This is a genomic window from Paenibacillus sp. PDC88, from assembly GCF_900106725.1.
GTDB lineage: Bacteria > Bacillota > Bacilli > Paenibacillales > Paenibacillaceae > Paenibacillus > Paenibacillus shunpengii.
Genome location: NZ_FNNT01000020.1, coordinates 1 through 45,256, shown reverse-complemented (window position 1 = coordinate 45,256; position 45,256 = coordinate 1). Strand labels below are relative to the sequence as shown.

Sequence of the window (45,256 nt, the reverse complement as noted above, 5' to 3'; positions counted from 1 at the left end):
TCGAAGCCGGTAATCCTTAGCGTACAGGATACCGGCCTTTTTTCGATCAAACGGGGCTTAGCGTACAAAATCCGCACTTTGTTGGCGGTACCCCATCGGCAACAATCATTCTAATTCTGTACACAAATAACAATCCTGGCGAGCTGCTTCAGATCCATTTTTGTACACAATAAGAGTCGAACCGGCGAGATCCGGAATGATTTTTTGAGTACGATTCTGTCCACTTAACTAAAGGATCAAAACAACTTTATAAGGAGTGTGTGTACGTGTCGAGAGCAACAATACAGGTTCCAGATGAATTGAAAGTGGAGATAGAGAACTTGAAAGATAAGTTCAATGCAAAGACAACATATGGCGTCATTGAAAGCTTAATTCAAATCTATAAAGATTTTCAGAATTATAAACAGGAGATAAAAAAAGAGAAAGCACGTTTGGAAAAAGAGGCTTTAGAAATAGGTGAGGATCACAAGCAGAAATTTGTCGCACTCAAGCAAGAACTTAATCTAAACGAGAATTCTTCGGCGCTTGAATTTCTCTTACATCATTACACGACATCAAACAGACTTGATAAGTCTACGTTTGAGCTGTATCGGTCTTTAAAGTGATGCTGAATCGTCTGCGGAGGGGAAATGCGTAAAGCTGATACAGAGGACATGGCGTTAGTTAAAGCGTACTTGGAATTGCCAGTCTTACTAGATGTTTTAGAGCTGAACATCCAAAAAATGAAGGAAGCTGATTTCAAGCTTCGCCACATATTTGAATTGCAGCTAAAGAGTATACAAGACGAAATTATAAAGCAGCAGCGTTCTATTAGGCAGAGAATGAGGCAAAAGGGAATTAAAATAATTGACGAGAAAAGAACGCCTCATTCCCTTGCTGCTGAGTTTCTTTGCAGAGGATATGTGGACTCCATTTCGATGCTTTGGGGTAAGGTGAAAGCTGATGCAGAGATTATGCTTGCAGATCATTTGGGTGTAGATATTAAGCGGATTGAAAGAGATTGAGTGGTTTTAAGTTAATGCAAAAGAAAACGGAGGCGTACGGTATGTACTTTGTAAACGATGCCCATCAAAGTAACTATTATAAGCTTGTTGAGTTTTATCATTCGGTAAATGATCCAGAGTATAAGTCTTTATGTTATATTCTTGCGCTGCCCGAAATTTACAACCGGACTAGTGGGAAGTTTGGTGACGAAGGCCCCATGGAGTGGATGTACAAATTTCAGGACAAGGAAGTTGAAGTGGAAGACATTTTAACAAAAAAGAAGAACGTCATTATTGAGCGAACTTATGAAGAGGATGAAAGCGGAAATGGAATTGAAACCGAAGCATATTCGACTTTATCTAGTGGATATCGAAAATTGATACTTTTGGGGGCTAACCTGTTCAACAGCAGCTATGACGATTTTAACCTTTGCGATGCTTTAAGAACTTGGGACAATGAATTGATCAAAGTTTATCAGCAAGCAGTTTTAGTAAGGTTAGATCGTGAAGTTAATTGATATTAGGACGTGAATGCGATGACTAACCTCTTACAAGAATTTGAAGCATGGCTTTTCGAAGATGGAGCGAGTAAAAACACTGTAGATCGTTATGTTACCGTAGCAAAAATATTCATCGAGTGGCACAACCGGATAATGAAAAGCGAGGCGTTTGATCCCGTAAATGTGTCAGGCCGGGACTTGAATGCATGGAAAAAGTATTTGCTTGAGGAAGCGACTTACCAGCGAGGAAACGAAGAACCAAAACGCTATTCGGTCAGTTCAGTAAATAATTTTGTGAAATCAATTCGCTCTTTCTTTCGGTTTCTTAATGAGAATGAACTTATCCAAAGTAATCCAGCATTGAAAGTAAAAACGCAAAAAATAGCTGCTGATTTTGACCAAGACCCGAGATGGTTGGAGCGCTTTGAACGTAATAAATTGCTCAGGGCTGTTGATGATAAGAATTTAGAGCAAAAGAACCGTTGGAAGTTCACACGTAATCGAGCGATCGTCTATGTACAGCTGTATGCTGGGCTTCGGGTAAGTGAAGTTACTGACCTGGAACCAGAAGATATCTCATTTGAAACGGGATATTTATTTGTACGCGACGGTAAAGGAGGCAAAGCCAGACGTATTGAAATGAATAAAGATTTACGTATGGCACTCACTGAATGGCTGGCTGAGCGCGGCAATCCAGCCACTAAAAAATTATTTACTTCATCAAGAGGCGGCACTAGCCTTACTAAACAAGGTATTGAATATCTATACCGAACATTAAGCGAAAAGACAGGCATAGATGACTTAACTACTCATGTTCCTCGTCATACACTCGCTCATGATCTTATAGAGACTGGTTATTCTCTTCAAAGGGTAGCTGATATCTTGGGTCACACGAACCTGAATTACACTCGCGTTTATACAAAGTCGAGTAGTCAGGAACGCAGGGAGGCTTTAGAAAGTCTTTCCTCAATTGAATGAAAGGGGATTTGATTTATGGAGAAAGGGAGTGTAAGGGCAATAGCTTTGGCTTATCAAACGGCAACACTTACTTATCCTAGTTTCGAAATTATGGAATTGCTAAGACCGTTACCTTTTGAACGAGTATTGGAATTATTACTTATTATGAGGCAGTCACCACGTCCGGTTAAATCACCTTTGAATTTTCTTCGAAGAGCTATTCAGGAAGGCTGGAGTCCTGAAACAATGCCAGAAAAAGTTGATCGACACATGGAGTATGTGGAAGAAAATCATTATATTCGTCAGGGTTACACGATAGATCAAGCTCGGGAAAAAGTCCAAAGGAATAGACGATAACCTATAGATTAGGAGAGTGCGTGGAATGGACATGAAAGATCAAATGAAAACGGAAAAAGTACAATCTGGACAACCTGCCAAAAGAGGCATGACGTTAGGGAATGTTTGGTTTGCTTCTAAGGAACACGGAGAAAACTTCATTCAACTTGTAGAGAGATTTAATGCTTACAAAAATCCGGAATATGCGGCTGCTTGTTACGTTGTTTCCCACCCCGAAATTTATTACAGAGTAAATTGGAGTGAGTCTGATGGGCCGATAGGATGGTACTGGGGAGAGTGGATTGGTGAGGATGATAACGACGAAAATGGTTATCATGCTGAGTCTGAAATCGTCGGTCAACTTTCCAGTTCATATCGAGGTTTGATTCGATCAACAGTTGAATTGTTTACTGGTAGTCAGCATTACTTCGACTTAAGTAGCTGGCTTGGGAACGCTGGTGACGAAGTGTACAAACTATTCATACAATCGTTAGAACTTCGCAGGGATCGATTTGTAATTGAACTTTTGTAATTCAATATGAATAAGGAACGTAGTAGCAATATGGGTTTAACTAATTGTTGGAGTTAGGAACGTTTCGCTAAAAGCGTAGCCACCTCATCCCTTTTATACCGTCTGCCGATCTGGCAGGGTACGAGAGGACCTATGGTATAAGGACCTTCCTTTGTAGGGAGGTTTTTTTGTTTTTTCTTTATTCTAAATGATGGAAATGATAAAATGATGGGTAAAGGCGTTTTGGGTTGGTTTAGGGTAGCAAGCATTGGAAGTGTAGCCACACTTCCGAAAAAAACGCTTGTTAGGGTTTCACCCTAATACCCGTTTCATTTAGGGCTGCGCCCTAATACCCCTGTAAAATGAGGATGGTGATCCTGTTGGCAAAAAAGCGATACAGAGATAAAGAAGTGAAGTTTTTTGTTACTGAGGGTGAACTTGAGATTATTGATAAAAAGGCAGATGCCGCTGGTTTAGATAGAAGTAAATACTGTCGCAGCATGACTCTTGATGGTCTGATAGTCAAACAAGATTTTAAACAGGTGGACGATTTGGTTTATGAAGTGAATAAGATCGGGACGAACATTAATCAGGTAGCGCGAAGAGCTAATGAGCTGGAGCATGTGACGCTCGATGACATCAAGTATCTGAAAAAACAACTGGACGTTATCTATCAGCAGATTGAAAAATTTTACGGTGGAGGTTGATTTCATTGCCGTATGTTAAACAAATAACGATTAGATCAACGCTGAACCGTTCTCTTAAATATATAGTGAATGATAATAAGACCGATCATGGCTGTTTGGTTACTGGGGTTAACTGTGCTTCTAATGATAAGCTTGCTTATAAGCAGATGCTTGCGAATAAAAAAAATCATAAAAAAGAAAAAGGAACGCTGGGGTTTCACTTCATGCAGTCCTTTAAAGAAAATGAGATTACTGATCCATACAAGGCGCATGAAATTGGGTTGAAGTGGGCCGAGAAAATGTTTGGCGATAAGTATCAATACGTTCTAAGCACTCACATAGACAAAGGCCATATTCATAATCACGTTGTTATAAATTCTGTTTCGTTGAATGGCAAGAAATTCAATGCTTGTAAACAGAGCTTACAGGATGCAAGAGATTATTCAGATGAGATTGCAAAGGAATACAGCCTCAGTGTTATTCCTCAAAATGAACATGCTATTCCGAAATCTTATAAAGAATGGAACGAAGAGAAGAGGGGGAATTCGTGGAAAGCACATATCAAGCAGGACATAGATGAAGTCATTAAATCATCTAAATCCTTCGAAGAGTTTATGCAGAACATGAAGCGACTTGGGTACACGATGAAGCAAGGTCATGTTAAATATATGACGTTCAAGGCTCCTGGCATGGAAAGATCAGTTCGCGGAAAAACCCTAGGGCCAGAATACACAGAAGATCGTATCAAGGAACGAACTCAGCTTAGAGAATTTAATTTTGTTGAATCAAAACGGAAATACAAATACCGCTTTAAAAGGAAGCCGACTCGAACACAAATTTTTGACGCAGCAAGGAACTACAAATATAAAAGAGGTTCATTGGCGGTTAATTTCATGCTGACTATTGCGTTGCTTCGGGCGCTCACTAACCGGAAGGTAGAAGAGGCAACAAGGAGAAATTCGCGTAGAGATTTTAGCACCGACATTGAAATATTGAAACTGTCCAAGCAGCTCCAGCTAATAACAGATTACAATTTAAAAAGTCGCAGTGATCTACAACAAGCGATCAAAGATACAGAGCAACGATTGAAACAAATCAATGGAGTTATTGAGGAAGCAGATAAAGCAAATCGAAGTATCATACTCATTAATCAGACAATCGAAGCTTACAACAAGCATAAGCCGATTTATGAAGAATATAAGTCAGCGACAATCAGAAAAATGCTCGTGAAGAAAAAATATAGTGCGGAGATCGAAACATTTGAAAAAGCAATGAACCAACTGGATAAGCTTAATATTCAGGAGAAGGACTTTTCAATTTACAGAGAGAGACAAGAAACATACGGAATAAAAATCGAACAGTTGAGGGAACGGCATAACGCAATGACTAAAGAACTATATAAGCTCACTGATATTGAAAAAACGCTGAATCAGAGAGGGCGTTTCGATTTGTCCAAGAATAAAAATAATGAGCGTGATGAAAGGAAAGAACGCTAAAAACAATTATATGTACACAAAATTTAATCCAGGGATCTTGCTGCAGGAGTTCGATTGTACTCATTTCATTTCTTGGCCACAATTGAACTCCTATTATTTGTACACAAAAATAGGACCGGCATCGAAAAGATCGGGACTAGATGCATAGATTTTTTGTATACATGGACTCATTTTGCTCAAACGGATACCTGATAAAATTGGGTGTAAACCAATTATTAGGAGAAGGGAGAACGCATGAACTACATTACAGACTTTTCTTACATTGACGACTTGATTGACAACAAAGGAGTGAGGAACGCTGTTATTGATGTAGATAACACAATAACAAAAAGTAACATCGTACAATTTTATCTGTTTATAAAAAAACAAGAAATTGGAGAAAAGTTGTGGCCCCTATACTTTTCAACATTTGTTCTCCGTGCCCCATATTTTTTAGCATTGGATGCCGTGTCACGGGATTCATTTAATAAACTTTTTGTGCTTCGAAAATTCAAAAAATATTCTTATGCTCAGTTGGAATACTTATCGAAGTTATTTTTTGAGAAAAGCTTAAAAGGTAGGTTCATTAGCTTTACTCACGATTTGATTTTCCATCTGAAAGAAAAAGGTGTTTATGTTGAATTGCTTTCGACGAATTTTGATTTATTGGTAAAACAGTATGGGGAGTATTTCGATGTTCCTTACAGCTGCTTAAAGGTACAACCGGATGGGAATGGGATAACAATAGATTTCTCAAATCTTGATGGATTTAAGGGCAGGGAGATTGCCAAGTTTGATCCTGCCGTAACTCTATCCATTGGAGATTCAAAATATGATTTACCAGCACTGAATCATGTGGACTATCCTTTAGTAGTTGCGAAGAAAGATGAAAAGTGGATGGGTCAGATAAAGAAAGAGGCCCGTTTTATTAAAGCAGATATAGTTCAACTGGGCGAAACATTGTAGGAGGAAATATGGTTTTTGTTCTTATTTTTTTATGGACAATTGCTGCTGTTCTTCTTGTAAATAACCCAAAAAATGAATCTACTCGGTGGGTTGCATTTTCTGCTTTTGCGGCTGGCGGTGGTGGCCTGTCTCGTGCCATGACAGAAACGGCCATTCCTTACTTACATACACATGAGCTGATCACGCCGACCATTGAAAACATACTTTTTAAATTACACATAATAGGTTCATTCATGAATCATAATGGATTGCCCTATTGCTTTTTGATGTTCGCCATTAGTTACAGCGGATTCTTCAACAAACAATTGAAGAGCAAGCTTGCTTATGTTTTACTGATCCCAATAGTGATAATGCTTTTCAACACTCCATTCTATCCAGACATAAAAAATAATTTTCGAATACTCTTTATGTGGTGTGTGCCTTATTTATTGGTGGGGATGACTTTATTGATAGTCAGCTATGCTAAAGAGAGCATCCAGTTAATTAAACGGAATCGCTTCTATATTATTTTGTTCACCTTTCCACCGATCATCTTTCAAATTTTTGTGAACTACACGTTTAAGGCATTTTTTGATTTTGAGGAAGTGTGGAGGTTAATGCCTTTAGTTATAACCCTTTTGTTTATGGCTTTTGTTATTTTGATTTCAAAGCATGGACTTTTAGGGGTCAGACTTCGATTCGATAATAACAAGCGTGAAAGTGCGATGCGTGCGGTTACTTCCGGGGCATCAGCGTTAAACCATACTATAAAAAATGAGATTGGTAAAATTGACATACTTTCTGATCGGATTAAGTATGAAGCTGAACGGGAAAACCCGAAGCCGATTGTAAAAGACATTAATACTATAATGGACTCCACTTCACACATGCTCTCAATGGTTGATCGAATTCAGAAACATTCTCAGGAGATTATACTTATACCTGATTACCATAAGGTCTGTGAGATCATTGAATCCAGTATTGAAATGAGTTTACCGTATTTGGAAAAGAAAAATATAGACGTTGTTATACATGTCAAAACCAATGTGAAAATGTATTGTGACAGTGTGCATATGCAAGAGGTTTTACGGAATTTGATTAAGAATGCAGCTGAGGCTATGGAACAAAATGGGCAGCTGCGAATATCTGCATATGAAACCAGAAAGGCTATCGTTATTGAAATCCAAGATAACGGCTCGGGCATTGATCAGGAAGATTTAACTCGTATATTTCATCCGTATTTCACAACTAAGAACAGAAGCAAAAATTTCGGATTAGGGTTGGCCTACTGCATGAATGTTATGCATAAGCACGATGGGAAAATTGATGTACAATCCAAGAAGGGGTTAGGTACAACTTTTATTCTGCAAATTCCTATAACTGAACAACTTGTATAACGCCATACTGTGTGTTTGAAAAGAAGGTTCTTTTACCGCTATAGGAGGGAATTTGATGACCCAAATAAATGTTATGTTGGTTGAGGATGATCCAGTATGGGAAGACTGCTTGTCTTCCTTCATAGAGAGAGAACAGGATTTGAATGTGGTTAGCTGCGCGGCAAGTAAAGAGGCAGCAATAAGGGCTTATAAAGAAAATAACGTTGATGTAGCCTTGGTCGATGTCATGTTAAGTCCTAACGAATGTGACGGGCTGGATACGGCTTTGGAGTTAAAGCAGCTAGGACTTAGCAATATAATTATGTTGACCGCTCTAAACGACAAGGAAATCATCCTGGATGCCTTTGATAAAGGCGCAGTTAATTATATTACTAAAACGTCTTACCGGGACATACCAAGGGCTGTACGGGAAGCTTACAGTGATCATCCGGGTATTCATTCTGACGCGTCCGCTGTACTCGTTGCGGAGCTGAAAAAGGAGAGGAAGCTAAAGTATATCCTTACTCCCACAGAGAGAGAGGTCTACGATCTACGGGAAAAGGGGATGAATAAAGCGGAGATAGCAAAGGTGCTGTTCAAGTCTGTTGAGACTGTAAAGAAGCAAATAAAGCAAATACAAATCAAAATAAGAGGCTGACCCTATATGGTCAGTCTCTTATTTTTGATTGAGGGGGTATAATTTTGGCCCTCCCTTGAAATTGTCGAAACTTGTACGATATAGCTATCACCTGTTATTTAATATCGAATAAAGAAGGGTGTGAAGATTATTACGTGATTTTTCATCCAACTCATCTAAAGCTGTTAATAAAGGGGTGATTTGCTTTATTACCGGAAGTATGTTGGCCGAGAGTAAAAATTGTATTGTTTTAATTTCTGCATCCGTTAGTTCATCTAATAACCCAAGTAATTGTCTCTTTCCGGAATGATCCGGTTGTGTGTCGGGCAATAAGCCGGCAGGAAGAATGTCATTAAGCGATATTTTGAGAGCATCACATATCTGTATTAGGATTTCGATACTGGTTGAACTTCCATTTTCGATCTTACTGATCGTACTTTGTGATGTTTTTGATAACTCAGCTAATGTCGTAGTGGACATTTTTACTGCTTTTCTAAAATGTTTAATATTGGCTCCAATTATACTGTTTAGCTGATCCATTCACTTCACGCACCATTGCTGAGAATTTTACTTAAATCATAACAGAAAAGAATAAGCGATGCCCGTTACTCAAATAATTATTCGAATAAGAATAAAAAACTGTTGACTAAAATATTCGTTTTCGAATATAATGTCATCAAGGAGGTGCGAGTTATTTATAAACTTAAAAAAAAGAGAAAGGAGAAAGGTTGGACTCAGCTGAAGCTTTCGGAAAAATCGGGGGTTCCGCAACCAACCATATCCCAAATCGAGAAAGGGAATCGCAAGTACCCGACTCACGAAAATATAAGAAAGCTTGCTAAGGCGCTGGAGGTTGATATTAAAGAGCTTGAAGATGAAAGCGAAGATACAGCAACAGTGTAATGGTCATCAATGAAACGTGTACTGTTCCAGTGAAAAATTCGTAATGAGGGGCGATAGAATGTCTGATATCGGCGGTGATGTTTCAACAATTGTTACGCGAATGGCTTCTGACTTCTCCAGAGAAACCGCTAAAATGACTAACGAATCAATAAAACAGATGTTGATATTCCTCATCAATAAGGCTAGAGAACAGGGCGACAAGCCGGGCGAGAAATCATTGAAAAAGCTCCTTGCCAGCAAGGATGAAATTAAGCTATTCGATCTGGATAAAAGCAGATTAAAGGAATTTGCAGAGAAAGCTAAACGTTATCAAATCGCCTATGCTGTGGTTGAAGATGAAGGCCGACATTCTGTTTTCTATAAACAAAGCGATGAAGTTCGGGTCAAAAGTATTATTGAAAACCTTATAAATAAAGAGCTGACCCCGACTGATCGCGCCGATAAGCAGCCTGAAAGAGCATTACCCTATCAGGTGGTTGGAGAATCAAGCATCCGGGTTCCTAATGCTGTGTTGGATATGGACATTAAATTTCATCGTGAATTGGCAGCAAAGGAAGGTATCAATTTAAGTGACCTTCAAGTGAATAACGCACGTCTCGAAAATGAAAAGGCAGTAAGAGATAGTGCGGATACGCCAAACAACGGTAAATCGAAATATGACGTTGTTGGGGACAGTGAAATTAAGGTTAACGATGCCGTGCTGGATATGAATGTGGGTTTTCAACGTGAACTGGCTGAAAGAGAAGGAATTGATACTTCTTCATTCACTGACCCGCAAAAAAATATGGCAGACGAACGTTACTTGCAGGCTGTCGATCTTGCGAGAGAGGCCGGGGAAATAGCGATCCCAAAACTACAGTCCGAGCTTAATGTCGGCTACGGTGAGGCGAGAAGCCTCATTGATCGCATGGAATCGGAGGGACTTGTATCTCAGTATGATGGCTCTAAACCGCAGATTTACATCGGAGGGCAGGCCAAAGAAGCTGAACTACAGGCCGAGCCTCAGAAGGAAGCTCCAGATACTATTCCTGATTTTCTCAAGCAGAGAGAGGGAAGGCAATCTGAGGCAAGTGAGCCTGAGCCAGAGCAGCAAATGCTTTATGAGCGGCTTGAGGGGAATAAAATAAAAGTTCCACATGTAACACTAGATATGAATAATCCTCAACATCGTGAGTTGGCAGAAAGTTACGGCATTAAAGTTAATGAGATTGATTTCAAACGTGAAACGTCTGACTTAACTATTGAAAAGGAAGAAGTGAAGGGTAGGGAATCCCTCACAGAAAGGTTAGGTGCGACTGGTAAGGGGCCAGTACAGGATGACAGGGCCACAATGGTACGCGACATGCTGCACAGAGTTAATACACGCATGAACTTAGATGAAAGAAGACAACAAATTAGGCCGCTAGTGGAAGCTCAAAAACAGGCTCCACCTACAAAAAACAGAAATAGGGAGAAAGGGGGGAGGTAGTTACAATAATGACCGATCAAGAAAAAAGGAAAATACAGAATAGGAACTTTTTGATCCTCTGTGTAATCCTTTACGTTGTTATCGCTTATATAACCTTGCATGTTCATCATGTGATTGAGCTTTCAGGGAAGCCGTTTGATATTGAAACTGTGGATGTAAAGCAGCTTACCGAAGCTTCTAAGGCCAGCATGATCAACAACATTTTTGTATTGCCAAGTGAGAAGACACTTCAAATTTTATTTTTTGAATTGATCGCTGTATTCATTTTTGCACTATATAAGGTCACAACTCAAAAGAACCTTATGCCAGGAAAGGAACACGGCACAGCCAAGTGGGGAGGTAATGCAGAGAGAAATCGAATAAAAAATAGCAAGGATCAATTTGCAAATATTATCTTAACTCAAACCGAACGGCTTAGCCTTGATACAAAGAAGGTAAGGAAGAATTTAAATCTCTTAGTTATTGGGGGAGCTGGTACAGGGAAAAGTAGATTTGTTGTTAAACCCAACATTCTACAGGCAAATACAAGCTTTGTCATTACAGACCCTAAAGGCGAGCTGCTTCGGGATACGGGATATTCCTTAGCACAACAAGGCTATAAGGTTAAGGTTTTTAACCTGATAGATATGTCGCAAAGTTGCAGATATAATCCCTTTGCCTATGTCAAAAAGGAGAGTGATATCCTAAAGGTCATTAACAACCTGATCAAAAATACCAATGGGAACAAACATGGAGCATCAGATCCATTTTGGGAAAGTGCAGAAAGAGCGCTTTTGCAAGCTATATTCCTCTATATCTTTTATGAATTGCCTGAGTATGAACATAAATTTGCAACAGTATTCACTATGTTGAGGCTGGCAGAGATAAAGGAGGATGAGGAAGACTTTAAAAGCGAATTCGATTTTCTGTTCGAAGTGCTACGCGAAGAAAACCCAAATCATATCGCCGTCAAGCAATATGATATTTTTAAAATGGCTTCCGGTAAAACTGCAAAAAGTATTCTCATATCGGCAGGTGTACGTTTATCGCCATTCGGTATTGAAGAGGTAGAACACCTACTAAGTGACGATGACCTTGAACTGCAAGCGTTGGGAGACGAGAAGACAGCACTGTTTGTATTGATACCGGATAGCGATACCACATTTAATTTCCTTGTAGCTATGATGTATGCCCAGCTGTTTGACTCTCTATATTATCAAGCTGACTTTGTGAGTGGCGGCAGCCTAAAGCATCATGTTAAGTTCTGGCTCGATGAGTTTGCTAATATCGGGCAAATTCCGGAATTTGATAAGTTAATTGCCACCATGCGAAGCCGAAATATTTCAGTAGCACCAATAATACAAAATATGACACAACTTAAATCGCTTTATAAAGAGACATATGAAACGATTATAGGTAACTGTGATTCGATTCTGTTTCTAGGTGGACAGGAGCGTTCTACACTTGAATGGGTGAATAAAGGGCTTGATAAACAAACGATTGACACCAAAAATACAAGTCAGTCCAGAGGAAGGAATAGCTCATCAAGTACCAGTTACGGTACTCAAGGCCGTGATTTAATGACTATCTCCGAACTTTCACGAATGCCAGATAATAAATGTATTCTTTTTGTAAGGGGCCTTGATCCTTTTTATTCTGACAAGTATAAGCTAGAGTCCCATCCTAACTATAAGTTACTTTATGAGGCGAATGAGAATAATTACTTTGATTCATCCATGAGTTTGAAACAATCCCCGTCCTCCGATCCGATAGCTGAATTGGTGAACATGCGAGTTCCCGATAAAGAGTTAGAGGAAAGGATGGAAGATTTAACTGTTGTAAATGTTGATGAGTTGGATAGTTTAGAAAAGCAAATGGATGAGCTAATTTAGCTAAAGCTGAATTAGTCACTGCTAAAGCATATTCCAAAAACCTATTATTCTGATATGAAAACTAAAAATTAAAATATGAAAGAGGTAGATTTTTAAATGAAAAATTTTATCATGAACACTTTCAAAAAACCTGTGGTTGCTAAAGTCCTGTCCTTGTCTTTTGCCCTTATGTTGGCGGGTACTAAAATTTATGCCGCAGCCGGAGGGGCAGAGGGAATGGACCAATTCGACGGTGTTGTTGATGTAATTGCCACTTGGGCAGGAAGAATTGGTCTCGTTGTCGCCTTCTTTGGGGGTATCCAAACAGCATTAGGTTTTAAACAAGATGATGCCGATGGGAAAGTTCGAGGAATGAAGACAATGGCCGCAGGGTTTATGGTCTTTGGTATCTCCAAATCACTGGCACTTTTCGGACTGTAATTGTGAGGGGGCTTGCAGCCCCCTATCTCAAAAAAAGTGGGTGGTGAAATAGTTGGCGTCTTCTCCGATTGAGGATATAAAAGCGGCTTTTGAAGGCTTTAGCGGAATTATTACAGAGGTTACAGGGTTAGTAAATCAGGGGCCTTCCGAGTATCCGGGGGTGTACTCGGTTATAACAGAAATTCATCAAGCCATTCTGCCTGTTGCATACAGTCTGCTGACTCTATATTTTTTATTGGATTTTATGAACAAGTCAATGAACTTCGCTTTTTTCAGGTGGGAAACGGTTGTCTCATGTATGTTAAAACTGGTGTTTGCCAAGTTAGTCATGGAACACACGCTTGACTTGTTAAACATCATTTTCCATGTATCCTCTTATGTTTCAAGTCTTGTGGGAACTACTGGAGCTGATTCATCACTTTATAAAATTGATTTTTCAGCCATGGAAGCTGAGTACGAAGATATGGGCTGGTTCGATAAAAAGCTTTATTCAGTTAAACTGATGCCTTTCGAATGGATTCTGCAGGGGATCAAAATCGTTATCATGTTGATTGTTTTTGGACGACTATTCCAGCTCTTAATATACACGGCTGCTGCCCCTATTCCAATAGCTGCATTTATACACGATGAACTTAAAGAAAAGGCTAAAAGGTTCGTATTCGATTATGCCGCGGTCTGCTTACAGGGAATCATCATCATCATCGGATGTATTGTATACGTGGCGATCATAGCCAATGTATCATTCGGATTCTTTACCGGAAATGGGGCTAATATGGAGCTTTGGAAAGGTATGCTGACTTCATTGGCCTTACTGCTTGTTGTGATCAAATCAGGATCATGGTCAAGAAAGATAATGGGTGACTAAGTTCGAGTGTACACAAAATTTAAGCCTGGTTCAGCTGCAGATCCAAAAGTATGTATACAATTTTAAAGCCGGCAGCCAGGAAGATCCCGTTATTTTGTGTACATTCACCGTCTCTCCTAAATCACTAAACATAAATGAGTACACTAATTGGAGGTACTATGATTGAGATAAGAATCCCCAAGGAGATAAGAACCTATAAAGAAAAATTGTTCTTTGGTTTAACGCTCAGACAGTTGATTTGCACCCTAATCGCCGTTGTGGTTAACGTGCCGCTGTACTGGTTTGGCAGGGACGTTATAGGAGCCGATGCTGCAAGTTGGGTGGTTATATTCGTTGCGATGCCATTATTCTTAATCGGATATTTTAACTATAACGGTATGACCTTTGAACAATTTATAAAATCTGTGATTCAGCAGGAGTTCATTTATCCGCAAAAAAGAAAATATATCACTTTGAATATGTTTGAGCTGCTTACAACAGAAAACCAAAAGGGGGGGAATAAGCGTGCTGTTTCTAAACAAAAAAAGCGCAAAAAAGAAAGCGAGAATTCCTAAATCAAGTCAACAATCCATTCCATATTCCGCAGCTTCTGAGGACGGGATTTTGAAACATGGCAAGGATCGCTACTCTAAAACCTTCTCTTATGTGGACATCAATTATCAGGTTAGTAAGCAAGATGATCAAGAAGAAGTATTTTCGAAATACTGCGAGTTTTTAAACTTCTTTGATGACACTGTTAATCTCCAAGTGACCATAATCAATAAAAGCTTTAACAAAGAAGATTTTGAAAGCAGAGTAATGATTAAGTCTCGGAATGACCATATGGAGCCATTTCGTGAAGAGTACAATCAAATGTTGAAACGCAGAATATCGGGCGGTAAGAATGAGATAAAAAAAGAGAAATTTGTCACGGTCAATATTGAGTCTATTTCCATGGACGAAGCACGCAACACATTCCTGAGAATGGAGAGAGAGACGCAGGCCGTATTCAAAAGAATGGGTAGCTCCATCAGTGGTTTAAACCTTAATGAACGTCTGGAGCTGCTACATGATGTGTATCGTATGGGTCAAGAAGGACACTTTACTTATGATCCGAAAGAGCATAAGAGAAAAGGGCTTATAACCAAAGACCTTATAGCTGCGGACTCTCTTACCTTTAAACGGGATCATATGATAATAGGCGATAAATACGCAAGGGCTATTTACATCAAAGATTTGCCTACCTTTCTAAACGACAAATTCCTTAGCGAGATCACCGATTTCTCTTTTAATCTGATCACGACTATGAATATCAAATCTGTGGACTCTTATAAGGCGCTCAGGATCGTTAAGAAGCAGATTACAGGCATGGAAGCTAATAAGATTGAATACCAGAAACGAAGCCTTAAAAACGGTTATCTGGAGGCGTTTATTCCTCATGAATTAAAGCACTCGCTTACAGAGGCAAATGAACTTTTGGATGATTTGATCAATAAAAATCAAAAGATGTTCCTAACAAACATCGTATTGATTCATTTTGCAGATACGCTTGAGGCATTAAACAAGGATACTAAAGAGATTTCAGCCATAAGCAGTAAATTCCTTTGTCAAACGGGTACATTGCATTACCAGCAAGAAGATGCATTGAATTCGTGCTTACCATTTGGGCTGAATCTGCTTAAAATATCACGGACATTGACTACAGAAAGCACAGCTATTTTCATGCCATTCACCAACCAAGAATTGTTTCAGGAGGGTGGAATGTATTACGGGCTGAATGCTGTATCACGAAAATTGATTATGTTCAACAGGCTTTCGCTGGATACACCGAACGGCTTTATATTGGGAACGCCGGGTTCAGGTAAATCTTTCGCGGCAAAAAGGGAAATGGTAAACGTGCTTCTCAACACGGATGATGATGTGATCATCATCGACCCGGAGCGCGAATACACACGACTTGTATCCAATTTCAAAGGAGAAGTTATTCATATTTCTGCTGGATCAAAGAACTACATCAATCCGCTGGATATGACAATGGACTATGCAGATGATGATGACCCATTGATGCTTAAATCTGATTTTGTACTCTCTCTCTGCGAGGTAATAGTCGGTGGTAGATATGGCCTTACACCAAAGGAAAAATCAATTATTGACCGATGCTTGAAACTCACATACCACAAGTATCTACAGACGTTTTCGAAAGATGATATACCGACACTAATTGATTTCTATGAACAGCTCAAACAGCAAGAAGACCCGGAAGCTATCGAAATTGCTACAGCGCTTGAGCTTTATGTTAAGGGTAATCTGTCTGTATTCGCTAATAAGACAAATATCAATATAGATAACCGTCTTGTATGCTTTGACATTAAGGATTTAGGGAAGCAGCTCAAGACAATGGGGATGCTCATTGTGCTTGACCAAATTTGGAACCGAATCACCCTTAATCGTGGTAAGGGTAAGCGGACATGGATATATATTGATGAAATTTACTTGCTCTTTGCTAATGAATATTCAGCAGCTTTCTTATACGAACTGTACAAACGGGCCAGAAAATGGGGAGGGATTCCAACAGGAATCACCCAAAACGTCGAGGATTTGCTTAAATCAGACCTTGCACGAACGATGCTTTCTAACTCCATGTTCTTGATGATGCTCAATCAAGCTAAATCGGATCGCCGCGAGTTAGCGACTTTGCTGGACATATCGGAAACGCAGCTTAGCTATGTGACAAATGCAGATAGTGGGCAGGGGCTAATGTTTATCGGGAACGGTGAAGGTAAAGGGATTGTTCCTTTCCATGACGAGTTCCCAAGGGATACGAAATTATACAAAATGATGACGACCAAGGTTGATGAAGTAAGGGAGGCTAATCTGGAGAGTAATACAGCATGAGGAAGAACAATATCCGTACCCGTACTTCATCTAAAACCACTGTCAGAAATGTATATGCTAAGGGCGTCCTCAATAACAAAGTGAAGTCTAACCGGAACACGGCTGCTCATCCCTCCAGTAACGGAGGGATGAAGTCCAGATTACGCAGCCATATTTCAAGGGAAAGCCAGAATGAAAAAATAAAGACCACTGTCAGAAATACGCATGTTAAGCGTGGCCTCAGTAACAGAGCGAAGATTAACGGGAGAACAGTTGTTCAGCCCTCCAGCCATGACAGGAGGATGAATGCTAGGCTACGCAGCCATATTTCAAGAGAGAGCCAGAATGAAAAGGTAAAAGCCACTATCAGGAATACACATGTTAAGCGTGGAGTGAAGGTTAACCGGAGGACAGCTGTTCACCCCTCCAGTAGTGACAGGAGGATGAACGTTAGGCTACGCAGACATATTTTAAGGGAACGCCAGGACAAAAAGATAAAGACCACCGCCAGAAACGTATATGTTAAGCGTGGCCTCAGTAACAAAATGAAGCTTACCCGAAAAACACCTGTTCATTCCACCAGCAATATCAAAGGGATCAGGGCTGCACTTCGCAACCATATTTCAAGGCAAAGCAAGGAAAAGATAAAGACCGCTGCCAAAGAGACTGCAAGGCAGCTTACACGGACAATAGATCCTCATGATCATGAGGAAGCACATGACGTTATTACATCCTTGGAGCTTCCGAGGGATGGGGTAAAAAAAACCAGAACCGCGTATAAAAATATTAAAAAATCAACAGACCGGATTAAACATGCCAACCATTATATAAAAAATCGCCGCTACCGTGTGCCAACTATCTCAGCACATCGCAAAATAAAGGGAAGCAATGCTACTAAGGGCAGTTCTAAAATCAGTGTCAACAAGATCAAGACATTAAGCAGCAAGTATGTACCCAAAGGGCGTTATTCATCGCTTGGCCTTAAAAATGGGATGAGAAAGGCTGCTTCTTCTGCCGCTTCCTACTTAAAGCTTGCTGCTCAACAGGCTGCTAAAAAATTTGTGGCGGCTATAGCAGCTAACCCCAAAGTTTGGATTGTAGGAGCGGCTGTGGCGGCAGGTATATTCTTCCTAATGATGCTGACAAACAGCATGGGGGGAACCACCACATCTTCAGCTGGTTCGTTTTTTATGACAGATGAAGATAATGCTCGAAAATACAAGGAGGTTGTGGAGAGGCTTAATAATGAATTTCAAGAAGAAATCAACCGGCTTCAAAATAGTGGTGGTTACGATAAGGTTCGAACAGACTATATGAATGAAGATGGTTTTGCCCATGCTAGTTGGGTTGAGATGTTCGCCATTCTTGCAGTTCAATTCGAACAAGATTTAGAGTTCACAGATAAACAAGAAAAATTTATGGAGGAAATTTACGAGAAATTCAATGTTATAGAAACAAGGACAGAGACTGAAAGAATAAGAAAATGTTCTACGGACAGCGATGGGAATAGAGACTGTGAAACGGAAATTAAAACAACACTTGTTATTGAGATTTACACCTATGATATGGAGGATATTTTCGAACAGATTGGTTTCAACGAAGAACAACAAGAATGGGCTAGGCGACTTGTTACCTCGGGAGCGATACAAGAGCAATTTCCGGATTTGGCCCAAGAATTACCTGGAGGGGGAACCGGACCGGGACCGGGGATTCCACCGCCTGAATTTACTGGTGATGTAAGCGAGGCGAGGAAAAAGCTGATTGAAACTGCTCTAACGCTGGAAGGTAAGGTCAAATATTTCTGGGGAGGGAAAAGCGGCCCCGGTTGGAACGATAAGTGGGGAACTCCGGTTAAAGTAACAGCGCCGGGAAGTAGGACGACCGGGACATATCAGCCTTACGGGATGGATTGCAGCGGCTTTATAGATTGGGCATTTAAAACAGCTGGCCTTGGCAACTCGTTTTCTGCTGGCGGTACCTCTTATCAATGGAGTAAAACCTATGCGATCAAGGAAAGCGAGTTAATACCCGGTGATTTGGTATTTAAGAACATACCGGGACAGGGCGGTGTGAATCATATTGGTATTTTCATCGGTAGAGACAGTAAGGGTAAACCTATCTATGTACATTGTCAGGGAGGGACGGGGGTCATTGTAAACAGTTATAAAGGCTTCAAGTACCCGAGAAGACCCTTATTATTTTCAGGAGAGTAGGTGAATATGTGCGAAAGCGTTTTGTCTCTAGTATAGCGATCGCTTCTGTTATCTTCTTTGCAGTATCCGCTGGTTCTTCCTTTGCAGCGGAAGCCACTAAAACGCCGCCGCCTTCTTCGAAGGCGGCAAGCCAAACCAATAAGGCGAATAAGGCTGATCAGAAGCCAGTTACAACCGGATCAACGAGTAAACCAACAAAACAGCCAGAAGCTGAATCTGCGGTAGGGAACATGCTTCAAATAAGCGCTGCTGTTCCTCCAGAATTCGATAAGACTATCCTTGTTAATTTCACATCTACTGACAATGAGAATGTTATGGCCCGACTGGATAAGTTGAACGGATATACGTATGAAGAAGACGTGAAGCCAGGGACTTACAAAGTTGATTTCATTAATGTTGTGGGGGAAAATGCCACGGACTATAACATTGATTCGTCCGAGAAAGTTATCGTCAAGAAAGGTGATACGGTTGAATTCAAAATACAGCTTTCTTTGAAACCCACGGCTAAGCCAAAAGAAGAGCTTTCTTCAAATGAGGAACCTACAGAGGCGAGCGTCGAAAGAATGCTTAACGGGACGGATTCGAGCGGGAATCAGAACGCTGTTACAGATCGCGGTGTTCAAAGCTCCGCAAACAGTGCTTTAAGTGAATCAGCTGCTGTTAAACCAACCGAAAAACCACAGCGGCAAAAATTCACCATACAACCCCAAACACTGAAAATCATTATTGGGATCACTATTATTGCTTTGTTGGCACTCATGGTATTTCTTTATAAACAGATTAGTTACAAGCATGATTACTATGATTGCTAAGGATTTTGTTAAGGAGTTTTTTTTGTGGAAGATAAATTGCTAAAGCTGATGGAGAAAGAAGAGGCTTTGAAAAAGAAAAAGGAGAAAATTGAGGAAGACTTACGGAAGGTAGCCAAACAGATCAAGGAAGTTGAACATCAACAGAAGGTAAGAAATATTGAGGACAGCATAGTGATTTTGAGTAGCCATGGCATTAATTTGAATGATGTAATCAAGGAAATCCAACAAGGGAAATTTGACCATTTAAAGAAAGCTTCTGCTGATGCTGGAGGGAATACATCCGGTGAGGCTGTGGGGCAAGGTTAAATCATTATATCTGAGGGCTGAATAATCGCTATTCAGCCCTTTATTTTGAAGGGAGTATTGTGATGGTGAAACGTAAAAAATGGTTGTTTGTCAGTCTTGGAGTAGTTGTACTGCTTATGATCGCTGGAGCAATGGTGGTGAACACAAGCACCTCAAGAGAAGGTGTCCTAAATAGAATCAGCGCGGCAATAGACAATAACGATACAGAATTGCTCATATCTGTAATGCCTGATGAAATACAAGGCTATCCAACAGTGGAGGATTCGGCTAAATACTTTTTGCAGACAGCAGCTGACAACAAGGAGCTGACAATGCAACTCTTGGATAAGGAAAATTCTGATGTAGCAAACAGCGTTAAAGAAATGCGTTTGAGTGGAGAGTTTCCATTCAGCATAGAAAAATCGGGGAAGAAACTGCTGTTTTTTGATAAATACGTGTTGTTGCCTAAAGAAACTTATGTGACCTTTAAAGACCTTAGCAATGATGTTACGTTGAAACTTAATGGCAAAGAAGTGAAGCGTGAGGACTTACAAAAACCATTACTAGCAGGAAGCTATGAAATTGAAGCTATCAAGTCATCTGCATGGACAAGCATCACTGATAAGAAATCAGTAACAGCTGGAGAAAAGCCGAGTAGGGAATTGTCATTTGACTTAACGGGGTATGTTCTGGATTTGTCTAAGGAACTAAAAGGAGCTGAAATTTTGTTTAAAGGTAAAGGGACAGGAATCCGTGTTGGCGACCCTAAATCAGCAGAGTTTGGGCCTATAGAGGAATCTGACGAGAAAGAGATACAGCTTGCAGCGCAATTTCCGTGGGGAGAAACGTTAAGCTCGCATTATGATAAATCATACTATACCCTTGGTAGCGGATCACACTTCTATTTTATTCCTGATATAGAATTCGCAAACGAGTTGTTCCTTGGTTTTGCAGAGGAATACGCTCAAGCAAGTGTAAAACAAAGTGTTGAGCCTTTCAAAAGTGCCACGGACAAATTCAAGGCTAAACAAGCAAATGCTTATCAGCCTTCAATGTTTGGTAACTACTCTTATAATTTAATTAAAACCTATTTCAATAAGGAAACACCCAAAATTGTAATCGACAAAGAGGGTAATCCGGTCATGCAGCTGGACGGAGTTATTCGATTGAATAGACTGAAAACCGATTATCTTAGGGAAAAGGAGTATGTTTATTCTCTTTCCCTAAAAGCTTTATATGATGAGGAAAAGCAGATATGGAGTATTGATGAGGCAAACTTAGGGTCTTTTGCAAGTATTCCTAATCAAAATGAAGAGGGTAAATACGTTATCACGACTGCAAAAAAATAGAATTGTACACATACACAAGAATGGCCACTCTCGATCAGCGTGGCCATTCTTGTTTTTTGTATACATTAAACGATTCCGGAAAGAGCCGGCAGCTCACATTTTGTATACAGATTATGCTCTGTTGCACATGCCAGGATAGATTTTGTACTTTTTATACTTCGTCAAATACCTCTTTCAATATGTTAAGTGCTTTTCTTTGCTCTTTCTCGCTTCTTTTTAATAGCAGTGCATGGATTTCCATAATATCTTCGCTGTCTTGTCTTCTTCCTAAACTCATAAGTTCAAAGAACTCAATATTTAAAGCGCTTGATATCTTTATGATGGTCTCTAATGTAATGTTGCTTTCACCGCGCTCAACTCTGCCGACAAAGGAGAAGGATGAGCCTATTTCATCTGCTAGGGCCTGTTGGGTTAAACCCTTTTCGGTCCGCAACTTCCTTATAATACTTCCGATTTGTTCAGCAATAGTTTGATTCATAAAAGTGATCTACTCCTCTTACTAAGAAGTGTAGACAATTGGCGAAATGTAGTGGAGCCACTATAAGATTTAAAAGTTTTAAATATTGTTCCCATATGTGTCATGGGGTATACTGTAAATATCTTCAAAAGAAACAATGTTTTGTCGATATATAGTTTCATGGTCAAACTACTTGATACTAAGGGGATTTGACTAATGGGGATTTCGTTGGTTATATTTGTAATTATATGGAGGAAATTTCTATGTAATGACAGCTAAGATGCTCTTATATAGTGAAATGAATCTATTTTATGGAGGCGGTTGGTAGTGGAAAACCAGAACGATATAGACAATGAATTTTATTTGCTGTCGGATCATGTAAATGCCTTGGATAAAGGGTTTGAGTTATTCCGACTAAACTACAGGCAGAACAATTGGAACGAAGCGGATCGCGTTGCTAATCATATTTTGTCCTTGGCAGAACGGATGTATGAAAACAAGAAAAAATGGGGTGAACTTGTTATTCCTTTAAATCAAATGCTAAAGCGTCCTTTGATTTTTTATTTTGGATACGGATATTTAGCAAAGTCAATCGTTTTCCAGAAGCAAGGTCTTTTTGACCGCGCTAGAGAGTACATAGCCAAATATGCGGATTTGGGATGGTATGAGAATGCCACAGATGAAGATATGGAGGAAATTGAGCGGTTTAAAGGATTTGCGAAGGCTAACGGGTACGCCGTTGATTTATTGTCTGGCAAGATAGAATTATTAAAAGAGTATGTTGATTTTATATTTGAGAACGATGAGGAAACACTGCCCGGATTAGTTACAATTTTTGAAGCTGCAAACTTGAATGAATGGAATATAGACGAATATTACTATAGCTCTATTCCTGAGCAGTTAGACACTGTCCAATGATACAAACATGCCATAATTAATACTCAATAAAATCAAGGGTTCTTATTAGTTGAAAGGGGATGTTTGTGTCCTAGTTCAGTGACACAAACATCCCCTTTTACGTATCTGGTGACACAAACATATACTTATAAGGCGCGAAAATTATTTACCGAAAATTATGACTATGATAAGATAATAGCAAAATCTTGTCAAAAAAAGGTGTTTTATGTACGAGCCAATATTCCTATTAAACGAAGCAGTCGGTAGTAGCTATTGGGAAAGGTATAGTTACAAGCTTCAAAAGGACGTTCAATTGTTCGGTGATCTTAAGTACGATCATTGGATATTGGTCGAAACGGATCCCAACATTCTTAAATTTTGCGAAAGACCAAACAGTGAGAAACTGCTAGAAAATAATTTACATAAGATAAGGTTTTTGATATGTGGCAGCTTGAACGAAACGGAAAAGAAACGTTTGTAAACGTAAGATATAAAAACCAAGAGACTGATCATGAGAGGTTAGAAAAATGGTGCTTTAAATAAGGATATGACTATAAAGTACTCTACGAAGAGGACATACGCGGACAAGATCTTTACCTGAAAAATATGAAGTAGTTACTGCCATATATCGGTCAACGGAATATTCCCATCGAAACGGATAAAAGGCACATTCTACGTGCTCTCGGTGACGAAACTAAAACTATCGGAGAGTTGCAAAGCATATGTTCAACAATTCCGATCAGTCGTATCCATATATTTCTTAATTTATTCAGGAGAACTAATTGCATCCAATATAAAGGAAGTCGAATTAGGAATCTTGACCGAGGTGAAGCGAATTGGGTAGAAAACGGATTTTAGAAAATGTCGAAATTGAACCGAAATATTTGGATATAAACAACTGGCCAGTCGTTTTAACCGACGATTGGTCGGAAGAACGTAAAGAGGTTTTCCTTAAAAGGAAAGCTGCAGTCGAAATGAGGGGGAACTTGGATACTGTCAACTTTAGCAGTGGCGATGGGGGCGGCAGTGTTTAGGTTTATCCAAGGTTAGCTGTCTAAACAATAGAATAGTGGCGAAAAGAGATCAAACCCTACTCAACTTGTAGGGTTTGATCTCTTTTCTAATCTGTTCACCGATGAAAACAGACAAGCCATGTCCTCAATATTCATGGTTTGTCTGTTTTTCTTAAAACCCCTTATATTGAGGCTCTTCATTTTCCAACTGTTGTACGCGGCTTTCTACTTGCTGCACGATTTGTTGGGTTTGTTGGGCCGCATTCGTAAAGAGCGATTTTGCTTCTTGATTTTGTGTTTCCAAAGCAAATTGTTCCAGACTCGCCTGAGCACTTTTTAAAGATGCTACGCACGTTTTCACTTGAGAAGCAACTGTCACGGAATGTCACCTCCTTTACCTTAGGATAGGATAATGTTTCAGGGGTAATAGGAATAGATGCTTACATTCTCCCAATACCGAAATTAATATTTCCGTCTCGCAACAAAAGCATACGTTAGAAAAATTTTCAAATGGAAATGTGTGAAAATAATGGAATAGGGACATATTAACTTTTGTCGATTAAATGTGATTGGAAAGGAATGGTGATATTATGCCGGATTGGGTAGAAATTGCTTTGCGAACGTTATTGTCTATGGGGGTTCTTTTTGTCCTAACGAAGATATTGGGTAAACGACAGGTATCAGAGCTTTCATTGTTTGAGTATATCACCGGAATCACGATCGGCAACCTTGCAGCTTACGTTTCGTTGGATCTGGAGTCCACTTGGTATCTGGGCTTGGTTTCGATGACGGTTTGGACCGTTGTTTCTTTAGGGATTGAATTTCTACAGCTGAAAAGCAAAACGGCAAGAGACCTATTCGACGGCAAAGCAACAGTGCTCATTAAGGACGGCAAGATCATGGAGGATAACCTAAAAAAAGAAAGGATTACCACGGATGAACTTATGGAACAGCTTCGAACTAAGAATGTGTTCAAAGCTGCCGATGTTGAATTCGCCATCATGGAGTCAAGCGGTAACGTTAGCGTTCTTTTAACCAAGGAAAATCAACCGTTAACGCCTAAACACCTGGGAATAAATGTCGGGCCGGAACAAGAACCTCAATCGGTCATTATGGATGGAAAAATAATGGACGAACCGCTTGCCACGATAGGTCTAAACAGGAAATGGCTGGATACGGAACTGGAGAAATTAGGTGTTTCGATTGATAACGTATTTCTTGGACAGGTGGATTCCTATGGCCAGCTATACGTTGATTTATTTGATGATCAGATCAAAGTACCGAAACCCCAGAAAAAAGCCGCGTTGCTTGCAACATTGAAAAAGTGTGAAGCGGATCTCGAAATGTTTGGCTTATCTACCAAAGAACAAAATACAAAGCAGATGTACGAGCAATGTTCAAAAGCGTTAGAAAAGATTATTGATGAAGTTAAACCATTGCTGATTCGTTAACAATTCGCCAATTATACGTCAGCTGAAAATCGAGGAGGATGTTCATGGCAAATAATAGCGCGTGGTGGATCGGCTCTTTCGTAGATCAGAAGTCGGTTTCCAAGGCTAGAGTTCGAGGAACCTCCAAGTTAAGCTGGTCTCAGTAACCCCCGCAGAAGAATTCCCTGAACACTCGGCATTACAATCGATCGTAGGGCAAGTTTGGCAGGATAAAAAGAATTACTCGGGAGTACTCGTGCAAGAGAGGTTAGATGGCAAATTGCGATCCATGAATGATCACCAGGACGAGACAAATAGGCTACCAGAAAAAGTAAGTCAGGCAGCCTATTTGCTCTAAATACAAGGAGGGGACTGTACCCCACCATTAGTATATATACCGTGGAGGTTGTATAAGTACAATTATCGAGTTGGAACGAGGTCCGATCAGTGCTGATAGATAAAAATTCTTCGAGGTAAACTTTCCACAACGAATACGAATAAAAGGCATCCAAAATTGGGCACCGTTTTTGCAGCCACGACGAGAGCACGCATCATTTCCTCAATAAGACAGTTTTTTAAATGGGCTGTTAAACAACAATACCTTCGATATGATGTTTCCCAGTATATAGAGAACCCGAAACTCGGTGAACGGCTTCCTAAAAGCCTTTCTCTACAGGATGCCATGACATTTGAACAATACGCCGCGAAGCGCAAATTTAAAGAAAGAGACTCATTAATCACTACGCTGTTTTTATTGCTCGGACTACGGGTTTCTGAACTCGTAAGTATCGATCTCAAGCATTTCAATGAAGATGATGGATCGCTCGCAGTCATTGGTAAAGGGAACAAGGAAAGAAAACTCGTGTTGACACCGAAAATAATTCGGGCCCTGGAGAATTATAAGCCAGTTCGGCAAATGATCCTACAAAAACGCAATAGAATTGATGAACCAGCGTTGTTTATTTCGGAAAAACGAGGGCAGCGGCTAACAAGAAGAGCTGTGGGATTAATCATCGAGGAAATTGCAAAAGATGCCGGTGTTCGAGCAAATAATTATAAAGTAACGCCTCATAAGCTGCGCCATACTTGTGCAACCGTTCTATATAACGACGGTGAGGGAGCTGATTTGTTGGCAATTGCTGATCTATTGGGCCACGCGGACCCCAAAACAGCCACGATTTATACAAAAGTGAATATAGAGAAAATGCGAAAAATCGTGACATCAAACCCTTTGGAATTAACCTAAATTGGATCATGGCATGTTTGTGTCACAAGCGGCATAAAAGGAGATGTTTGTGTCACTGAGAGTATTTCCATTCAGAACTTTGTAAGGAGATGTTTGTGTCAAAAATCCATCCGAATTTGGGCTTTAAGGTGATGTTTGTGTCAAAAATAAGGGTATGTTTGTGTCATTAGACAGACACTTTTTCTGAGCTTGAAGACCTTGGAAATCGTGTATATTACGTAAAATTGCTGAATCAACTTGCAGCATACAATTTGAATCAGCGACGGTACGATATCGCAATTAATTATATCCTTGATTATATGCAAATAGCGGTTACAATGGACTTATACAGGGAATTTATTACAACTATAGGGATGTTTGAAAACGTCCGTAACCTAGCTACCACAGAGCAACAAATAAAGTACCAAAATATCTTACAGGAGGTGCATCATGAAAAAAGCATTAGTAGCTACATTTATGCTGATGACATTTCTTAGTATTGTGATTCCGGTTTCTTCACCGCCTTCCAATCCAACAATAACACCATTTAATCACGGCGTTAACGGGTAAAACAAAGGCCACTTGCATATTGATATGCTCCCATCACAGTAGACAGTAGAAAAAACAAAACTCTACTTCTACCATGATGGGAGTTTTTGTAATGTCCAAAAGAAGCCCGGTTTCATATGAAATCAAGATTCAGGTTGTAAGGCGTTGCCTGCAACATGAATCCAACCCCAACCATGAGGCAAAGCAACTGGGGGTCCATAAAAACACGGTTACCGATTGGATAAGAAAATACAAGGTAGATGGAGAAGAAGGATTAAGAGAATCGAGGGGATGGAAATCTTACTCCAAGGAGCTAAAGCTATCTGCCATTCAAGATGTACGCTCTGGCGAATACTCTGTACGAGCGGTGGTGAAAAAGTACCATATTTCGAGTAAATCTGTGTTAGAGAGCTGGATTTCCAAGTATACTGAAGGGGTGAAAATGAAACCAACTCGGAAAAGGATTGGATCCCCTCATATGAATAAAGGACGGAAAACGACTTACGAGGAACGTATTGAAATTGTACAATTCGCCATCGCCCATGATTTAGATTACCAGAAAGCCATCGACAAGTACGGTGTCTCTTACCAGCAAGTGTACGCATGGGTTCGTAAATATCAAGCGAGTGGTCATGAAGCTTTAAAAGACCTCCGAGGTCGTAAAAAGCCGCTAGAAGAGCTAGACGAACAGGAACGGCTAAAGCTTCGGATCAAGGAACTCGAGGCACGAAATGAGCATTTAGAAATGGAGAATGCACTCGCAAAAAAGTTGGCAGAGATCCGGCGAAGAAATACACGTTAACCTTTGTTCGACATGCAGACATCTATCAAGCGATTACAGAGCTGCATGCCGAGAAAGGGTATGCGGTCACCAAGCTCTGTGAGCTAGCAGGAATCGCCCGATCTGCCTATTATAAGTGGCTGAAATGGATACCATCCGACAGGGAACTTGAAAATCTTGCACTAGCCAAGGAAGTCAAACTTCGCTATGACAAACGAAACGGGATACTCGGTTATCGCCAAATGCGTACTCAGTTGAATCGTAAGCTTAAAAAAAGGTACAACCGTAAACGGTATTACCGCATCATGCGAGCCCTTGAATTAAAGGCAGTGATTCGCAAAAAGCGGCCCAATTACGTGAAAGCTCCAACCCTTCATATCGCTGAGAATGTCATGAACCGAAAATTCCAAGCGGAGGTCGCCAACCAAAAGTGGTGCACCGATGTAACAGAGTTGAAATATGGAAATGGCCGTAAGGCCTATCTGAGTGCCATTATTGACGGTTATGACAACTCTATTGTTTCATGGGTGCTCAGCCACTCCAATAACAATGAGCTTGTCATGAACACGGTAAAGAAAGCTTATAAAAGAAACCCGAATGCTACGCCGCTCTTGCACAGTGATCGCGGCTTTCAATATACTTCGCTGGAATACAAACAACTTCAAAAGAGATACAAGTTTACAAAAAGTATGTCTCGTGTAAGCCGGTGTTTGGACAACCAACCCATTGAACGATTCTGGGGTACCTTTAAAGCAGAAAGCTTTTATCTGGAGAAGCACGATACGTATGACAGTCTCCTTCGTAGCGTAAGAACGTATATCCATTATTACAATAATTTTCGATACACGGAACGACTAAACGGCTTATCCCCAAACGAATATCGACGAGCAGTTTAATTAAGAAAATAATCCCCTCAATATAACCGAGGGGATATTGAATACTAATGATTTTGTTTTTTTAGTCTGTCTACTTGACAGGGAGCACTTCATATGCAGGTGGCCTTTTGTAATGGAATCAACAATGTACACGTATATGTTTACGTTTACGTTTGCTTATATTGTGCGTCTCTATAGTAGTTGTGCCGCAGGTGCGGCAAAAGGTTTTCTGTTTCATCACAATTTAATGTGTAGGTTTCCGTTTCGATTTCGTCCATGCTGATAGGAGCCATATATGGATTGGAATTGATACTAAAGAATAAGCGATAAATGCTAAGTTGAATATAGTCTTATGTTGAAAAGTTTGTGCTTGGATATAGTTGCAGGATAGATACATAAGTATTGCGGATATGAAAACGTATTTGTTATATTCCTCTTTGCTCGTGCTGATCCGCAGGATTACCGCATGAAGCCACGCTACAAAAGACAAAATGGCTATAGTAAATACTGTTGCCATATCTTCACGCTCCCTTCTAGTAATATTATACCCATTATGTGAGAGATTCAGTCCTGTACACATATTATCGGCTTCAGATCCGCGGCCGTGATAGTTTCTGTGTACATTTTATCTGCTGCAGAAAGTACCAGGAGAAAAATACGTACACATCAAACCTAAACAAGTGAAGAAAACAGGTGTTTAATCCCCCGGTTCATCGGCCCTAAATCCCAAGCGACCCCGGAAAAAGCATCCGGGTTCCATTGGGATTCTTAACGGGCCTAGCAGGGAAGCTAAAGACTCTGGGGCAATGCTCATACATCATGGGGATTGCTCCGTTCCGTTTCACTCCACTCCACAAACCCCATCATGTACTACGAAGCAAAGGGAACCATGACTCCATTCCGCTTCGCTCCATTCCTTCATCGTTCCAAAACCTATTCAGGTAGACCCTTCGAAGATAAAACCTTGTGGGCAAGATCGAAGAAGTAAAGACAAGGCCCGTTCGCAGTAACCTGCGTGCAGCCTTACCATATTCCGTTTTTCAAAGAGATCATTCACATACCGTAGCCATCTAGTCGCATGGGATCATATAGAACCTCTCCGGGCAAGGCGAAAAAATTTTTTTGAGAAGTACACTCAAAATAATTTTTGTCGTCCCTTCGGGCAGCCTTGCCCTGCGAGAACCTATATGATCTTAAATCTGCGACGGCTACGGTATACGAATGATTTTGCTCTTTGAAAACTTCATACGGTAAGGCAAGACAGCAAGCAAGAAACTGCTCACAAACCTTAAAGGATTCCGCTCATCGCCGCTAGGGCTAGACAGGCAAACGGTTCCGAATAAGGGTTAGGGCCAAAAAAGTCAAGTCCGAATAAGTCATTTTGAAAGGAGGTGATAGCGATATGAACATTGAGATGTTGCGTAATCAGATTGAAAAGTTGCGAAAAGAACTCATTGATTTAGCAGAACGGATGGGTTTTACAGCGATGGAAGTTGTGGAGAAATCGCAAAAGTTGGACAAAGTGCTGAATGAATATGATCGAGCAATCCAAAGACAATCAAAAGGCCCGTTTGTTTAGCAGAACAAACGAGCCGGGGCGAAGATTTGAGACCCCTTCGCCCCTCCATTATAACACATAAGGGAGAGGTTAACATGAGCGAAAAAATCTATGAAATGGTTACAAATCGTATGATAGAGCTTTTGGAAAAAGGGGTTGTGCCTTGGCGCCGCCCGTGGCGAGTGGGTGCGGCTGTCAATTGGAAGACACAGAAGCCGTATCGGGGCGTTAATACGCTACTTCTGGAGCCGGGAGAGTATGCGACTTTCAAACAGGTAAGCGAAGCCGGGGGCAAAGTCAAAAAAGGCGAAAAGGGGCAATTCGTTGTTTTCTGGACATGGTTGGAGAAGGAAAACGACGAAACGGGAGAAATTGAAAAAATCCCATTTCTCCGCTATTGGGGTAGTACCAGCGAAGCTGACACCACCCGCAAAGTAGATGTTATTAAATGGGAAATTTGTTGATGACCTCGTTGTACTCCTGCTGTGCATCAGTGATTGCCAGTTTTGAATAGACTTCCAACGACTTCCGGCTTTCGTGGCCGGAATACGGTTGTATGAGTGCGTCATCGATGCCCTGCTTTTTAAGCCAAGTCAACAGGAAATGTCGTAGCTTATGCGGCGACAGATTTTGTACAAGACCGGCTTCCTCCGAATATTTAGCCAAAATCTTTCGTATTCCCCGATCCGTATATTTTTTCTTCCACGATGATTCGAACAAGTAAACCGCCTGCTTCTTTTTCATTGAATCGGCGTGCATGGCCAGCATTTCCTTGAACGATTGAGGGAAAGGGACAATGCGATCCTTATTCCCCTTGCCCTTATTAATCCGGATTTGGCAGTAGTGGAAATCAACATCGGACAATTTGATATTGATCAGCTCGCTTACCCGAACGCCGGTATATAGCAGCGTCTTGACGATCATCATGTCTTGAAAGTTCTTCGCTTGCCAAACCACATCGTAGTAGCGCTTAAGCTCCTCTTCTGTAGGTACATAGGGGAGCTTCTTCGCTGTTTTTGGAACCTCTACCTCCAGCTCTGCTCGAAGATGCTGAAACAGGCTTTTGAGATAGTCATAATCTGGCCGTTCCCCTCGGAGATACTTCGCCAGCTCCTTCGCTTTGCGTTTCGGGGATATGCGTCTTTCACTCACGCAATAACACCTTCTTCCAACGGAAGGCGTTCACTCATGTTCAGCCTAAATGTGCCGTAAGGGTTTACGTGCGTGTAGATCAGCGGGGTAAGCGCCCGCAAGTCTTCCGAAGTCATCATATCGAACCATTTGCGGTCGGATAGGATGCTTTGAAGCATAATGGTATTGATGTAAACCAGGCAGTTTTGCAGAAGGTGAAGAGACAATACGGCTAGCTCTTGATCTTCTAACCGGTTGGTAGCGATTTCTCCGCCTTTGCCGTAAAAGATAAAGCTGTTGGCCGAGTTCCAATTTTCCACGACATTCAAGCCTTCATTGATCTCGCGGCGCAGCTCCTCCGAGTGCAGGTAATCGCAGAGGAATATCGTTTTGACTGCTTTGCCGAGTTCCCCCAAAGCTTGATAGGTCGGATGCTTTAAATTATTACGGGTAAATCGTTTCAAGATTGCTTCTGTTTCGGCGGTTCCGAGTCGGAGAGCCGTAGCGTACTTCATCATTTGATCGTATTGCTGCCGAATTAGCTCCCAGTTGATTGGGCGGGTCAGCACCGGCTGCAAATTCGGATAGGCATCGGTCATGCCTGGTTCGGGCCGGTAAAGTTTTTGCGAATGAATCGCTTTGAGCCGTGGCATGAGCTGATAGCCCAAAAGGTAACAAAATGCGAACGCAACCTCGCTCTGGCCGTGTGAATCCACGTAATTCTTCTCGACCTCCATTTCGGTACAATGACGAAGCAATCCTTCCATCATGGCAGCGACTTCAGAGGAGGAGCACGATTTGAGCTGCGAGTAAATGCATGTCGAATTCTTCTCAACGTGCCAATATATCATAACGCCGCGGCCGCGGTACCGGATATGCCATTCGGTCATCAGATTTTGATCCCATGCACCAAATTTTTTTGAATCCGATGCACAGGATGTCGTGGCATCGCCCCAAATCTCCTGCATCCGAACGCGAAAAATCGCATTAACCACTTCGGATATCGCATTTCGGAGATTGTCCTTATGAATGAATTTCCTGCGGACGTACAGCAAGTCTTTGTAGCTTTCTCCATGCTCACCGGCACTCACACGTTTCAAGCCGGTATTCGTCCCGAGGCCATAAAGGGATAGGATGAGTCTCTTTTGCAGCGTATCCCTGCTTAACGCTTCGCGTACAGCAACAGTCTTGAATTTTTCAGTAAATCCGACACGAAGATCGGCCTCTTTTAAAATGTCCAACAGGCTCGTCATTGGCCAGCGCCGAAGCATCTCTGATTTTATCCGTGATAGGTTGACTGGCTCTGCTTGTGGTTCTAACGGAGATAAGCTAATCCAACCATTACCCTTCTCCGTGATCCGGACCTTGGGGTTTTTCTGGAGACCGGTATCAAGCTTTTCTAATCCATCTTTCATGGCCTGCTTCAACGTTGCAATGAATGCTTCTGCATCCAGCGGCTGCTTTAAAGCCTTATAATTTTCTTCCCGCCGTTCTTCGAAGTCTGTCGGCAAGTCATCGTCCGGATTCCGGTATCGGTTCGCTCCGGCCACCCATATTTCCTTGCAACGAAGCTTTTCCCGTAAAGCTTGCAGAACGCTTATCTCATAATTCATCCGATTAATTCGCTCTTGGCCTTTCTCGTCCTTCTCAACAATGATTTCTTTATTAACCGTCCGGATTACACCATCTACCGGGATTTCTTCGGACATTGGCAAATAATGATGGCCGGTGTCAGAATATTTCTTTACCAGTTCCAGCGCACGAATCACTGGCCGATGCACTTCATTGTTTGATCGGAATTCCAGAATGCCTAGTATTTCGGGAACCATACGGCGGTAGTGACTCCCATAGGAAGCCCGAATAATGGTATGGATTTTCTCACGGTAAGCCGGTCCGGTATGCTTGAATTCTTTTATCAAATCCCGTAACGTTTGCTCATTTACGACCGGGAAAATGACATCACGAATTACTCCGTCTGGATTGTTGACGGCAGACTGGGCCATGTTGAATAAAATGCCATACTTATTGCTTACTTTCCGTAGGTCATTCAGAATTTCCTTCTCGACCTTGCGTTCTGCCCGTACTCCTATTCGATGGACGATTTGAATAAGTAGCTCAATCAAATTGTCCGTTATCTCCATACTCCTTAGCCAGAAGAATGCGGCCAACAATGTGTAACGGATCGGATCAGGGTGGCGACGAAGTTCCCGGAGATCCTCTGTTGCGGTCCGCTGCCGGTACTTGGTCAATACTTTAAGAGGGATATCACGAAACAGATTATCCGGAAGCTCCAGATTTCGAATCGTTCGCAGCTTGCTTACTTCTCTTAACACACTTTCGACACCTGGTTTGCCCGGATCAGCTTTTAACTCTTGAAAAGAAAGAAGTCCCTCGTCGCTGCCGCCTTGGTCTTCATCTAGAAATGCGATACTATCTACGAGTGAATCCAGTTTGGACAAAGATGCCGCAGGCAACTTTTCCAATGTGACTTGGAAAAATTGTTCCTCATATGTACGGATTGCGGCTCTGATAAGTCGCTCAATGCGATCAGGCGTAGGCGGTACAACTTTCATCTCCCGAAATCGCCCGTATACGGTCTCGACCAAATGTTCGAAATCGTGATCTTGGAATAATACGCTTTTGCATAGCCAATCGATTACCTCTTCGGCATCATTGATGGTATCCTCACGAAAGCCAAAAAACTCCCTGATTTGTGTTCGATGGTAGGTAATGGAGCGACCAGTCCAATCGTATTGTGCGTACAGCTCTGCCGGTGCCTCGATCTGCTTTGCTATGTATTGAATTACTGCTTTGGGCACTTCGAATTTTTGGAAGGGGAATCGCGCTTCGTATTGGAAAAACTTAAACAGAACAGCAAACCCCAACCGAGTCTCCCCCGACTTATTGCCGACTTGCTGCATTTCGTTGGGAAGAAACGTAAAATGCTCAATTAACTCCTCCAGCTCCCAATTTCGCTTCACTTGATCCCCTCCGAGTAAAGTTCCTAAAATGGTTAGAATCGGAATTTTAATCATTAAATTTAGTATACCGAAGCATACTTAATGAGGCAATGTGGAGCAAAAAGCTATCATATTCCAATTACCTAATCAAAAACGGAACTTTTGCAAGATGGAATAGCCGAAGTGATTGGAATGAAGACGATGAGGGAAAAGTATATAATGGTGTTTCCATATTCTTCTTCAAAAGTTGAAAGAGGTGATCTTTATGCCAAAAATTCCGCTTATACAGTCATACATGATAATTATGCTTTCAGTCGGTTTGCTGAACCACGTCATTATTATACCGTTACTGCTCGGTGCTTCAGGGCGAGATGCCTGGCTGGTAGTACTTCTTGTATTAATCGCTTCGCCTCTTTGGATTGGCTCTTTGAACTACATCATCAAAAACATGAACGGCATACATTTAAAGGATTGGTTGCAGCAGCATTTCGGAATGTTTCTCTCCATAACCCTGGTTTTCATATATAGTGTGCTTGTATGGCTCATGGGACTCATTTCCTTGAAGGATACTCTAACTTGGACAATTGCAACTTATATGCCTCAAACTCCAATGCTCGTCCTTGTGGTAGCAACAATTGTCGGATGTTTCTTTGCGGCATATCAGGGGCTTCGCACCATTGCGATTGTGAGCGGGATATTGTTACCTTTCGTTGTCATTCTTGGCGACCTTGTAATGATTGCAAACTTTCAGTTTAAAGATTATACCTTGCTTTTTCCTTTGCTCGAAAAAGGAACACCTCCACTATGGAAAGGTGTTCCCTACGCTGCCAGCGGGTTGCTGGAGTTGTCGTTGCTGATGCTGATCCAGCATAAGTTAACGAAGAAACCGGGCTTCATAAGTTTGATGCTTGTTTGTCTCATTTTATCCGGGCTTACGATCGGCCCTTTGATGGGTTCGATTACAATGTATGGCCCTGATGAAGCGGCAAACCAACGATATCCTGTTTATGAACAATGGAGAATGGTTCGACTGGGCGAGTATGTGGAGCATGTCGATTTTTTCTCGATTTACCAATGGCTATCCGGTATGTTCATTCGAGTGTCCCTTTCCATGTATCTCTTGGGGGAATTATGGAAATTACAAAAGTATAAGTGGATACCTATGTTCCTAGGCGCTTTATTCATGTTGGTTGTTACATTGCTGCCTATTAGCGATATGGTCTTTCAAGACCTATTGAGCCTATATTACTTTCCATCGTTTTGTGTCTTTACAATTGGGGTCATGATCGTATATGTCGTACGAACCTCAACACGAAATAAAAGGAGTATCTACGAATGATAAAACGATTCAGAAATAAGAAGGCGGAGGTCTTACCATCGCCATCAAACAAAGTGGCAACTGTTTCACAACCGCTTAGTGAACCGTCGCTTATCCAACGCTTCCAGATGTGTCAAGATGTTAAGCGTCATGTTTACAAAATAAAAGCTGGTGATGATCAGTCGAGGATCGTTTTGCTGTACTGCGATGGTTTATGTGACAACCAACAGCTCATTCAGGATATGGTGCTGCCCCACTTGACTCGTTTTTATGAAACTTACGGATTTCATAAGAATGAGGAGATTGTTGAGTCGTGTCAATTACAGTTAGAGAGCATTTCTTTCGAGGAGTGGGAGCAACAAGTCGAAACGGATATTTTCGAGGGCAAGCTGCTTTTGTTCATTCCGGCACTAACTTCGTTGTTCTCCCTCGATATTTCCAAAAAACCGGCACGTAAGCCGGAAGAGTCTAACATTGAAGTCTCGATACGCGGTCCAAAAGACGGTTTTGTTGAAGAAGTCGGCGTCAATGTTGCGCTGATTCGGAAACGTATCAAGTCAACCAGCATGGTATACGAAACCAAAACAGTTGGCGTGAGAACTAAAACAACAGTTGCGATTCTTTATATGCGAGACATTGTTAATCCGAATATTGTTCAAGATATAAAGAAAAAATTGGATGGTATTCAAATTGACGGAGCAATCAGCGCCACTCAACTGGAAGAATTAATGGAACCGACAAGAGCTTTGTTTCCTTTGATGGGGTACACAGGAAGACCGGACTTCACCGTGAACTGCATGATGAATGGCCGCGTAGCATTAATTGTGGATGGTACTCCGGCTGCTTTGATCGCTCCAGCCAATTTGTTCTTGCTCCTGAAAACACCGGAAGATATCCACATTACTGCTTTATCGGCCACGTTCGGGCAAACTCTTCGTTTGCTCGGGTTGTCCGTTTCACTCATGCTGCCCGGATTTTGGGTTGCCATTCTTGCGTATCATCAAGATCAACTGCCTTACTATTTACTTGCAACTATTGGCATTAACCGATTAGGAATCCCATTAGGTGTGGCAGGGGAAATGTTTCTGTCGCTCATCTTTTTAGAAATATTGCGGGAAGCCGGTGTTCGCTTGCCTTCTGCCATTGGCTCTACTGTTACCGTTGTGGGAGGTCTTATCCTGGGGGATGCAGCCATTCGGGCAGGATTTTTATCCCCGAGCATCGTTGTCATAGGAGCGATTACTCAGGTGTTCGGTTCGACTTTATCCAGCCAGTCGTTATCTGGGACAATTAGCATCTTACGCTTTATCGTGTTTATTTTGTCTGCCGCGCTTGGCATCTATGGCTTTTTTCTTGCTTTATTTATCGTGACAACCCATTTAGCCTCATTGCGTTCATGCGGTTTGCCTTACCTGGCTCCGCTTTCGCCCCCATATAAAGATTTCGCCAATGCATTGTTCCGATTACCTTGGAGATGGCGAAAAACTCGACCGGACAATCTGAATACTCACGATCCTACAAGCCAAGGGGATGGGCAGAAATGAAGACGTATAAATATATCGTTGTTCTTCTGCCCCTCATCATACTCACCGGCTGCTGGAGCAAATACGAAGTGCAAAACATGAATTATACGACAGCAGTCGGAATTGACTATGCGGAAGGTCAATACACCATCTATGCGCAATTGCTTGACTTCTCGACAGTGGCAAAGCTGGAGGGCCAACAAAAAGCGGAGCAGCCCCCGGTCTGGGTCGGTAAGGGACAAGGCTCCTCGTTTACAGAAGCAGCGAATGATTTATACAGCACTTCGCAACAGAGGTTAAACTGGGGACAAGTCTCTGCGATTCTGTTCAGCGAACGGTTGATGAAGGAAAGGAAAGTCGGTGAAGTGTTAGAACTGATCAACCGTTATCGTGAAATAAGGTACTTAGCCTGGCTATTCAGCACGCGAGATCCCCTTGACGAGATCTTAATGGCAACATCGTTTTTCAGATTGTCACCAAAGGCATCGATTCTACATAATCCTGAACAGAATTATCGACAGCATTCTATTCTCGCTCCGATCCGCCTGCAACAGTTTGTTCTGGATTCAAATGAAAAGGCTAAGTCAAGCTATATACCAGAATTATCAATTCGAAAAGACCAATGGAAGGAAAATCAAAAGCCACGTGAGTTGCTTAGATTTTCTGGCATACAAGTATATGATCAAGAGCACTATTATGCACGCATGGACATCCAAGATCTGTCCGGGTTGCCGTGGCTAAATAAACACACAATCCGACTGCCTCTTGACTTGTTTTCCGATAAAAAACTTATAGCGGTTCTCGTCGCAGAGAAACCTAAATATGACATTACTCCAAGTGTTAAATATGATAAAGCGTATTTCGATATATCCGTTTCAGTGAAGGCTGGGGTAAATGAGTTGCATGCAGACGTTACTGAACAAGAACTCACGCAAATGGCTCAAAAAGAAATTGAGCGGCAAATTAGGAAAACCTTTCAAACTGCGCTTGAGAAGAATATAGATATTTATAATCTAGGGGAATCTCTTTTTCGCAAGAATCCGCATGAATGGAAACGCATTGCATCAGGGAAACAGCATTTTGTCTTAAACGAGGATTCCTTGCAAGCTATAAGCGTTAATATGGATATCGTATATCCTGGAAGATATAAATTTAAAAAAGAGATTCTTGCTGTCCCCTAATTTTTGATTTCTTCATTGATACAAATACCTGTCATAGAATGTCTAGCGCGGCGAAAAGGTAAAGGATCGAGGGAAATAAGATCCTAGAATTACTGATTTACATATTTGCCCATATACTTTGCGGGTGGTGTCAGCTTCGCTGGTACTACCCCCTATTACACGGTGTTTGAAATCAATACTCAATGTGAAGGATTACAGAGCAAGCGAAACGACGAAACATTTGACCATGATCCTATAGAAGCAGCAGAGCGGATTTGTGAAGGGTATAAAGACGCTCCGCCCGTCCGGTTTGCTTCCGGGCGTGCGTTCTATCGTCCAGCTGACGATATTGTGAGCGTGCCGCCTATCTGCGATTACAGCAAGCCAGAAGAATACTACAGCACGTTATTCCACGAGCATGTTCACAGTACAGGCCATGAAAGCCGCTTAAATCGTTCAGGAATTACCGAGCTTGCAGCCTTTGGAGATGAGAGTTACAGCAAAGAGGAATTGGTAGCGGAGATCGGGGCGGCAATGCTTTGCGGTGTAGCTGGTATTGATAACAGCACCATAGAGAACAGCGCGGCTTATGTGGGCAGTTGGTTGCGCAAGCTTAAAGATGATAAGAAGTTAGTTGTACAGGCCGCAGGACAGGCACAGAAGGCCGCAGATCATATTTTAGGGGTAACGTTCGAGGCAGCTTCTGAGTAACTAGAGCGGCCCCCATCCAACCGGGTCCCTTCCCGGTTGGATGGGGGAAGTTCATTGTTTTTCTGTACATAAAATTTAAACCTGGATCTCGCCTGAAGGTGAATTTTTGTACTCAAAATATCAGCGGCCGGCTTAAACGTTTCCGGAATTCTGTGTACGGATTTTACGTTAAAAAAAGTGGCCATTGAAAGGAGTGTGTACAATGTACACTCAAAGGAAAAAACAAGCGATTCCCATGTATACCAATGGCAAGTTGAGAAATGGTAGACTATACGTAAGAACCCGTTCGGGGAATTGGATTCATTTGCGATTGCTTCTACTTGATATAGAATAATTACAGGCACATAGGAACGGTGGGAGGTTTTATGAAGGAATTTAATGAAATTGAATTGTGTCTTGATGATATAACAAGTGAATTTTTAAAGAGAACAAGGAAAATCGGTGATCCCTTAAAAGCAGCAACCATTAAGCAGGAAACAGTGGACGAGCTTAGTACAAGGCTTATTCAGATCGTTCCAGCAAAGTCATTATTCATGTTTGCCAACCAATACATTGATACTGTGAAGACTCAGCAGCATGATAATGAAAGCGATGCAGCCAGAGCAAAGGCAACAGTTGAAATTTTGGAAAGAGCGTTAAAAGTAAAATCAGTGGAATACTTGCGTGAGGTTGTACCCATTAACAGGAACATAGCGCAGCACGCTTTGTTTTCTGCTAATCCGAAGAACGTGCCGAATCAGCCCACAACGACTGTACACGGTGTGCGTTCTGTCCATATTAAGAACAATACGGGCGAGGTACTAACTACTTATGAAGCCCGTGTAATGGGCGCTATACAGTCTCTATGGTTCAAGCAGAACATAGACGGGAAACCCTATGTTGAACTAAAATACGCTGATATATTGAATGAATTAGGGCTAACGGATGGATCGGCAAACTATAAGCGCATCCAGGAAGCCTTAATGCGGCTTATGAAAATAGAAGTGACCTTAACACAGTATCAACGTTCAAAGGATTCAGAATATGAAGAGATCGCTTTTACTCGCTTAATAGATCAAATTATATTCAGGCGAAAGGTAGGAACTACCAACCACTTTCAATATAAGTTCCAAATAAAGCTGCCTGAATGGTTAGTTGAAGCTAACCGGGTAGGCAACTTGTTTGATATCTCTCTCATCCTTATGAATGACTTAAAATCATATCTGGCACAGGGTTTGTACTGGTTAGTGTCATCTTATCCCGAAGAATCTACAGTTACGTTTGAACTTCAAACGCTGGCTGGTCATTTTCACTTTTTAGATGATAACGAGCCGATCATGCAGGTGTATAAAATTGTTGAGCGAATCAAGAGCGCATGTATCGAACTGCAAGCAGTAGGCTTTATAGAACGCTTCGAGTTTAAAGGAAAGAAACAAGGGTTGCACGATCGCTATTTGACGGTTACAAAAAACCCGGTTTTCTTGAATACATTATCTCAATCGAGAGAGTTGATACCGGAACAATTAGAGTTTTTCCCTGACCCCTTATAGGGGTCTTTTTTGATACTTAAAACATCCATTTGACTACGGAAAACGATAAGAAACATCCATTTGACTACGGAAAAAGAACAAAAAAAAAGCAAAAATCATGAAATTACTTACTAAATCGTTCCAATTCCCCGAAACATCCGTTTAACTACGGAAAACCACCTCAAAACATCCGTTTGACTACGGAAAAGGCGCTCAAAACATCCGTTTAACTACGGAAAGTGAATACTGTCGCAATTTGCCAAAATTTAAACCTATAACGTATGATATTGATAGGTTCAAAGTTTTACAAAAAGAACCTTAAAAATAGCAAAAAGCCCACACACCAACACTGCAAAATGTCTCCGTCGCCAAACTAAGCCATTTTGTAGCGTTTCAAGAGTATGAGCCTTTACTATAATATGGGCCTATTATACTATAGCCCTTAATTTAAAGTAAAGTAAGGACTCTCTCTTTCCTGATGCCTTTTTTAGGTGTGCGTGCGGAAATTGAGAGTTTTTTTGCGTTCCTATACATAGCATAGGGCTAATTTCATAATCAAATATCAGGCGTTCGCATCCACTTTTTTTAAAAATGGACATGCGAGGGCTTAGTTTCTTATTGCCTTTTTTGAGAACTAAGCAGAATGCCACCCCAAAACGACTATAACTATACGCGGTATGTCGTCCGCGTCTCTCCCAACCGTGCATCCGTGAAAAAAGCCAAAGCCGTTCAATGGTTTAGGTCACGCGACGTCGGATGACTAACATGGACGGAGATGATTAAACCCGCCGAAGGGGATTCGGGCATCCTGCTGCCATTTGGCGGCAGGCACTGCCCTAATTTCGCGTGTCCACCCCTTCCAGATTGGCGATGTGACTCCATCGACCAATGTCCCGTCCGTGTGCGCCTATGGCGCAGGCTGCCGGGGGGAGTTAGTTCGACTATACGCGGTAAAGCACGACCTGGACGCGTCCCACCCCCCGACAAGCGAAACGACCGATGGCTGGCTCCATACGCCTGACATCAGCCCGATTGCCGCAGCTCCCCCCATTTTGGGGGGGCTGCGGCTCTCTCTCTCCTGCTTCTCCTCCGCCTGCCACAAATTCAAGTGACTGTCAACACAAAATTTAGAGCCGCAAATGTAGGGGTGGGCGTGGGGAGGATGATTTTAATCCTTAAGGCGAGCGTAGCTCGGCTACCTTTTCTAAACGGGGTGTGGATATCTTTTGGGGTGGAGGCGACTTTTCCACAGGTTTTAATAGGAGTATGGTAGAAGTACGAATGCTGCGTATAACTTACTATTTATGATTTTTCACTATATGAAATATTCATAATAGGAAGTGGAGGAATGACCACAGAATACACCTGTTGCCGCACCTGCGGCACAACAACATTTTAGCGTGAGGGTTAAGCTGATCAGTTCATGTTTACGTTTATGTTTACGTATACGTAAATGTATGTTATAATAACAACAATATTAAAGGTATAGGGAGGGCATGATATGGCAAAGGTTATCTCATTTGGCATACAAAAAGGTGGTTCGAGCAAGACAACTACTTCCGGAATTGTAGCTTATATTCTTAGTCAGGAATATGAAAAAAAGGTTCTTGCGGTTGATCTGGATTCACAAGGGAATTTGACTGAATTACTGACTCAACAAGACATTTATAACTTTCATGAGAAAACTGTTTTTGAAGCCCTAAAGGAAAAAGACGCACGTAAGTATGTACATAAGGTATCTGAGGGGCTAGACTTGCTCACGGCAGAGGATCATTTGGCGCGTTTTCCATCGTGGTTATATGAGTCTTATAAAGGCAACCGTTCGCTAGTGCTAAAGGAGACTCTTGAGAACGTACAAAGCGAATATGACTATATTATCATTGATACTCCGCCAGCTCTTGGTGATCAGACGATTAATGCACTAGCTGCTTCTGATGCAGTTGTTGCTATGTTTGAAGCAAGTAAATTTTGCTATTCAGCAATTGGCCGCTTTTTAGAAACATGCATTCATGTGCAGGAACTGGTCAATAAGGATATGAAGATTGCAGGAATACTGCGTTCTCTCATAGATTCAAGGAGAACCGATAATAAGGCTTTGATCGAGCTGATTGAGGAAGAATACGGGGAATTATGCTTTGAAACTATAATGACCCGTACAGCTGCTATAGGCCGCTTGTCTATTAATGGGTTTAAAGATAATCCTGAGTTGAATCAAGGTTTAAAACTGTACAGAGAATTCGTTAAGGAGCTGATTAAACGTGTCTAGTAGTAAGATGGATGAGTTGAAAAACAAAATAAGAAGCACGTCAGCCAGCAGCGTTCATCCTGAACTTATTGATACTTCACACGAAGACAAGCCGAAGCCCAAGCCTAAAAAGAAGAAATTTGAAGAAACGCATACAAGAGATACCGTTTGGATCGAGAATGATTTAAAAAAGAAGATAGATAGTCAGAGTGCGGAAAATGGCAGAGGGGAGAAAACAAGGATCATCAATGAAGCATTGAGGCTTTACTTTAATGAAGCACATAAATAATTACGTAAACGTGTACGTTTACATTTACGTATCAAAAAGAGGCTATCTGCTCGGATCGCAGACAGCCTCTTTTATTAGGGCCGTGTATGCAAAACCTATTTCAGCCAAATCCTTATTTGAAATCAACGCCACAAAAGGCATTTATTCCATTTGAACGAGGTGTTATACTTGTTTCAGGAGAACCGTGCTGGTAACACGGTTCTCTGGCAGTCGCTTTAAATAAAGGCGGCGGCTTACAAGGTGGGCTTTATGGGGCAGACCGCATCCTTTGACCGGGCGGTCTGTTTCTCAAATTATAAACGTTTACGTATACATATACGATTACATTTACGTATACGTAAATGTAATCTTTAATTAAGCAAATAGACGGATGAAGTGATTCTTTACGAAAGAAAGCGCGCACACGTAAATGTTTACGTATACATATACGTTTATATAATTACAATTATCGAATGTAAACGTAAACGTAAATGTATACGTATGTGTATTCATGGATACAAAACAGGCTTTGGTTACTATGTCAATACCCTTGAATAAATGCTATAATTAGGAAACGCTATGAAAGGAGGGCAAGAATGCAGGAATTTATTATAATCGTGCTGATCGCCAGCTTTCTGTATCCCATGAAAAATCTGATTGGTCTTTTAACACGTTTAGCCTTGTTCGGAATGATGGCCTACACTCTGTTCTCAGGCTCTATTCCGAATTGGGGGGATAAATTATTTGCATTAGTTATATTGTCCTTGCATATCCTCATAAATTTGTTGGTTAGATTCCTGAAAATGAAAATAATAAAGGCTTAAACCGTCCTTTCAACAGGGCGGTTTTTTTTCAACACATAACAGAAGTTATGTGTTGAAAATTTGCGCTAAACGCTTGTTTTTCAATACATAACTATGGTAAAATGAATTTATAAATTCAACACATAACTTTTTCGAAAAGGTGGCGATTACAGATGAGTCGGATTTCCACAAATGAATTGAAAGAAGTTTTGAAAAAAGCGACACATTCTGCTCGTGAAGAAGCTAAAAGAAACGGTGTACCAGCTGTCTATGAAGAAAATGGGGAAATGGTGAAGGAGTATCCAGATGGTAAAAAAACTAAAGTCGTTTTCACGGAAGAAGGACGAAAAGAAGTAGCCTATCATGAATAAACCTGTCATGACTGTTTTCGCTGGTACAAATGGAGCTGGTAAAAGCACGCTGACTAAACAATTAGTCGGGCGGATCGGAGAGGTAATCGACCCGGACGCGATTGCTAAAAGTATCAACCCTGACAATCCTGAAAGTGTCTCACCAGCAGCTGGCAGGGAAACTTTAAACCGTGTTAAGGAATGCATCCGGTCAGGGAGAAGCTTTTCCATCGAGACAACTCTTTCAGGAAAAACGGCCATTCGTCAAATGGAACAAGCAAAAGCATCCGGCTTTGAGGTTGATTTGTATTATGTGGGATTGAAGAATGTTGAATACCATATAAGCCGTGTTGAAATGCGGGTTGCTCAAGGAGGACATTTCATACCGGAGGAAGACATTAGACGCCGTTATGATCGTTCACTTAAAAATTTGGCTGTTGCTTCGAAAATTGCTGACCGGACATACGTTTTTGACAATACTTCGGAGTTTACGCAATTACTCGAAATCAATGAGAGAGGACAAGTACGCTATCTCGTGGACAAGCTGCCTGAATGGGCCAGACATTCGTTTGACTCGCGTTCTACGTTAGCGGAAAAATTGAACCGGATTAAACCTCTAATAGACAATCGTAAGACTGAACGGAAACCTAAAAGCAAGGATGAACCAGAGAGATAGGCTGTGGCCCCTTATCGTTTTTTTATGACCCTAAATGATACATAACAGACCCATCAGGAGGTGTGTTAATGGCTAGAACAACGTCTAAGGATGCAAGGCCGAGGGTGGATTGCAGCAGCGGAGTCAAGGCATCATTACGTTCAGTACGTGAGGCGTTGAAGTGCAAGACCGATTCAGAAACACTCGCGTATTTATTGGCCCTATATGATGATTCTTATGAGAAGATAACGCTTGTGAAGGATAAACAGTATCGTGAGAAGGCAGAAATAATTGATCGGGGGGTACCGCCAACAAAGTGCGGATTTTGTACGCTAAGCCCCGTTTGATCGAAAAAAGGCCGATATCCTGTACGCTAAGGATTACCGGCTTATTG

The 45,256-nt window shown here is 41.3% G+C and carries 45 protein-coding genes and 1 pseudogene; 41 read left to right on the top strand and 5 right to left on the bottom strand.

Going from position 1 to position 45,256, the window contains the following annotated elements:
• The first annotated feature begins 266 nt into the window (after positions 1 to 266).
• The 11 genes from BLW49_RS27750 to BLW49_RS27700 all read left to right on the top strand — a co-directional run bounded on the left by BLW49_RS27750 (position 267) and on the right by BLW49_RS27700 (position 8,427).
• Positions 267 to 605, top strand: a complete 339-nt coding sequence (locus BLW49_RS27750; protein WP_047914404.1) for a hypothetical protein — start codon at positions 267 to 269, stop codon at positions 603 to 605.
• Positions 606 to 629: 24 nt separating this feature from the next.
• Entirely contained in the window at positions 630 to 1,004 is a 375-nt protein-coding gene (locus tag BLW49_RS27745; protein ID WP_047914405.1) for a YhjD family protein, read from the top strand.
• A 41-nt stretch (positions 1,005 to 1,045) separates the two neighbouring features.
• Positions 1,046 to 1,501: a DUF2538 family protein gene (locus tag BLW49_RS27740; protein WP_047914406.1), complete on the top strand. Its 456-nt coding sequence runs from the start codon at positions 1,046 to 1,048 to the stop codon at positions 1,499 to 1,501.
• Between the two features lie 18 nt (positions 1,502 to 1,519).
• Positions 1,520 to 2,461, top strand: a complete 942-nt coding sequence (locus BLW49_RS27735) for a tyrosine-type recombinase/integrase (protein ID WP_047914407.1) — start codon at positions 1,520 to 1,522, stop codon at positions 2,459 to 2,461.
• 15 nt (positions 2,462 to 2,476) lie between these two features.
• Positions 2,477 to 2,797: a hypothetical protein gene (locus tag BLW49_RS27730; RefSeq protein ID WP_052512299.1), complete on the top strand. Its 321-nt coding sequence runs from the start codon at positions 2,477 to 2,479 to the stop codon at positions 2,795 to 2,797.
• 25 nt (positions 2,798 to 2,822) lie between these two features.
• Positions 2,823 to 3,308: a DUF2538 family protein gene (locus tag BLW49_RS27725; protein WP_090728101.1), complete on the top strand. Its 486-nt coding sequence runs from the start codon at positions 2,823 to 2,825 to the stop codon at positions 3,306 to 3,308.
• A 359-nt stretch (positions 3,309 to 3,667) separates the two neighbouring features.
• The gene (mobC, locus tag BLW49_RS27720; protein ID WP_047914409.1) at positions 3,668 to 3,994 is read left to right on the top strand and encodes a plasmid mobilization protein; all 327 of its coding nucleotides are present in this window, start codon (positions 3,668 to 3,670) and stop codon (positions 3,992 to 3,994) included.
• A gap of 5 nt (positions 3,995 to 3,999) precedes the next feature.
• Positions 4,000 to 5,469, top strand: a complete 1,470-nt coding sequence (locus BLW49_RS27715) for a relaxase/mobilization nuclease domain-containing protein (RefSeq protein WP_052512300.1) — start codon at positions 4,000 to 4,002, stop codon at positions 5,467 to 5,469.
• 234 nt (positions 5,470 to 5,703) lie between these two features.
• Positions 5,704 to 6,414, top strand: coding sequence for an HAD family hydrolase (locus BLW49_RS27710; RefSeq protein ID WP_047914410.1), 711 nt, complete (start codon positions 5,704 to 5,706; stop codon positions 6,412 to 6,414).
• An 8-nt stretch (positions 6,415 to 6,422) separates the two neighbouring features.
• Positions 6,423 to 7,790, top strand: a complete 1,368-nt coding sequence (locus BLW49_RS27705; protein WP_047914411.1) for a sensor histidine kinase — start codon at positions 6,423 to 6,425, stop codon at positions 7,788 to 7,790.
• A 55-nt stretch (positions 7,791 to 7,845) separates the two neighbouring features.
• A complete protein-coding gene (locus tag BLW49_RS27700; protein ID WP_047914412.1) occupies positions 7,846 to 8,427 on the top strand; it encodes a response regulator transcription factor in 582 nt (193 codons plus the stop codon).
• Positions 8,428 to 8,514: 87 nt separating this feature from the next.
• Here the strand turns inward: BLW49_RS27700 and BLW49_RS27695 are convergent, their stop codons facing one another.
• Complete coding sequence (locus BLW49_RS27695) at positions 8,515 to 8,946, bottom strand: helix-turn-helix domain-containing protein (protein WP_047914413.1); 432 nt, start codon at positions 8,944 to 8,946, stop codon at positions 8,515 to 8,517.
• 102 nt (positions 8,947 to 9,048) lie between these two features.
• Between BLW49_RS27695 and BLW49_RS27690 the strand changes: the two genes are divergently transcribed.
• The 11 genes from BLW49_RS27690 (at position 9,049) to BLW49_RS27640 (ending at position 21,445) form a co-directional block, all read left to right on the top strand.
• The gene (locus BLW49_RS27690; protein WP_081872839.1) at positions 9,049 to 9,309 is read left to right on the top strand and encodes a helix-turn-helix domain-containing protein; all 261 of its coding nucleotides are present in this window, start codon (positions 9,049 to 9,051) and stop codon (positions 9,307 to 9,309) included.
• A 58-nt stretch (positions 9,310 to 9,367) separates the two neighbouring features.
• The gene (locus BLW49_RS27685; protein WP_047914414.1) at positions 9,368 to 10,777 is read left to right on the top strand and encodes a DUF3801 domain-containing protein; all 1,410 of its coding nucleotides are present in this window, start codon (positions 9,368 to 9,370) and stop codon (positions 10,775 to 10,777) included.
• Between the two features lie 8 nt (positions 10,778 to 10,785).
• Entirely contained in the window at positions 10,786 to 12,648 is a 1,863-nt protein-coding gene (locus BLW49_RS27680) for a VirD4-like conjugal transfer protein, CD1115 family (protein ID WP_047914415.1), read from the top strand.
• Between the two features lie 96 nt (positions 12,649 to 12,744).
• Positions 12,745 to 13,068 (top strand): hypothetical protein, encoded by a 324-nt coding sequence (locus BLW49_RS27675; protein ID WP_047914416.1) that lies wholly within the window; start codon positions 12,745 to 12,747, stop codon positions 13,066 to 13,068.
• A gap of 52 nt (positions 13,069 to 13,120) precedes the next feature.
• A complete protein-coding gene (locus tag BLW49_RS27670) occupies positions 13,121 to 13,933 on the top strand; it encodes a VirB6/TrbL-like conjugal transfer protein, CD1112 family (protein ID WP_047914417.1) in 813 nt (270 codons plus the stop codon).
• 158 nt (positions 13,934 to 14,091) lie between these two features.
• A complete protein-coding gene (locus BLW49_RS27665; protein ID WP_052512301.1) occupies positions 14,092 to 14,487 on the top strand; it encodes a PrgI family protein in 396 nt (131 codons plus the stop codon).
• A complete protein-coding gene (locus tag BLW49_RS27660; RefSeq protein WP_047914418.1) occupies positions 14,438 to 16,807 on the top strand; it encodes a VirB4-like conjugal transfer ATPase, CD1110 family in 2,370 nt (789 codons plus the stop codon). Before BLW49_RS27665 ends, BLW49_RS27660 begins: the two co-directional genes overlap by 50 nt.
• Positions 16,804 to 18,999, top strand: coding sequence for a C40 family peptidase (locus tag BLW49_RS27655; RefSeq protein ID WP_047914419.1), 2,196 nt, complete (start codon positions 16,804 to 16,806; stop codon positions 18,997 to 18,999). The genes BLW49_RS27660 and BLW49_RS27655 overlap by 4 nt, the downstream gene beginning before the upstream one ends.
• An 8-nt stretch (positions 19,000 to 19,007) precedes the next feature.
• Entirely contained in the window at positions 19,008 to 19,811 is an 804-nt protein-coding gene (locus tag BLW49_RS27650) for a hypothetical protein (protein ID WP_047914420.1), read from the top strand.
• A gap of 24 nt (positions 19,812 to 19,835) precedes the next feature.
• Positions 19,836 to 20,117 carry a hypothetical protein gene (locus tag BLW49_RS27645; protein ID WP_090728099.1) on the top strand — a complete coding sequence of 94 codons (282 nt, stop codon included), beginning with the start codon at positions 19,836 to 19,838 and terminating at the stop codon, positions 20,115 to 20,117.
• Positions 20,118 to 20,179: 62 nt separating this feature from the next.
• Positions 20,180 to 21,445, top strand: a complete 1,266-nt coding sequence (locus BLW49_RS27640; RefSeq protein ID WP_047914422.1) for a TcaA second domain-containing protein — start codon at positions 20,180 to 20,182, stop codon at positions 21,443 to 21,445.
• 151 nt (positions 21,446 to 21,596) lie between these two features.
• Here BLW49_RS27640 and BLW49_RS27635 read toward each other — a convergent pair whose 3' ends face one another.
• Positions 21,597 to 21,923, bottom strand: a complete 327-nt coding sequence (locus tag BLW49_RS27635; RefSeq protein WP_047914423.1) for a helix-turn-helix domain-containing protein — start codon at positions 21,921 to 21,923, stop codon at positions 21,597 to 21,599.
• A 306-nt stretch (positions 21,924 to 22,229) separates the two neighbouring features.
• On the opposite strand from BLW49_RS27635, the gene BLW49_RS27630 reads away from it, so the two are divergent.
• The gene (locus BLW49_RS27630) at positions 22,230 to 22,820 is read left to right on the top strand and encodes a hypothetical protein (protein WP_047914445.1); all 591 of its coding nucleotides are present in this window, start codon (positions 22,230 to 22,232) and stop codon (positions 22,818 to 22,820) included.
• An 815-nt stretch (positions 22,821 to 23,635) separates the two neighbouring features.
• Positions 23,636 to 23,833, top strand: coding sequence for a hypothetical protein (locus BLW49_RS27620; RefSeq protein WP_028407011.1), 198 nt, complete (start codon positions 23,636 to 23,638; stop codon positions 23,831 to 23,833).
• 151 nt (positions 23,834 to 23,984) lie between these two features.
• On the opposite strand, the gene BLW49_RS27615 is transcribed toward BLW49_RS27620, so the two are convergent.
• Complete coding sequence (locus tag BLW49_RS27615; protein ID WP_007781230.1) at positions 23,985 to 24,191, bottom strand: DUF1657 domain-containing protein; 207 nt, start codon at positions 24,189 to 24,191, stop codon at positions 23,985 to 23,987.
• 211 nt (positions 24,192 to 24,402) lie between these two features.
• Here BLW49_RS27615 and BLW49_RS27610 point away from each other — a divergent pair, with 211 nt between their 5' ends.
• The 6 genes and pseudogenes from BLW49_RS27610 (at position 24,403) to BLW49_RS27575 (ending at position 30,694) form a co-directional block, all read left to right on the top strand.
• Entirely contained in the window at positions 24,403 to 25,263 is an 861-nt protein-coding gene (locus tag BLW49_RS27610) for a DUF421 domain-containing protein (RefSeq protein WP_090728097.1), read from the top strand.
• A 493-nt stretch (positions 25,264 to 25,756) separates the two neighbouring features.
• A complete protein-coding gene (locus BLW49_RS27605) occupies positions 25,757 to 26,488 on the top strand; it encodes a tyrosine-type recombinase/integrase (protein WP_052512302.1) in 732 nt (243 codons plus the stop codon).
• A gap of 640 nt (positions 26,489 to 27,128) precedes the next feature.
• A complete protein-coding gene (locus BLW49_RS27595; protein WP_076209648.1) occupies positions 27,129 to 27,818 on the top strand; it encodes a helix-turn-helix domain-containing protein in 690 nt (229 codons plus the stop codon).
• Positions 27,819 to 27,832: 14 nt separating this feature from the next.
• A pseudogene (locus BLW49_RS27590) lies at positions 27,833 to 28,693 on the top strand (IS3 family transposase); the annotation flags it as partial.
• A gap of 1,381 nt (positions 28,694 to 30,074) precedes the next feature.
• Positions 30,075 to 30,251, top strand: a complete 177-nt coding sequence (locus tag BLW49_RS27580; protein WP_081872843.1) for an aspartyl-phosphate phosphatase Spo0E family protein — start codon at positions 30,075 to 30,077, stop codon at positions 30,249 to 30,251.
• A gap of 74 nt (positions 30,252 to 30,325) precedes the next feature.
• Positions 30,326 to 30,694 (top strand): ArdC-like ssDNA-binding domain-containing protein, encoded by a 369-nt coding sequence (locus BLW49_RS27575; RefSeq protein WP_256209958.1) that lies wholly within the window; start codon positions 30,326 to 30,328, stop codon positions 30,692 to 30,694.
• On the opposite strand, the gene BLW49_RS27570 is transcribed toward BLW49_RS27575, so the two are convergent.
• The gene (locus BLW49_RS27570) at positions 30,675 to 31,382 is read right to left on the bottom strand and encodes a tyrosine-type recombinase/integrase (RefSeq protein WP_006211811.1); all 708 of its coding nucleotides are present in this window, start codon (positions 31,380 to 31,382) and stop codon (positions 30,675 to 30,677) included. The two genes, BLW49_RS27575 and BLW49_RS27570, sit on opposite strands and share 20 nt — an antisense overlap.
• The gene (locus tag BLW49_RS27565) at positions 31,379 to 34,342 is read right to left on the bottom strand and encodes a Tn3 family transposase (protein WP_024631230.1); all 2,964 of its coding nucleotides are present in this window, start codon (positions 34,340 to 34,342) and stop codon (positions 31,379 to 31,381) included. The genes BLW49_RS27570 and BLW49_RS27565 overlap by 4 nt, the downstream gene beginning before the upstream one ends.
• A gap of 244 nt (positions 34,343 to 34,586) precedes the next feature.
• Between BLW49_RS27565 and BLW49_RS27560 the strand changes: the two genes are divergently transcribed.
• The 11 genes from BLW49_RS27560 (at position 34,587) to BLW49_RS27510 (ending at position 45,209) form a co-directional block, all read left to right on the top strand.
• The gene (locus BLW49_RS27560) at positions 34,587 to 35,660 is read left to right on the top strand and encodes an endospore germination permease (protein WP_006211809.1); all 1,074 of its coding nucleotides are present in this window, start codon (positions 34,587 to 34,589) and stop codon (positions 35,658 to 35,660) included.
• Entirely contained in the window at positions 35,657 to 37,183 is a 1,527-nt protein-coding gene (locus BLW49_RS27555) for a spore germination protein (protein ID WP_256209957.1), read from the top strand. Before BLW49_RS27560 ends, BLW49_RS27555 begins: the two co-directional genes overlap by 4 nt.
• Positions 37,180 to 38,343 (top strand): Ger(x)C family spore germination protein, encoded by a 1,164-nt coding sequence (locus tag BLW49_RS27550; RefSeq protein WP_006211807.1) that lies wholly within the window; start codon positions 37,180 to 37,182, stop codon positions 38,341 to 38,343. The genes BLW49_RS27555 and BLW49_RS27550 overlap by 4 nt, the downstream gene beginning before the upstream one ends.
• Positions 38,344 to 38,448: 105 nt before the next feature.
• Entirely contained in the window at positions 38,449 to 39,033 is a 585-nt protein-coding gene (locus BLW49_RS29365; RefSeq protein WP_256209956.1) for a zincin-like metallopeptidase domain-containing protein, read from the top strand.
• A 365-nt stretch (positions 39,034 to 39,398) separates the two neighbouring features.
• Positions 39,399 to 40,562 (top strand): replication initiator protein A, encoded by a 1,164-nt coding sequence (locus BLW49_RS27540; RefSeq protein WP_047914429.1) that lies wholly within the window; start codon positions 39,399 to 39,401, stop codon positions 40,560 to 40,562.
• Positions 40,563 to 42,042: 1,480 nt separating this feature from the next.
• Complete coding sequence (locus BLW49_RS27535) at positions 42,043 to 42,807, top strand: ParA family protein (RefSeq protein ID WP_047914430.1); 765 nt, start codon at positions 42,043 to 42,045, stop codon at positions 42,805 to 42,807.
• Positions 42,800 to 43,075, top strand: coding sequence for a hypothetical protein (locus BLW49_RS27530; protein ID WP_047914431.1), 276 nt, complete (start codon positions 42,800 to 42,802; stop codon positions 43,073 to 43,075). The genes BLW49_RS27535 and BLW49_RS27530 overlap by 8 nt, the downstream gene beginning before the upstream one ends.
• Before the next feature lie 575 nt (positions 43,076 to 43,650).
• Positions 43,651 to 43,878, top strand: coding sequence for a hypothetical protein (locus BLW49_RS27525; RefSeq protein ID WP_090728094.1), 228 nt, complete (start codon positions 43,651 to 43,653; stop codon positions 43,876 to 43,878).
• Between the two features lie 152 nt (positions 43,879 to 44,030).
• Positions 44,031 to 44,228 carry a hypothetical protein gene (locus tag BLW49_RS27520; RefSeq protein WP_047914433.1) on the top strand — a complete coding sequence of 66 codons (198 nt, stop codon included), beginning with the start codon at positions 44,031 to 44,033 and terminating at the stop codon, positions 44,226 to 44,228.
• The gene (locus BLW49_RS27515; RefSeq protein ID WP_090728092.1) at positions 44,221 to 44,883 is read left to right on the top strand and encodes an ATPase; all 663 of its coding nucleotides are present in this window, start codon (positions 44,221 to 44,223) and stop codon (positions 44,881 to 44,883) included. Before BLW49_RS27520 ends, BLW49_RS27515 begins: the two co-directional genes overlap by 8 nt.
• 68 nt (positions 44,884 to 44,951) lie before the next feature.
• Positions 44,952 to 45,209, top strand: coding sequence for a hypothetical protein (locus BLW49_RS27510; protein WP_090728090.1), 258 nt, complete (start codon positions 44,952 to 44,954; stop codon positions 45,207 to 45,209).
• The last annotated feature ends 47 nt before the right edge of the window (positions 45,210 to 45,256 follow it).

What these genes read in the sequence shown, in the direction of transcription:
- BLW49_RS27745 (WP_047914405.1), top strand. Translation starts at nt 630, where the DNA reads ATGCGTAAAGCTGATACAGAGGACATGGCGTTAGTTAAAGCGTACTTG.
- BLW49_RS27740 (WP_047914406.1), top strand. Translation starts at nt 1,046, where the DNA reads ATGTACTTTGTAAACGATGCCCATCAAAGTAACTATTATAAGCTTGTT.
- BLW49_RS27735 (WP_047914407.1), top strand. Translation starts at nt 1,520, where the DNA reads ATGACTAACCTCTTACAAGAATTTGAAGCATGGCTTTTCGAAGATGGA.
- BLW49_RS27730 (WP_052512299.1), top strand. Translation starts at nt 2,477, where the DNA reads ATGGAGAAAGGGAGTGTAAGGGCAATAGCTTTGGCTTATCAAACGGCA.
- BLW49_RS27725 (WP_090728101.1), top strand. Translation starts at nt 2,823, where the DNA reads ATGGACATGAAAGATCAAATGAAAACGGAAAAAGTACAATCTGGACAA.
- BLW49_RS27710 (WP_047914410.1), top strand. Translation starts at nt 5,704, where the DNA reads ATGAACTACATTACAGACTTTTCTTACATTGACGACTTGATTGACAAC.
- BLW49_RS27705 (WP_047914411.1), top strand. Translation starts at nt 6,423, where the DNA reads ATGGTTTTTGTTCTTATTTTTTTATGGACAATTGCTGCTGTTCTTCTT.
- BLW49_RS27700 (WP_047914412.1), top strand. Translation starts at nt 7,846, where the DNA reads ATGACCCAAATAAATGTTATGTTGGTTGAGGATGATCCAGTATGGGAA.
- BLW49_RS27695 (WP_047914413.1), bottom strand. Translation starts at nt 8,946, where the DNA reads ATGGATCAGCTAAACAGTATAATTGGAGCCAATATTAAACATTTTAGA.
- BLW49_RS27685 (WP_047914414.1), top strand. Translation starts at nt 9,368, where the DNA reads ATGTCTGATATCGGCGGTGATGTTTCAACAATTGTTACGCGAATGGCT.
- BLW49_RS27680 (WP_047914415.1), top strand. Translation starts at nt 10,786, where the DNA reads ATGACCGATCAAGAAAAAAGGAAAATACAGAATAGGAACTTTTTGATC.
- BLW49_RS27675 (WP_047914416.1), top strand. Translation starts at nt 12,745, where the DNA reads ATGAAAAATTTTATCATGAACACTTTCAAAAAACCTGTGGTTGCTAAA.
- BLW49_RS27665 (WP_052512301.1), top strand. Translation starts at nt 14,092, where the DNA reads ATGATTGAGATAAGAATCCCCAAGGAGATAAGAACCTATAAAGAAAAA.
- BLW49_RS27655 (WP_047914419.1), top strand. Translation starts at nt 16,804, where the DNA reads ATGAGGAAGAACAATATCCGTACCCGTACTTCATCTAAAACCACTGTC.
- BLW49_RS27640 (WP_047914422.1), top strand. Translation starts at nt 20,180, where the DNA reads ATGGTGAAACGTAAAAAATGGTTGTTTGTCAGTCTTGGAGTAGTTGTA.
- BLW49_RS27635 (WP_047914423.1), bottom strand. Translation starts at nt 21,923, where the DNA reads ATGAATCAAACTATTGCTGAACAAATCGGAAGTATTATAAGGAAGTTG.
- BLW49_RS27610 (WP_090728097.1), top strand. Translation starts at nt 24,403, where the DNA reads ATGCCGGATTGGGTAGAAATTGCTTTGCGAACGTTATTGTCTATGGGG.
- BLW49_RS27595 (WP_076209648.1), top strand. Translation starts at nt 27,129, where the DNA reads ATGTCCAAAAGAAGCCCGGTTTCATATGAAATCAAGATTCAGGTTGTA.
- BLW49_RS27580 (WP_081872843.1), top strand. Translation starts at nt 30,075, where the DNA reads ATGAACATTGAGATGTTGCGTAATCAGATTGAAAAGTTGCGAAAAGAA.
- BLW49_RS27575 (WP_256209958.1), top strand. Translation starts at nt 30,326, where the DNA reads ATGAGCGAAAAAATCTATGAAATGGTTACAAATCGTATGATAGAGCTT.
- BLW49_RS27560 (WP_006211809.1), top strand. Translation starts at nt 34,587, where the DNA reads ATGCCAAAAATTCCGCTTATACAGTCATACATGATAATTATGCTTTCA.
- BLW49_RS27555 (WP_256209957.1), top strand. Translation starts at nt 35,657, where the DNA reads ATGATAAAACGATTCAGAAATAAGAAGGCGGAGGTCTTACCATCGCCA.
- BLW49_RS27550 (WP_006211807.1), top strand. Translation starts at nt 37,180, where the DNA reads ATGAAGACGTATAAATATATCGTTGTTCTTCTGCCCCTCATCATACTC.
- BLW49_RS27540 (WP_047914429.1), top strand. Translation starts at nt 39,399, where the DNA reads ATGAAGGAATTTAATGAAATTGAATTGTGTCTTGATGATATAACAAGT.
- BLW49_RS27535 (WP_047914430.1), top strand. Translation starts at nt 42,043, where the DNA reads ATGGCAAAGGTTATCTCATTTGGCATACAAAAAGGTGGTTCGAGCAAG.
- BLW49_RS27525 (WP_090728094.1), top strand. Translation starts at nt 43,651, where the DNA reads ATGCAGGAATTTATTATAATCGTGCTGATCGCCAGCTTTCTGTATCCC.
- BLW49_RS27520 (WP_047914433.1), top strand. Translation starts at nt 44,031, where the DNA reads ATGAGTCGGATTTCCACAAATGAATTGAAAGAAGTTTTGAAAAAAGCG.
- BLW49_RS27515 (WP_090728092.1), top strand. Translation starts at nt 44,221, where the DNA reads ATGAATAAACCTGTCATGACTGTTTTCGCTGGTACAAATGGAGCTGGT.
- BLW49_RS27510 (WP_090728090.1), top strand. Translation starts at nt 44,952, where the DNA reads ATGGCTAGAACAACGTCTAAGGATGCAAGGCCGAGGGTGGATTGCAGC.